General features: G+C 73.5%; 56 protein-coding genes (2 of these 56 only partly in view). 16 read left to right on the top strand and 40 right to left on the bottom strand.

Features of this window, described 5'->3' with window-relative positions:
- Positions 1-208 carry the beginning of a phosphatase PAP2 family protein gene (locus RM445_RS04105; protein ID WP_311554632.1) on the bottom strand. Its footprint begins 449 nt before the window's first position, so the window shows 208 of its 657 coding nt (coding positions 1-208); its start codon is at positions 206-208; the stop codon falls past the left edge of the window.
- Positions 209-774: 566 nt separating this feature from the next.
- On the opposite strand from RM445_RS04105, the gene RM445_RS04100 reads away from it, so the two are divergent.
- The 7 genes from RM445_RS04100 (at position 775) to RM445_RS04070 (ending at position 7,973) form a co-directional block, all read left to right on the top strand.
- Positions 775-1,815, top strand: a complete 1,041-nt coding sequence (locus tag RM445_RS04100) for a Gfo/Idh/MocA family protein (protein ID WP_311554631.1) — start codon at positions 775-777, stop codon at positions 1,813-1,815.
- Positions 1,812-2,960 (top strand): DegT/DnrJ/EryC1/StrS family aminotransferase, encoded by a 1,149-nt coding sequence (locus RM445_RS04095; protein ID WP_311554630.1) that lies wholly within the window; start codon positions 1,812-1,814, stop codon positions 2,958-2,960. The genes RM445_RS04100 and RM445_RS04095 overlap by 4 nt, the downstream gene beginning before the upstream one ends.
- Positions 2,947-3,807 (top strand): polysaccharide deacetylase family protein, encoded by an 861-nt coding sequence (locus RM445_RS04090; protein WP_311554629.1) that lies wholly within the window; start codon positions 2,947-2,949, stop codon positions 3,805-3,807. Before RM445_RS04095 ends, RM445_RS04090 begins: the two co-directional genes overlap by 14 nt.
- 109 nt (positions 3,808-3,916) lie before the next feature.
- Positions 3,917-4,582: a sugar transferase gene (locus RM445_RS04085; protein ID WP_311554911.1), complete on the top strand. Its 666-nt coding sequence runs from the start codon at positions 3,917-3,919 to the stop codon at positions 4,580-4,582.
- Positions 4,579-5,550: a glycosyltransferase gene (locus tag RM445_RS04080; protein ID WP_311554628.1), complete on the top strand. Its 972-nt coding sequence runs from the start codon at positions 4,579-4,581 to the stop codon at positions 5,548-5,550. The genes RM445_RS04085 and RM445_RS04080 overlap by 4 nt, the downstream gene beginning before the upstream one ends.
- On the top strand, positions 5,547-6,617 hold the full coding sequence (locus RM445_RS04075; protein WP_311554627.1) for a lipid II:glycine glycyltransferase FemX: 1,071 nt from the start codon (positions 5,547-5,549) through the stop codon (positions 6,615-6,617). The genes RM445_RS04080 and RM445_RS04075 overlap by 4 nt, the downstream gene beginning before the upstream one ends.
- A gap of 84 nt (positions 6,618-6,701) precedes the next feature.
- Positions 6,702-7,973, top strand: coding sequence for a nucleotide sugar dehydrogenase (locus RM445_RS04070; RefSeq protein ID WP_311554626.1), 1,272 nt, complete (start codon positions 6,702-6,704; stop codon positions 7,971-7,973).
- A 50-nt stretch (positions 7,974-8,023) separates the two neighbouring features.
- Here RM445_RS04070 and RM445_RS04065 read toward each other — a convergent pair whose 3' ends face one another.
- The 3 genes from RM445_RS04065 to RM445_RS04055 all read right to left on the bottom strand — a co-directional run bounded on the left by RM445_RS04065 (position 8,024) and on the right by RM445_RS04055 (position 12,139).
- Entirely contained in the window at positions 8,024-9,247 is a 1,224-nt protein-coding gene (locus RM445_RS04065; RefSeq protein WP_311554625.1) for an FAD-dependent monooxygenase, read from the bottom strand.
- On the bottom strand, positions 9,229-10,335 hold the full coding sequence (locus RM445_RS04060; protein ID WP_311554623.1) for a lipid II:glycine glycyltransferase FemX: 1,107 nt from the start codon (positions 10,333-10,335) through the stop codon (positions 9,229-9,231). The genes RM445_RS04065 and RM445_RS04060 overlap by 19 nt, the downstream gene beginning before the upstream one ends.
- 247 nt (positions 10,336-10,582) lie before the next feature.
- Positions 10,583-12,139, bottom strand: coding sequence for a hypothetical protein (locus tag RM445_RS04055; protein ID WP_311554621.1), 1,557 nt, complete (start codon positions 12,137-12,139; stop codon positions 10,583-10,585).
- Between the two features lie 261 nt (positions 12,140-12,400).
- Between RM445_RS04055 and RM445_RS04050 the strand changes: the two genes are divergently transcribed.
- Complete coding sequence (locus RM445_RS04050; protein ID WP_311554620.1) at positions 12,401-14,116, top strand: polysaccharide biosynthesis tyrosine autokinase; 1,716 nt, start codon at positions 12,401-12,403, stop codon at positions 14,114-14,116.
- Between the two features lie 46 nt (positions 14,117-14,162).
- On the opposite strand, the gene RM445_RS04045 is transcribed toward RM445_RS04050, so the two are convergent.
- The 9 genes from RM445_RS04045 to guaB form a co-directional block, all read right to left on the bottom strand.
- On the bottom strand, positions 14,163-14,969 hold the full coding sequence (locus tag RM445_RS04045; RefSeq protein ID WP_311554619.1) for a metallophosphoesterase family protein: 807 nt from the start codon (positions 14,967-14,969) through the stop codon (positions 14,163-14,165).
- Positions 14,970-14,972: 3 nt separating this feature from the next.
- Positions 14,973-16,145 (bottom strand): carboxylate--amine ligase, encoded by a 1,173-nt coding sequence (locus tag RM445_RS04040; RefSeq protein WP_311554618.1) that lies wholly within the window; start codon positions 16,143-16,145, stop codon positions 14,973-14,975.
- A 342-nt stretch (positions 16,146-16,487) separates the two neighbouring features.
- Positions 16,488-17,816: a lipopolysaccharide biosynthesis protein gene (locus tag RM445_RS04035; protein ID WP_311554617.1), complete on the bottom strand. Its 1,329-nt coding sequence runs from the start codon at positions 17,814-17,816 to the stop codon at positions 16,488-16,490.
- A 31-nt stretch (positions 17,817-17,847) separates the two neighbouring features.
- Positions 17,848-18,801, bottom strand: coding sequence for an NAD-dependent epimerase/dehydratase family protein (locus RM445_RS04030; RefSeq protein WP_311554615.1), 954 nt, complete (start codon positions 18,799-18,801; stop codon positions 17,848-17,850).
- The gene (locus tag RM445_RS04025; RefSeq protein ID WP_311554614.1) at positions 18,798-19,985 is read right to left on the bottom strand and encodes a glycosyltransferase; all 1,188 of its coding nucleotides are present in this window, start codon (positions 19,983-19,985) and stop codon (positions 18,798-18,800) included. The genes RM445_RS04030 and RM445_RS04025 overlap by 4 nt, the downstream gene beginning before the upstream one ends.
- Positions 19,986-20,097: 112 nt before the next feature.
- Positions 20,098-20,340, bottom strand: a complete 243-nt coding sequence (locus tag RM445_RS04020; RefSeq protein ID WP_311554613.1) for a hypothetical protein — start codon at positions 20,338-20,340, stop codon at positions 20,098-20,100.
- A gap of 253 nt (positions 20,341-20,593) precedes the next feature.
- Positions 20,594-20,920: a hypothetical protein gene (locus RM445_RS04015; RefSeq protein WP_311554612.1), complete on the bottom strand. Its 327-nt coding sequence runs from the start codon at positions 20,918-20,920 to the stop codon at positions 20,594-20,596.
- Between the two features lie 135 nt (positions 20,921-21,055).
- Complete coding sequence (locus RM445_RS04010; protein ID WP_311554610.1) at positions 21,056-22,183, bottom strand: GuaB3 family IMP dehydrogenase-related protein; 1,128 nt, start codon at positions 22,181-22,183, stop codon at positions 21,056-21,058.
- 23 nt (positions 22,184-22,206) lie between these two features.
- On the bottom strand, positions 22,207-23,715 hold the full coding sequence (gene guaB, locus RM445_RS04005; protein WP_311554609.1) for an IMP dehydrogenase: 1,509 nt from the start codon (positions 23,713-23,715) through the stop codon (positions 22,207-22,209).
- Positions 23,716-23,885: 170 nt separating this feature from the next.
- Between guaB and RM445_RS04000 the strand changes: the two genes are divergently transcribed.
- Positions 23,886-24,263, top strand: a complete 378-nt coding sequence (locus RM445_RS04000) for a DUF5319 domain-containing protein (protein WP_311554608.1) — start codon at positions 23,886-23,888, stop codon at positions 24,261-24,263.
- 60 nt (positions 24,264-24,323) lie between these two features.
- On the opposite strand, the gene RM445_RS03995 is transcribed toward RM445_RS04000, so the two are convergent.
- The 4 genes from RM445_RS03995 to RM445_RS03980 form a co-directional block, all read right to left on the bottom strand.
- Positions 24,324-25,604 (bottom strand): anti-sigma-D factor RsdA, encoded by a 1,281-nt coding sequence (locus RM445_RS03995; protein ID WP_311554607.1) that lies wholly within the window; start codon positions 25,602-25,604, stop codon positions 24,324-24,326.
- Complete coding sequence (locus RM445_RS03990) at positions 25,597-26,175, bottom strand: sigma-70 family RNA polymerase sigma factor (RefSeq protein ID WP_311554606.1); 579 nt, start codon at positions 26,173-26,175, stop codon at positions 25,597-25,599. The genes RM445_RS03995 and RM445_RS03990 overlap by 8 nt, the downstream gene beginning before the upstream one ends.
- Before the next feature lie 260 nt (positions 26,176-26,435).
- Positions 26,436-27,032 (bottom strand): response regulator transcription factor, encoded by a 597-nt coding sequence (locus RM445_RS03985; protein ID WP_311554605.1) that lies wholly within the window; start codon positions 27,030-27,032, stop codon positions 26,436-26,438.
- 380 nt (positions 27,033-27,412) lie between these two features.
- Positions 27,413-28,447 carry a MerR family transcriptional regulator gene (locus tag RM445_RS03980; RefSeq protein WP_311554604.1) on the bottom strand — a complete coding sequence of 345 codons (1,035 nt, stop codon included), beginning with the start codon at positions 28,445-28,447 and terminating at the stop codon, positions 27,413-27,415.
- A 318-nt stretch (positions 28,448-28,765) separates the two neighbouring features.
- Here RM445_RS03980 and RM445_RS03975 point away from each other — a divergent pair, with 318 nt between their 5' ends.
- The gene (locus RM445_RS03975) at positions 28,766-29,101 is read left to right on the top strand and encodes a WhiB family transcriptional regulator (RefSeq protein WP_311554603.1); all 336 of its coding nucleotides are present in this window, start codon (positions 28,766-28,768) and stop codon (positions 29,099-29,101) included.
- A gap of 75 nt (positions 29,102-29,176) precedes the next feature.
- On the opposite strand, the gene groL is transcribed toward RM445_RS03975, so the two are convergent.
- Together groL and groES are read right to left on the bottom strand one after the other, a co-directional pair.
- Positions 29,177-30,796 carry a chaperonin GroEL gene (groL, locus tag RM445_RS03970; protein WP_311554602.1) on the bottom strand — a complete coding sequence of 540 codons (1,620 nt, stop codon included), beginning with the start codon at positions 30,794-30,796 and terminating at the stop codon, positions 29,177-29,179.
- Between the two features lie 103 nt (positions 30,797-30,899).
- A complete protein-coding gene (groES, locus tag RM445_RS03965; RefSeq protein WP_311554601.1) occupies positions 30,900-31,190 on the bottom strand; it encodes a co-chaperone GroES in 291 nt (96 codons plus the stop codon).
- A gap of 213 nt (positions 31,191-31,403) precedes the next feature.
- On the opposite strand from groES, the gene RM445_RS03960 reads away from it, so the two are divergent.
- Entirely contained in the window at positions 31,404-32,339 is a 936-nt protein-coding gene (locus RM445_RS03960; RefSeq protein WP_311554599.1) for an aldo/keto reductase, read from the top strand.
- A 107-nt stretch (positions 32,340-32,446) separates the two neighbouring features.
- On the opposite strand, the gene tsaD is transcribed toward RM445_RS03960, so the two are convergent.
- The 3 genes from tsaD to tsaB are packed head-to-tail and all read right to left on the bottom strand — an operon-like array spanning position 32,447 to position 34,640.
- Entirely contained in the window at positions 32,447-33,490 is a 1,044-nt protein-coding gene (tsaD, locus tag RM445_RS03955; protein WP_311554598.1) for a tRNA (adenosine(37)-N6)-threonylcarbamoyltransferase complex transferase subunit TsaD, read from the bottom strand.
- Positions 33,487-33,969, bottom strand: a complete 483-nt coding sequence (gene rimI, locus RM445_RS03950; protein ID WP_311554597.1) for a ribosomal protein S18-alanine N-acetyltransferase — start codon at positions 33,967-33,969, stop codon at positions 33,487-33,489. The genes tsaD and rimI overlap by 4 nt, the downstream gene beginning before the upstream one ends.
- On the bottom strand, positions 33,966-34,640 hold the full coding sequence (gene tsaB / locus RM445_RS03945) for a tRNA (adenosine(37)-N6)-threonylcarbamoyltransferase complex dimerization subunit type 1 TsaB (RefSeq protein ID WP_311554596.1): 675 nt from the start codon (positions 34,638-34,640) through the stop codon (positions 33,966-33,968). Before tsaB ends, rimI begins: the two co-directional genes overlap by 4 nt.
- An 88-nt stretch (positions 34,641-34,728) precedes the next feature.
- Here tsaB and RM445_RS03940 point away from each other — a divergent pair, with 88 nt between their 5' ends.
- Complete coding sequence (locus RM445_RS03940) at positions 34,729-35,472, top strand: hypothetical protein (protein ID WP_311554595.1); 744 nt, start codon at positions 34,729-34,731, stop codon at positions 35,470-35,472.
- Here RM445_RS03940 and tsaE read toward each other — a convergent pair.
- The 6 genes from tsaE to RM445_RS03910 form a co-directional block, all read right to left on the bottom strand.
- On the bottom strand, positions 35,414-35,947 hold the full coding sequence (gene tsaE, locus RM445_RS03935; RefSeq protein WP_311554594.1) for a tRNA (adenosine(37)-N6)-threonylcarbamoyltransferase complex ATPase subunit type 1 TsaE: 534 nt from the start codon (positions 35,945-35,947) through the stop codon (positions 35,414-35,416). The two genes, RM445_RS03940 and tsaE, sit on opposite strands and share 59 nt — an antisense overlap.
- Complete coding sequence (locus RM445_RS03930) at positions 35,944-37,050, bottom strand: alpha/beta fold hydrolase (RefSeq protein ID WP_311554593.1); 1,107 nt, start codon at positions 37,048-37,050, stop codon at positions 35,944-35,946. Before RM445_RS03930 ends, tsaE begins: the two co-directional genes overlap by 4 nt.
- Positions 37,047-38,240, bottom strand: coding sequence for an alanine racemase (alr, locus tag RM445_RS03925; RefSeq protein ID WP_311554592.1), 1,194 nt, complete (start codon positions 38,238-38,240; stop codon positions 37,047-37,049). Before alr ends, RM445_RS03930 begins: the two co-directional genes overlap by 4 nt.
- Before the next feature lie 72 nt (positions 38,241-38,312).
- On the bottom strand, positions 38,313-39,743 hold the full coding sequence (locus tag RM445_RS03920) for an NAD(P)H-hydrate dehydratase (protein ID WP_311554591.1): 1,431 nt from the start codon (positions 39,741-39,743) through the stop codon (positions 38,313-38,315).
- A 9-nt stretch (positions 39,744-39,752) separates the two neighbouring features.
- The gene (locus tag RM445_RS03915) at positions 39,753-40,373 is read right to left on the bottom strand and encodes a DUF4333 domain-containing protein (protein WP_311554590.1); all 621 of its coding nucleotides are present in this window, start codon (positions 40,371-40,373) and stop codon (positions 39,753-39,755) included.
- A complete protein-coding gene (locus RM445_RS03910; protein WP_311554589.1) occupies positions 40,370-40,897 on the bottom strand; it encodes a DUF4333 domain-containing protein in 528 nt (175 codons plus the stop codon). Before RM445_RS03910 ends, RM445_RS03915 begins: the two co-directional genes overlap by 4 nt.
- Positions 40,898-41,039: 142 nt before the next feature.
- Here RM445_RS03910 and RM445_RS03905 point away from each other — a divergent pair, with 142 nt between their 5' ends.
- Complete coding sequence (locus RM445_RS03905; RefSeq protein ID WP_311554588.1) at positions 41,040-41,867, top strand: dienelactone hydrolase family protein; 828 nt, start codon at positions 41,040-41,042, stop codon at positions 41,865-41,867.
- 12 nt (positions 41,868-41,879) lie between these two features.
- Here RM445_RS03905 and RM445_RS03900 read toward each other — a convergent pair whose 3' ends face one another.
- From RM445_RS03900 to eccCa, 9 genes are all read right to left on the bottom strand, one after another.
- Complete coding sequence (locus tag RM445_RS03900) at positions 41,880-42,230, bottom strand: hypothetical protein (RefSeq protein WP_311554587.1); 351 nt, start codon at positions 42,228-42,230, stop codon at positions 41,880-41,882.
- Positions 42,227-42,517: a hypothetical protein gene (locus tag RM445_RS03895; protein WP_311554586.1), complete on the bottom strand. Its 291-nt coding sequence runs from the start codon at positions 42,515-42,517 to the stop codon at positions 42,227-42,229. The genes RM445_RS03900 and RM445_RS03895 overlap by 4 nt, the downstream gene beginning before the upstream one ends.
- Positions 42,518-42,574: 57 nt before the next feature.
- Positions 42,575-43,909, bottom strand: a complete 1,335-nt coding sequence (glmM, locus tag RM445_RS03890) for a phosphoglucosamine mutase (RefSeq protein WP_311554585.1) — start codon at positions 43,907-43,909, stop codon at positions 42,575-42,577.
- 8 nt (positions 43,910-43,917) lie between these two features.
- Complete coding sequence (rpsI, locus tag RM445_RS03885; RefSeq protein WP_397469219.1) at positions 43,918-44,496, bottom strand: 30S ribosomal protein S9; 579 nt, start codon at positions 44,494-44,496, stop codon at positions 43,918-43,920.
- On the bottom strand, positions 44,493-44,936 hold the full coding sequence (gene rplM, locus RM445_RS03880) for a 50S ribosomal protein L13 (protein ID WP_311554583.1): 444 nt from the start codon (positions 44,934-44,936) through the stop codon (positions 44,493-44,495). The genes rpsI and rplM overlap by 4 nt, the downstream gene beginning before the upstream one ends.
- A 216-nt stretch (positions 44,937-45,152) precedes the next feature.
- Entirely contained in the window at positions 45,153-45,446 is a 294-nt protein-coding gene (locus tag RM445_RS03875) for a WXG100 family type VII secretion target (protein ID WP_311554581.1), read from the bottom strand.
- Between the two features lie 24 nt (positions 45,447-45,470).
- Positions 45,471-45,812: a WXG100 family type VII secretion target gene (locus tag RM445_RS03870; RefSeq protein WP_311554580.1), complete on the bottom strand. Its 342-nt coding sequence runs from the start codon at positions 45,810-45,812 to the stop codon at positions 45,471-45,473.
- 132 nt (positions 45,813-45,944) lie between these two features.
- A complete protein-coding gene (locus RM445_RS03865; protein WP_311554579.1) occupies positions 45,945-47,417 on the bottom strand; it encodes a type VII secretion-associated protein in 1,473 nt (490 codons plus the stop codon).
- A complete protein-coding gene (gene eccCa, locus RM445_RS03860) occupies positions 47,414-51,376 on the bottom strand; it encodes a type VII secretion protein EccCa (protein ID WP_311554578.1) in 3,963 nt (1,320 codons plus the stop codon). The genes RM445_RS03865 and eccCa overlap by 4 nt, the downstream gene beginning before the upstream one ends.
- Before the next feature lie 146 nt (positions 51,377-51,522).
- Between eccCa and eccD the strand changes: the two genes are divergently transcribed.
- Positions 51,523-52,911, top strand: a complete 1,389-nt coding sequence (gene eccD, locus RM445_RS03855; RefSeq protein ID WP_311554577.1) for a type VII secretion integral membrane protein EccD — start codon at positions 51,523-51,525, stop codon at positions 52,909-52,911.
- The gene (mycP, locus tag RM445_RS03850; protein ID WP_311554576.1) at positions 52,908-54,068 is read left to right on the top strand and encodes a type VII secretion-associated serine protease mycosin; all 1,161 of its coding nucleotides are present in this window, start codon (positions 52,908-52,910) and stop codon (positions 54,066-54,068) included. Before eccD ends, mycP begins: the two co-directional genes overlap by 4 nt.
- 8 nt (positions 54,069-54,076) lie before the next feature.
- Here mycP and eccB read toward each other — a convergent pair whose 3' ends face one another.
- From eccB to RM445_RS03835, 3 genes are all read right to left on the bottom strand, one after another.
- Positions 54,077-55,471, bottom strand: a complete 1,395-nt coding sequence (gene eccB / locus RM445_RS03845) for a type VII secretion protein EccB (protein ID WP_311554574.1) — start codon at positions 55,469-55,471, stop codon at positions 54,077-54,079.
- A gap of 68 nt (positions 55,472-55,539) precedes the next feature.
- On the bottom strand, positions 55,540-55,722 hold the full coding sequence (locus RM445_RS03840) for a hypothetical protein (RefSeq protein WP_311554573.1): 183 nt from the start codon (positions 55,720-55,722) through the stop codon (positions 55,540-55,542).
- A gap of 306 nt (positions 55,723-56,028) precedes the next feature.
- Positions 56,029-56,484, bottom strand: coding sequence for a nucleoside deaminase (locus RM445_RS03835; RefSeq protein ID WP_311554572.1), 456 nt, complete (start codon positions 56,482-56,484; stop codon positions 56,029-56,031).
- A gap of 149 nt (positions 56,485-56,633) precedes the next feature.
- Here RM445_RS03835 and RM445_RS03830 point away from each other — a divergent pair, with 149 nt between their 5' ends.
- A protein-coding gene (locus RM445_RS03830) for a hypothetical protein (protein WP_311554571.1) crosses the window boundary here: on the top strand, positions 56,634-57,056 show its 5' portion. 246 nt of this gene lie beyond the right edge of the window; only the first 423 of its 669 coding nucleotides appear in the window; the start codon lies at positions 56,634-56,636; its stop codon lies beyond the right edge, outside the window.

Here is a 57,056-nt window from a genome sequence, read left to right as displayed (position 1 = left end):
CGAACACGGTCACCGCCCGGGCCAGACCGTGCCCCGTCGCGGGCAGTGCGTCGACCGCACGGTCGAGGTGACCGTCCACGCCCCCCGCCGTGCTCTCGCCCGCGTACCGGACGGCCAGTACCGCGAAGATCGTGGCCGCGAGCACGACGACGGCGGCCGCCACCCGGCGTGAGCCGTCGGGAAGCACCGTGCGGTCGGCGGAGGGCACCGGGCCGACGCTACCGAAGCCGGCGCGGTCCTTCCGGCCGGTTGTTCACTCAATGTGAGCAATCAGTGACACCAGGCAATTGCGACACGTCATGCTGCGGGTACCGCACGGCAGCAACCGCCGCCCGGCACATGGGCGACGTCCATCACATGAGGGCGCTGGGAAGCGGCTCTGCTGAGAATGCACTGAGGAGGGCCGTGGAGGCCGCGGACCGTGGACGACCGCCGGCACCGTGTGCCCGCCGCGGCGGAGTCGCGAACGGCGGCGACGACCAGCGGCGGGACGACCGAGGGGATGACCAGGAAGGCAGCCGCCGGAGGCGTGATCGACGTGCCCGGTACGGTATGCCGGCCCGTGACCCTTCGGGTGGCGAACGGCCTCTCGTCCGGCGCACGAACGGCCGCGACCGGACCATTCGTCAAGATCGAATCTGTAACAACCGTGTAGCAGCGATCGACAAATTTGCGTACGAATGGTGGAGGTGTCGCGCCGAGATGCCGCTGGGGCGCGACCGGGGGGACGCACAACGCCGGCGGCAGGTCGGGGGGAAATTCGTGGTGGAGCGCGTGCACGTGGCCGTTGTCGGCTACGGGTACTGGGGGAGCAAACACGTCAGGGTGCTGAGCACGATGCCCGACGTGGCGGTCTCGGTGGTCGACGCCGACAAGCGCCGGCGGGAGGAAGCCGAGGCGCTCTATCCGTCGATACGGCGTACAGCCGGCACGATCGACGAGGTCCTGGACGAGGTCGACGCCGTTCTGGTGGCGACGCCCCCGGGCAGTCATTACGACGTGGCGATGCGCGCGTTGAGCGCCGGCAAGCACGTCCTCGTCGAGAAGCCGCTGGCGACGTCCGTCGACGACGCCGAGGCCATGGTGGCCGCTGCCGACGACAACGACGTGCAGCTGATGGTCGGCCACACGTTCGAGTACAACCCGGCGGTGCGCCAGCTGCGCGACATCATCCGGTCCGGAGAGCTCGGACGGGTGCTCTACGTCGACTCGGCCCGCCTGAGCCTGGGTCTGTACCAGCGCGACGTGAACGTGATCTGGGACCTCGCGCCCCACGACATCTCCATCGCGTCCTACCTGCTGGACGAGCTGCCCGTGGCGACCTCGGTGTGGGCGCACCGCAACATCGGCCCGTGGCGGGAGGACGTCGCCTACCTGCGGCTCGACTTCCCGAGCACGCACGCGTTCGTCCACGTCAGCTGGCTGAACCCGCAGAAGGTGCGCCGCACGACCGTCGTGGGCGAGCGCCGGATGGCCGTCTACGACGACATGTCGGACAACGAGCGCATCCGCATCTACGACATCGGCGTCGACCCGGCGGACATCGACAACCCGCACATGGCCCACGAGATGCCGGTGACCTACCGGACGGGCAACATCATCTCCCCGTTCGTCCCGTTCCGGGAGCCTCTCCTGGTGCAGGACCGCGAGTTCGTCGACAGCATCCGCTCCGGTGTCCGCTCGGCCACCCCGGGCGAGCGCGGGCTCGACATCGTCCGCGTCCTCGCCTCGACGGACGTGTCCATGGAGACCGGGAAGGTCGCACCGGTGCTCAGCCGGTCGGCAGCGGCGCGCGGCGTGAAGGCCTCCTCGTGAGCGATCGCGACACGGACGGGGCGGTGGACCCGGAGGGCGCCGTCCCTGCCCCCGTCCCGTTCCTCGACCTGCACGGTGTGCACGCAGCGCTCCGCGACCCGCTCAACCAGGCCTGGTCTGCCGTCCTCGGGCACGGCCGCTTCATCAACGGACCGGAGGTCGCCGCGTTCGAGGGCGCCTTCGCCGAGTACTGCGAGGCGGAGCACTGCGTCGGTGTCGCCAACGGCACGGACGCACTCGAGCTCATCCTCGCCGGCCTCGGCATCGGCCCCGGCGACGAGGTGCTCGTGCCGACGAACACCTTCGTCGCCACCGCCGAGGCGGTCGTCACCGTCGGGGCCACGCCCCGGTTCGTCGACGTCCTGCCCGACACGCTCCTGATCGACCCGGACGCCGCGGCGGCCGCGATCGGTCCCCGGACGGCCGCGATCATGGCCGTGCACCTGTTCGGCCAGATGACGGACATGCCGGCGTTGTCGGCACTCGCGAGCAAGCACGGCCTCGCCCTCATCGAGGACGCCGCCCAGGCGCACGGCGCCCGCTTCGCCGGTCGGCGGGCGGGCGGCGGTGGCGTCGCGGCGGGCTTCAGCTTCTACCCGGGCAAGAACCTCGGCGCCCTCGGCGACGGCGGTGCGGTGGTCTCGAACGACGCCGCGCTGGTCGGCCGGATCAGGCAGCTGGCCGACCACGGACGTTCGCAGACGGACCGGTACGGGCACGAGGTCGTCGGACGCAACAGCCGGCTCGACACGCTCCAGGCGGCGGCGCTGCACGTCAAGCTGCCGGTGCTGGACGAGGCGAACCGGGCCCGGGCGGCGGCCGTCGCGCAGTACCGGAAGTCGCTGCCGGCGTGGTGCGTCCCGGTGGGTGTGCATCCGCACGCCGAGCCGGTGTACCACCTCGCGGTGGTGCAGGTCCCGGACCGCGCGGCGACCGCCCGCGCACTCGACGCGGCCGGCATCGGCTGGGGCATCCACTACCCGGTGCCCTGCCATCTCCAGCCCGCGTTCGCCCGGTACGCCGTGGAGCCGCTGCCTGTCGCCGAGGCCGCCGCGGAGCACATTCTGTCTCTGCCGCTGTCGCCCACGTTGACGAATGAGCAGGTGGAGCGGGTCAGTAGGGTGCTGGACAGTGCCGGTCCGTGACACGGTGAGCCAGGGGGCGCTGACGTCCGGGGTCGCTCACGACCCCGGACGCCGTGGGCTGCCGCGGTGGTCGCCGCGGGTGCTGATGTACCACTACTTCGGAGCGCCTCCGGGGCCCGACCCCGAGAAGTTGTTCATCGACCGGCCGATGTTCGAGGCCCAGCTCGACCACCTGGACCGGACGGGGTGGCGGGCCCTGAGCCTCGACGAGTACCTGGCGGCGCTCGACGGCGCGCCGACACCGCGCCGTTCCTTCCTGCTCACGATCGACGACGGGCACGAGTCCGTCGGCAGGCTCGCCGCACCGCTGCTGGCCGAGCGGGGGATCCCGTCGGTGCTGTTCGTGTGCCCGGGCCTGTTGGGCGACCACGCCCGCTGGACGCCGCCCTACCGGGAGGAACGCCTCTCCCCGGCCGACGACCTGCGGGCCCTGCCCGGGCTCGGGATGGAACTGGGCGTGCACAGCTGGAACCACACCCGGATGGTCGACCTCGACGCGTCCGCGCTCGAGCAGCACGTGCGGCGGTCCCGGGAGGCGCTCGAGTCGGCGACGGGGGTGACGGCACGGGCGTTCGCCTATCCGTACGGCACGCACGACCTCGGGTCGCGCACCGCCGTCGCGGAGGCCGGGTACGACGCCGCGTTCGCGGTCGCCCGCGAGCACGGCCGTTACGCGGTGGACCGCATCTTCGTGCAGAGCACGGATTCGTTGTTCGCCTTCAAATGCAAGCTCACCGCCGGCTACCGGCTGGTGTCACGGGTGGGGGGCCGGGCGTGGAAGCTCCGGCACGGCGTCCGATCTGCGGTGGCGCGTGTACGGCCGGCGGGCGCCGGCCGGCGCGCGTGATGTTGGTAACGAGGTCACCACTTACTCGGTAACGCTCCGATGTCGCCAGGCGATGGCGAGTTGGAGCTTCATGTGCTGGTCCGCTAGATGTAAATGAGTGGGGTTGTCGATGGTCACGCGTTGTCATGTGAGGTCTTCGGGCACGCAGTACAGCGACGCAGCCGACGCCGTCCGACGGTTGGCTGACGTCCTGGTGTCCGGAGCTCTCTTGGTGGTCTTTCTGATCCCCATGGCGCTGATTGCCATCGCGGTGCATCTGGAAGACAGTGGACCGGCGCTGTTCCGTCAGGAACGCGTGGGTCTGCGTGGGAGCCGGTTCACGCTCCTGAAGTTCCGGACGATGTTCCAGGGCGGCGACGACCGCGCCCACCGCGACCTGATCGCGCGCGAGCTCCGCGGCGAGGACACCGTCGAGAACGGCAGTTCCAAGCTGAGCAACGACCGCCGGGTCACCCGCGTCGGGGCGTTCCTCCGCAAGACGAGCCTGGACGAGCTGCCGCAGCTGTTCAACGTGCTGCGCGGTGAGATGACGCTGGTCGGCCCGCGGCCGTGCCTCGACTGGGAGGCCGAGATGTTCCCCGCGGAGTTCGAGCCGCGGTTCAGCGTCCCGCCGGGCCTCACGGGGCTGTGGCAGGTCAGTGGCCGCAGCACGATGGGCACGCTGGAGATGCTGACGCTGGACGTCCGCTACGTGCGCATCCGGTCGCTGCGGACGGACATGAGCATCCTGCTGCGCACGCTGCCGGCATTGCTGTGGGGCAGCGGCGCGCGGTGACGACCGCGTTCATCGCCACGACGGGCGGCCATCTGACCCAGCTGGTCAACCTGGCCGAGCGCATCCCTCCGGACCCCGACTCGATCTGGATCACCCACGCGAACGAGCAGAGCACGTCGCTGCTCGCGGGTCGGGACGTGCAGTACATCCCGTACGTCGGTGTCCGTGACATCCCGGGAGTCCTGCGGTGCGTGCTGCGCGCCCACGCGCTCTACCGGAGCCGTCGCCCGACACGCGCGGTGTCGACCGGCTCCGGGATCGCGTTGGCGTACCTGCCCTACCTCGCGGCCCGCGGCGTCGAGTGCCACTACATCGAGAGCGCGGCGCGGGTGGGCGGCCCGTCATTGACGGGCCGGATCCTGCGCCGGGTCCCCCGTGTCCACACCTACACGCAGTACAGGCACTGGAGCGACGCGCACTGGCACTACGGCGGCAGCGGCTTCGACGCGTTCGAGCCGGTGGCCGCGGACGCGCCGCTGGGCGACCGGGTGCGCGTGGTGGTCACGGTCGGGACGGCGGCGGAGTTCCCCTTCACCCGGCTGATCCGCGCCCTCGCCCCGCTGCTCGCCCCGGGGGGCGACCTCGAGCGGGCCACCGGCCGTCCGGTGGACGTACTCTGGCAGACGGGCTGCACACCGGTCGACGCTCTGCCCGTGGACGCCACCCCGTTCCTGCCCGCCGCGGACCTCGCGGCGGCGCTGCGGGAGGCGGACATCGTGGTCAGTCACGCCGGCACCGGCTCGGCTCTCGCCAACCTGGCGGCGGGCCGCTTCGCCCTCGTCTCCAGCCGCGTCGCCCAGTACGGCGAGGCGGGAGACGACCACCAGCGCGAGCTGGCCGACGAACTTGAGGCGCGCGGACTCTCGACGTACCGCGCCCCGGAGGACATCACCGTGGACGACCTGCTGGCCACCCGCAAGCACGGGGTGCGACGGCTGCCGCACGTACCCCCCTTCGCGCTGCGATGAACCGCGCGGACACCGCACCGGCCGTGACCGTCGTCGCCGCGGACCCGGTGATCGACCCGCGTTGGCGTGCTCTGGCCACCGGCCCCGACGCCGGCCTGTTCACCTCGCCGCCGTGGATCGCCGCCGTCTGCGGCACCTACGGGTTCACCGCACAGTCTCGGATCGCGGTCGACGCCGCGGGCGCACCCGTCGGCGGAGTCGCCTGGGTGACCGTGGACGACGCACGCGGCCGTCGGCTGCTCAGCCTGCCCTTCTCCGACCGGGCCGATCCCCCGGTGCCCGACACCGCCACCTGGGACCTGCTGTTCGACGACCTGAGTGCGGGCGAGACGGCTCCGTACACGCTGCGGTGCCTCGACCACTCCCCTGCGGCTTCCGGTGCCCGGCTCGACGAGGTGGGCGCCGCGGCGTGGCACGGCACCCCGCTCGACACGGACCTCGACGAGCTCCACCGGCGGATCGCCGGCCAGTCCCGGCGCAACATCAAGGCGTCGGCCCGGGCCGGGGTCCGGGTGGAGGTCCGCGACGACCTGGAGGCCGTGCGGATCATGCACGGCCTGCACGTGCGGCTCCGGAAGAACAAGTACGGCCTCCTGGCCCAGCCGCAGGAGTTCTTCGAGCGGATCTGGCAGGAGTTCGCGCCGGACGGCCACTGCCACACGCTGCTGGCGATCGTCGACGACGAGGTCATCGCAGCGGCGCTGTTCCTCGAGTGGAACGGCGTCCTCTACTACAAGTTCGGCGCCTCGCTCCAGGAGCACCTGCAGGTGCGGCCGAACGACGCGATCTACTGGACGGGGATCCAGCAGGGCGTCGAGCGCGGCCTGCGCCTCGTCGACTGGGGTCTGAGCGACCTCGACCAGCCCGGCCTCGTCGGCTTCAAGCGGAAGTGGGCAACCGACGAACGCCGCCTGCTGACCCTGCGGTCCGGGACCGTGGAGCGCACGCCGGCACAGCAGGAGTTCGGCGATGCGCTGGGCGGGCTGACGAAGCTGCTCACGGACGAGGCGGTGCCGGACGACGTCACCGCGCGGGCGGGTGCGCTGCTCTACCGCTACTTCTGCTGACCCGCACCTCGTCCGGTCAGCACTTCTGCTGGTTCGTCTTGTATTTGGCCAAACTTGCGCTCGACGCACGGAAGGGACATCACCATGACGGTCGCGCACGAGAGCCGGGTCGTCGTCGTCGGCCAGGGTTACGTCGGGCTGCCGCTCGCGGTGCGCGCGGTGGAGGTCGGCCACTCGGTGGTCGGCTTCGACCTCGACAAGGACCGCGTCGACCGGCTGCGCCGGGGCGCCAGCTTCATCGACGACATCACCGACGCCGACCTGGCAGCCGTCCTCGAGACCGGCCGCTACACGGCGAGCGACGACGCCGCGGACCTCGCCGGGTTCACGGTGGCCGTGGTGTGCGTGCCGACGCCGTTGCGCGACGGTGCGCCGGACCTGCGCTACATCGAGGACGCCGCGCGGCTGCTCGCCCCGCACGTGCGAGCTGGAGCCACGGTCGTGCTGGAGTCGACGACGTACCCGGGCACCACCGAGGAGGTGTTCGTGCCGATCCTGGAGGCCGGATCCGGCCTGCGTGCCGGCGCCGACTTCCACGTCGGGTTCTCGCCCGAGCGGATCGACCCGAGCAACCAGACCTGGGGGCTGCAGAACACCCCGAAGATCGTCTCCGGGATCGACGAGGCGTCGGCGTCGGCGGTCACCGCCTTCTACGACACCGTGGTCGACCGCACCGTGCCCGCACCCGGGACCCGCGAGGCGGAGCTGGCCAAGCTGCTGGAGAACACCTTCCGGCACGTCAACATCGCGCTCGTCAACGAGCTGGCCGTGTACTGCCACGAGCTCGGCATCGACGTCTGGTCGGTCATCGACATGGCGGCGACGAAGCCCTTCGGGTTCATGAAGTTCACGCCGGGCCCCGGCGTCGGGGGGCACTGCCTGCCGATCGACCCGTCGTACCTCTCGTGGCAGGTCCGCCGGGTGCTCGGTCGCACCTTCCGGTTCGTCGACGTCGCCAACGACGTGAACGACAACATGCCTGGCTACGTCGTCACGCGGGTGATCGAGCAGCTCAACCGCCGCAAGCTGGCCGTCAACGGCAGTCAGGTCCTGCTGGTGGGGCTCGCCTACAAGCGGAACTCGGGAGACGCCCGCCAGTCGCCTGCCATCGCGGTCGCCCGGCGCCTCGCCGACCTGGGCGCGACGCTGTCAGCGGCGGATCCACTGATCGTCGCCGGAGAGGTCCCGGCCGGGGTCCAGCTGGTCGACTGCACGCCCGAGACGGTCGAGGCGGCCGACATCGTGGTGGTCCTCACCGATCACGACGAGATCGACTGGGAGCTCCTCGAGCGGCACTCCGACAAGGTGCTCGACACCCGCAACCGGCTGACGACGCCGGGAGTGGACAAGCTCTGAACGCGGGCGGTGGGCCGCCACGTCCGGCCCCACCGCGTCCCGCCCGGTGCTCAGTGCTGCTGGGCCCGGCGGCGCTCGCGCACCGTCCGCCTGACCGACGTCACGCTGCTGCGGAGCCGGCGGAACCCGTCGTGCTGGGTGGCGCGGTGGAGGCGGTAACGCCACTGCGGATAGCCGCCCCGGCGGGCCCAGAGCGCGTACGCGAGGTCCACCACGTCGTCGCCCTCGGGCCCGTCCAGGACCGTGCCGGCCTGCTCGAACCACTCCATGCTGTGGCGGGCCGAGACCTGGCGGGGTTGCAACGCCGCCCGCCGTGCCGCGTCGTAGGCGGATGCGGCCGCGGCGACATCGTTCCCGTACCGCGCCGTGCAGGCCGCGAGCTCGACGGAGTCCTGGACGGCGAGCCTCGTGCCCGCTCCGACCGAGAAGTGCGTGGTGTGCGCCGAGTCGCCGGCGAGGACCACGTTGCCCGCGGTCCACGTGGCGTTCGTGACCTCCCGGAACCGCTGCCACGCCGAGGGCGCGGGGGCCCCTTCCGGGCGGTCGAGCAGCGGCAGGCCGTCGAGGTGGTCGGCGAAGATCTCACCGAGCAGCGCGCTGCTCTCGGCCGGTGTCCGCCCGTCGAACCCGAGCCCCTCCCAGGTGGCGGTGGGGCACTCCACCACGCAGGTGCTCACCCCGTCGCCGGACGGGTAGCCGTGGAACCAGATCCAGCCGGCCGGGGTCTTCTCGAAGGCGAAGGTGAACGCGTCGAAGACCTTGGGTGTGCCGAGCCAGACGTACCGGTTGAGCCCGGTACGGATGCTCGTGCCGAACGTGTCGCGCCGGGCCTCACGCAGTCCGCTGCCGGCACCGTCGGCGGCCACCACGAGGTCCGCCGCTGCCAGCTCCGCCGGGTCGGCCTCGCTCTCGAACCGCAGGTCCACGCCGAGGTCGTCGGCACGCTCGGTGAGGATCTGGAGGAGGCGGGCACGACCGATGCTGTAGCCGTACCCCCCGAGGTGGGCGGAGCGGTTCCCGGGCAGCCGGACCTGCTGTCCCTCCCACAGGCAGGCGGCCGAGCGCACCGCGCGGGAGACGGCGGGATCGTCGGCGTTCAAATCGTCGAGCAGGTCGTCCCAGAACACCACTCCCCAGCCATGGGTGGCACCTGCCGCGTTCCGCTCGACGACCGCGACGTCCAGCCCGGGCGCGCGCCGCTTCATCAGCAGGGCCGTGCACAGCCCGGCCGGACCACCTCCGACGCAGACGACCTTCACGACCGTCCCCTGCACGGATCCGAGGTGCCCGACGCCGATCCGCGCCGCATCGACCGCCGGGCCCGGTCGATGACACGACGGCCGGAGCGCGATCGTAACGTCAGGTCGTACGCCATCCGCAGCGGCGGCGTGGGGATCAGCTCGACGGCCTGCGGATAGCGGAAGGCAGTGCCCCCGAAGGTGAGCTTGGGCTGGTCCGCGGTGGGTACGTGCTCCGGCCGCCGGTGGGTGTCGAGCAGCGCGTCCAGCGTCGCGGACGACAGGCCGCCGAAGTCCAGCCAACGCAGCCCCCGCGCCTTCCCCCACTTGAGGATCTCCCACCGGATCGCGGCCGGGACGCTGAGGCCGGCCGTCTCCTCGCCGCGCTCGAAGCCGGTCAGGCGCCCCCGGATCATCCCGCCGCAGATCGTGACGAGGTCGGCGGCGACCGGCACCCCGTCCACCCGCCCGACGAACAGGGCGGCGTTGCCGGTCGCGGCGAGCTCGCGGTAGAGGGTGTGCACATAGTCGTCGGGCGGGGCGACGAAGTTCTGGCGTCTCGCCGAGTCGGCCATCAGCCGGGCGAGCAGCGCGACGTCGTCCGCCCCGCCCTCGGTCACCGTGACGCCTCGCGACTCCCAGCGGTTCGGCCACGACCGCAGGCGCTTCCCGAACCTGCTGCGGATGACCGACAGGTCGTCGCTCAGGTCGATGCGGATCGACCCCGCCGGTGCGATGGCCGCCGAGGACGGCCGGAAACCGCGGGCGAGCAGGGCGGCACTGACGGCGTCGTCGCCCTCGGCGGGCTGGACGAACAGCATCCGCAGCCGGCCGGGGCACAGTCCGCGCAACGCGTCGGCGAGCGCGTGCCGTACGGCCGCCGGTTCCTCCGCCGCGGGATCGACGACCGGACCGTAGGGCAGGTAACCGATCGCGCCGAGCAGCGGGAGCTTCCGGCAGAGGATCTGGGCACCGCCGACCATCACGCCGGCCCGGTACGCGAAGAGATGCAGAGTCGTGAAACCGACCGTGCGCCGGACGCGCATCCACGCCGACATCTGGGTGATGTCGGTGCCCGGGCTGCGTTCGACCAGGCTGTCCCAGATGTGCAGGACATCGGGCATGGGGTTCGCGCACACGGTTACAGCGACACTTGCGACGCCCCTTGTCCGAGGCCAGGATTCGCCGCTGAACACGGGATACAGGGGACGAAGGCGCACAGACACTCCGTATTGCGAGACCAACAGATATTGATCCCAACGACCGTAACAGAGCTTTAGTGACGCGGCGCGTCGATCAATTTTGCGAGGTCGGCTACGTCGATCACGAAGTTCGGGACGACACAATTCTCCCGTTTCCGGCCGCGCGCGCTCACCGTCCGACCACACGCATGAGCGCACTGCGACGCACTGCGGGTGGTCGGGTGTCCGACGAGGCGGAATCGTCGTCGCCGGTCCGGGACAGGGCCGCGAGAATCCCGGCGATCCCGAACAGCAGAGCGAAGGTAGGCGGCCCGGTGAACGTGACGGTCGCCACCGACTGCACGAGTCCGGCGACGATCCATCCGGAGGCGGTGAGGCCCACCCAGCGGGTCAGCGGGGAGCGGCTCCTCCGCCACAACCGCACGCCGGCGCGGTAGATGCCGGCCAGCCCCAGCGCGAACGCCAGCGCCCCGAAGAAGCCCGTCTCCCCGATGATGGCGGGCCACTCGGTGTCGGTCAGGAACCGCCCGTCCTCCGCGGTGCGCCCGAGGCCCCAGATGTCCGGGTAGCCGCGGGCGACGTACTCCGGGCTGTAGTTGGTGGCGGCGACGGCGGAGCCGAACCGGCCGAAGCCCGCGCCGCCGGGGAAGTGGGCGGCGGCGACGGCGAACGAGTCGCGGGTCAGGACCGTCCGGGCCTCGGGGTTGCCGTTGCCGAGGTAGTCGTTGTACGTGGTCGTGACCACCTGGCCCAGCGGCGCCGCGAGCACGACGGCCGCGACCGGCACGCAGGCCAGCAGCGCCATCAGCACCGCCGTCGACTGCAACTTCGCCTGAACCCACAGCCAGGCCGCCACGATGCCGCCGGCCGCGGTCCGGCGGGCGCTGCCGAGCACTCCGAGAGCCGTCCCCCAGAGCAGCACGAGGGTGAACGGCGTCTTCCGCACGGCCGCGCGCCACGTGGTCAGGGCGATGAACGACAGCGCCATGAACTGACCGAAGTCGATCGGATGGGTGAACGGCCCGATCAGGGACGGGAGGAAGGAGCGCGCCTCGGTCGCGTTGGTGTCGCTGGAGAGGATCGCGTTCCACGCGGTCGGCATCATGAGGTTCACCACCGCGGCGGCGAGGCTGATCACGATCAGGACGCCGCCGATCCGCGCCGCGCGGACGAGGTGCTCCTCGGCCCAGTCGATCTGCGCGACCGCCCACCCGAACAGCAGTCCCTTCGAGATCACGAAGGCCCCGGTGAGGAAGATGGCGACGGGGACGTGCAGGAGCAGGGCGCTGAGCAGCCCGCACACGATGAAGCCCGCGAACCACCACTGCCCGGGGAACGTGCGCAGCGACTGCCGGGCGACCACGCGCCGCAGGGGCATCGTGATCAGGCACAGCACCACCAGCGCCTCGTCGAGGTAGCCGACCTGCGGGACGGGCACCAGATGCTCGATGGGCCGGACGAACAGCACCACCAGCGCGGTGATGCCGGCCGTCGCGCGCGGTGCGACGATGGCGAGGACGATCGCCGCCACGGCGACCAGCAGGATGAGCGTGGGAATCGGCCAGAGGGCCCCGAGCACGCCGAGCACGATCGCCGCGGCGGGCCAGGGCCAGCCCAGCTGCGAACCGGACCGCGAGGTCCGGGGCCGCGACCGCACCGGCTCCGGCGGCGAGCCGGCGTCGGCGGGCGCCCTCCGTGCGGTCGGAGCGGCCGTCATCGGCTGCATTCCCCCACCCTCACGCTGTCCCCCGATCCGGTCGACACTTGCCGAGACCCGACGCCGCCTGATTCGATGCCTCATTCGATACTGACACCGACGCTACCTGCTCACCAACACCGCCTCCGACCTCGGCATGCGGTGCCGGACGCCGCTCCTCGACGCCGGCTCGGACCGCGTCACCTCACGGCGCCCGACCCGCTTCCCCGAACACGCATACACTGGTGTCGCGGAGCGTGCTCCGCGACACGAGGAGAGGCGGGCCCGGGTGTGAGTGTGAACGAAGCCCTGCGTGTCGTACGCAGGCGCTGGCGCATCGTTGCGCTGTGCGTGCTCCTGGGTCTGCTCGGGGCAGGCGTGGCGAGCTATCTGACCCCCCGCGAGTACTCCTCGGACGTGACACTCTATGTGTCGCTGCAGGGTCGCGCGGACAGCTCGGACGCGGCCTACCAGGCCAGTCAGATCGCCAAGGAGCGCGTGGTCTCCTACGCGCCGCTGCTGCAGGACGAACGGATCACGCAGCCCGTCATCGACAAGCTGCAGCTCGGCGTGACATCCGCCCAGCTGGCCCAGCGGATCACGGTGACGGTGCAGCCGGAGACCGTCGTGCTGTCGGCAGCCGTGACCGACACCTCGCCGCAGCGTGCCGCGGACATCGCGAACGCCCTCGCCGACGAGTTCGTCGGCCTCGTGTCGAGTCTCGAGCAGCCGTTCGGGCCGCAGCCCCCGGCCGCCGCGGCCGGCCAACCGGCGGCGCAGCCCACCAAGATCGGCGTGCAGATCATCCGCCCGGCCACCGCCGTGAACCAGCCGATCTCGCCGAACATCCCGTTCAACATCGCGCTCGGCACGGCGCTCGGCCTGCTGGTCGGGCTCGCCGCGGCCTTCCTGCGCAACGCGCGCGACACCAGGATCCACTCGGTCGAGCGCCTGCGTGAGCTCACGGGCGCCCCGCTTCTCGCGGAGATCCCGACGGAGCGCAACGCCCGCATGTACCCGCTGACGCTCGGGGCACCTCCCGGATCGGCGCGGGTCGAGGCGATGCGCAAGCTGCGCACGAACCTGCAGTTCCCGCACGGCGGCCGCCCGAGCCGGGTCGTCGTCGTCACCAGTGCGACCGTGGGCGAGGGGAAGACGACCACGGCCTGCAACCTCGCGCTCGCCCTTGCCGACGCCGGTGCCCGGGTCTTGATCATCGACCTCAACCTGCGCCGCCCGGACGTGCACCACTACCTCCAGGTGGACCCCGGAGCCGGCGTGGCGAACGTGCTGGTGGGCCGCATCGCGGCAGCGCGGGCGACGGTGCGCTGGGTGGACGGCGGAGTGGACGTCCTGCCCGCAGGCCCGATCCCGGCCAACCCGAGCGAGCTCGTGGCCTCCCGGGCCATGGGAGCGCTGCTCGACGAGGTCCGCCACAGGTACGACTTCGTGATCCTGGACACCCCGGCGCTGCTGCCCGTCACCGACGCGGCGGCCGTGGCCGCGCGCGCCGACGGCACGGTCCTGGTGGTGCGGTACGACCGCACGGCCGAGGAGCAGGTGGCCGACGCCGTGGGCGGTCTCGAAGCAGTGGGTGCGCCGCTGCTGGGCGTGGTGCTGGCGGGTACACCGGGCACGCGCATGATCCAGCGCGACCGGTCCGGGTCCTACCCGGAGCCGGACGCGGCCTCGGTCGCGCGACGGCCTCCGCCCGCACCTCCGGTCCAGCAGCCGGTTCAGGGGCCCCAGCCACAGCCGCCGATGCAGTCGGTCCCGGCGCCGCCCACGGCTCCCGTGTCGGCTGCGACGGTCGCCGCCGCAGCACAGCGCCCGCAGCAGACGGCTCAGGCCAACGGCGACGCCGCGGACGGCGCGGAGAGCCACAACGGTTCGAGCGGGTCGAACGGATCCAACGGGTCGTCGAAGTCGACGGCGTCGACCGACCAGCCGACCGAGATGCTGTCCGGCAACGGGGTCGAGCGTCCTTCTCCGACGCGCCGGGGCTGACGCGCTCAGGTGTTCCGTCGGCGGACGTCGTCCGCCGGCGGATCCGTCAGCGGTGCAGGCGTGCGGTCGCCAGATCCAGCAGGCGACGTGCGCGGCGCGTCGTCGTGGCCATCCGGCCGGGCCGGATGTGGACCGCGTCGCGGGGAAGCCGTCGGGTCCGCAGCGCGGCCCGGGTCGCCTCGACGTCGTAGGGCTCGGCGAAGAAACGCACCTGCGGACGGTCGAGGTCGACCAGGGCGAACCGGGCCTTCGGAACCGCCTCCCGCTGGCGCGACTGGCCGACCGCCCCCGGGTTGACCAGGTACCGCGCATCCGCCGCGAGCGGGAGCGCAGCCGTACCCGGAGCTCCCGGGGCGCCGTCGGGATACAGGGTGCCGCCGGCCGTTGCGTACAACCACGGCCGATGGGTGTGCCCCAACACGAGCAGTCGCTCGGCCGGGACCGACCCGAGCAGCTCCGCGGCGCGCTCGTCCGTGCGGACGTACTCCTCGGGGTCGTCCGGCGAACCGTGCGCCACGAACATGCCGGCGGGATCGGCGGTGCGCGGCAGGGCGGCCAGGTAGGAGCGGACGTCGGACCGCACGACCTCGCGCGTCCACACGATGCTGCGCCGGGCCAGCCGGCCGGCCCGGGTGTCGGGCAGTTCGTCGAGCATCATCAGCTCGTGGTTTCCGACCACGCAGGTCGCTCCGAGCTCCGCGATCGTCTCGACGCACTCGTTGGGGTGCGGACCGTAACCGACCAGGTCACCCGCGCAGACCCAGGCGTCGACCCCCTCCGTACGGAGGCGGCTGATCGCCGACCGCAGCGCGAAGAGGTTCGCGTGGACGTCGCTCAGCAGGCCGATGCGCATGGGTCAGTCGGGGACCTCGGCCGACGAGCCCGAGACCCTGCTCTTGACCCGGACCGCGAGCATGCCCAGCAACGGCCCCGGGTCGTTCCAGCGCCAGACGCCCTTGACGGTGCCCGGGCGCGACAGCCAGCCCAGCCACTCGCGCATGGAGACGCCGTGTGCGCGCGCGGCGAGCGCGTCCTTGGGATGTGCCCAGTCGAGGCAGGCGCGGACCCGGCAGGGCTGCGGCCGCGGCGTGCCGACCAGGTCGGCGTACACGAGCGCCGGCAGGTTGACCCCGGCCCGCGCACCCGGGTGGGCCCAGAGGGTGAGCCGGGCGTTGATCTCGAACAGGTGCAGGCGCCCGTCCGGTGCGTACTTGAAGTCGAGCTTGGCCACGCCGCGCAGGTCCAGCGCCCGGCAGACCTCGCGGCCCAGCCGTGCGACCTCCGGGTCGTCCGTGATCGTCAACGAGCTGGTGTGCCCGTACTCGGCCGGGATCGTCCGGATCTTGCGGCCGGTGAACTCGCCCGCGACCTCGCCCTTGTCGTCGACGTAGACGTGGTAGCTGACCACGGCGGTCTCGGGCCCGGGGATGCTCTGCTGCGCGACGGCGGGCTTGCTCAGCCCGCTCAGCCGCGGCCAGAACTCGAGCAGCTCCTCCTTGGACTCGATGCGTAGCGCCTTCGTGGAGCTGCCCACGGCCTCCACCCACGTGTGGTCACGCGCCGTGGGCTTGATGATGATCGGCATGCCCATGTCGAGCAGCTCACCGGGCGGCTCCAGCAGCGACCGGTCGAGGACGACCGTCGGCGGCACCGGGAGCGAGTGCTCGGCGGCGAGGGCCGCGAACTGCGCCTTGTCCTCCATCGCCGCGACGAGCTCGGGATCCGGCACGATGAAGCGGAACCCCTCGGCGAGCCGCTCGCGGTGCTGGGAGACGAAGACCATCGACTGGTCCGAGCAGTACATCAGCACCGGCGGCACGGCCTGCTGCCGGGCGAACGCCACGAGACGGTCGGCCAGGGCCTCGTCGTGCCGGTAGGACGGCATCATCCAGTCCCACGTCATGACGTTGCGGACGCAGCGGGACCAGCGGGCCGGGTCGCCGGTGGGGGTGACGAGCCCGACCGGGATGCCTTCCATCGCCAGTGATCGCACGACCTCGATGACGCGGGCACCCAGTACCACGGCCATCGCCCGATCGTCGCTCGCACTCATCGGGCCTGCCCCGACAATGTCATCGACGTCGTCGATGTCGCCATTGTCGTCGATGCCGTGGTGCTTTTCTCGGCGCATTCGTCTTTCACGCGTCTGCTCCCGTTCCGGACCGGAATGGCAGGGCTGACAAGGGCCCGAAGAAGTCGAGTCGGACATTCTTCGCGACTCGACCTGCGCTGGCCGTCGGCCCCGGACCCACCTTCCGCCCAGAAGTCGACCCCAACCGATTCGGCCCGTATCCGGACCGGTTCGGGACATTACCCGGGCGGGTGATCAGACCGCGGAACCGGGTCGCGGGACGGCGAGTCGCGCTCCCCGTCAGGCGCGACGGTGCCGTCCCTCGCCGGGCTGAGCCCTGTCTGACGGCACGCTGTCGGACGGCGCTCCGCCGGACGGCACCGCCAGCTCCTGCCCGATGGTCTGCGGGACGACCTTGCGCAGCAGGACCAGGTACACCCCCGCCATGACCCACCGGACGCCCACGGTCGCCACGACGATCCCGATCGGCCCCAGCCAGAAGTAGAGACCGGTGTCGAGCACCGCGTTGAGCACGGCGGTAGTGATCGCGATCCCGACCATGTAGTGCTGCTTGCGGGCCACGACGAGCAGCCGCGTGCCCACGACGTTGAACGCATGGGCGGGCACGGAGACCATCACGACGGCGGCCCACCAGAAGCCCTGGGTCCAGTCCTGCGGGAGCAGGCCCGACACCAGCGCGACCAGGCACCCCAGCATGCCGGCCACCGTGAGCACGGTGACCACCACGCCGAGGAGGCGGCCGTCGCGGCGCAGGAGGTGCCGCGCCTCGTCGGGCTCCATCGTGGGCAGCCGCGCCCAGATCGCCACGCGCCGGTACAGGAACGTCATCGTGAAGAACTGGGTCGCGGCGTAGAACAGCCGGTCCGACATCTCGTAGCTGGAGATGTAGCCGGCTCCCGACGACGACAGGTACACCCGGTCCACGGCGGGTCCGAGCTGCGTCACCCCCTGCGACGCGGCCTGGGCGAGGAGGCCGTGCGGGGCGAGGACGTCGGTGGGCTCGTCGCCGGCCTGCGCACGGCGCGCCCGACGGCACGACACCAGCAGGACCGCCCCGCGGGCCGCCTCCCCCACGGGCAGGGCGACCGCGAGCAGCCAGAGCGGCGCGCCGGGCCAGGCGAGCAGCAGCAGCGCGGGCACCAGTGACCGCATGGCCTGCACCGCGATGGGCACCGCAGGAGCGCCGCGGGCCACGCACTCGCCGGACAGGATGCTGGCCAGCGCGGCGAGCACCGGCGTCGCGGCGACCGCGCAGACGAGCGCGACGAACTCCCCCCGGTCCGCGGACCGGGCCGAGTAGGCGAAGGCCAGCACCGGAGTGACCACGACGGTCAGCAGCAGGGCGAAGCGCAGCACGCGCCAGCGGAACGCCCGGAGCGCGGCGGCGGTCGGTTCCACCCGACGGCCCAGCATCCTGCCGTACTCGGCCACGGTGGTGAGCTCGGCCGCCGAGCTGACGATCACCGACCGGGTGACGGCGATCGACACCGCCAGCAGCAGGAGATCCGAGGCACTCGGACTGAGCACCAGAGCGGCGACGAACGGGAGGGTGAACCCGGGCAGCGATCCGACGATCGCCGCCACGGCGCTGGCGAGGTCCTTCCTCACCGGCGCACGGCGTGCCGGGCCCCTGAGGGCCCTAGGCGAGGACGCTGGTGGCCCACCGGTACTGCTCCTCGAGTCCCTCCCGCAGCCCGACCTTCGGGTCCCAGCCCGTCGCCCGCCGGATCGCGTCGGTGGTGCCACCGGTACGGAGCACGTCGCCCGGCACCGGTGCGGAGCGCTCCACCCGGACCTCCTTGCCGGAGATCGTCCCGAGCAGTTCCAACACCTCGTTCATGCTGACCGACGAGCCGCCCGCCACGTTGTACACGGCTCCGGCGGGGACCTGCCCCGTGTCGGCGTCGCCGACCCGCAGGTTCGCCTCCACCACGTCGTCGACGTAGGTGAAGTCGCGGATCTGCTCGCCGGTGCCGTACAGCTGGATCGGAGAGCCCGCGTGGACCCAACGGCAGAAGCGGGTGAAGGCCATGTCCGGTCGCTGACCCGGGCCGTAGACGGTGAAGTAGCGCAGCGACACCGTCGGGAGCCCGTAGTTGTGCGCGTAGAGGCTGCAGAGGTGCTCGGCGGCCAGCTTGGTGACCCCGTACGGGCTGACGGGCTGCGGCCGGTCCGTCTCCTCGGTCGGGTACCGCTCCGCGTTGCCGTAGACCGACGACGAGGAGGCGTAGACGAACCGGCGGAGGCTCCCGGACTGCCGTGCCTCCTCGAGCAGGCGCTGGGTCGCGCAGATGTTGTCCGACGCGTAGCGGCCGAAGTCGCGGCCCCACGACGAGCGCACGCCGGGCTGGCCCGCCTCGTGGAAGACGACCTCGGTGTCGGCCAGGAGCGACGCGAGGTCGAGGGTGTTGAGATCACCCTCGACGAACCGGAACCGGGGGTTGTCGGCGCGCTGCAGGTTCGACCGCTTGATCTGCGGGTCGTAGTAGTCGGTCAGCGCATCCACGCCGACCACGTCGTGGCCGTCGGCGAGCAGTCGCCGGGCGATGTTGCTGCCGATGAACCCGGCGACGCCGGTCACCAGTGCCTTCACGATGTCTCCTGAACGCTGTCGGATCCGGCGACGGCGGGCACATCCGCCGAGTCCGGGAAGAAGTTCTCGCGCACCACCCGCGGTGCGCTCAGGGCCGCGACGGCCTCGGTCACCTTCGCCCGGTCCAGGCCGCGGGCGGCGCGGACGGCGTCGGCGAGCTCCTGCGGGTCGCGGCCGCACGTGAAGCCCGAGACACCCTGCTGGACCAGGCCGCCGGTGTCGGCGCCCTCGGTCACCACCGCGGGCAGGCCTGCGGCCATGGCCTCGACCAGCACGCGGGGGAAGCCCTCGTAGCCGGCGTGGGAGGTCATCAGGAACACACCGGACCGGCTGCGTGCCTCGGCGACGTCCGCCGCGGCGAGCCTGCCGCGCAACGTGATCCGGCTCGCGACGTCCGGCGGGAGGGTGGCGATCAGCGCCTCCAGCTCCGGCCGCAGGGTGCCCGAGCCGATCACCTCGAACGTCCACGGCTCCTCGGGATCGCTCTTCGCGAGCGCGGCGAACGTCCGGATGGCGAGCTCGGGGTTCTTCGGGGTCTCCAGCCGGCCCACCCAGACCAGTGCGGGCGGGTGCGGGTCGGGCGCGGGGACGGTGATCGCCGGGTCGAACCACGTGGGCGCGGCGGCCGTGCGCGGGTTCCACCGCCGCACCTTCTCGGCGTACGCCGGGTTGAACACGATCACCCGGTCGGCGCGCCGCACGATCCAGCGGTCCAGCCGCTCGTGCAGGTCGCCGAACTTGCGCCAGAAGGAGTCGGACGTGGGCCCGAGCAGGCCACGCTCCTGGGTGTGGATGCAGTAGACGAGGGGGCCGCGGAACAGCAGGCGGGTCGCCAGCCCGACGTCCACCCGGTGCGCCTGCAGCGACTCCGCCCGCGGGATCCGCGCCCGGTACCGCAGCAGACCGGCGATGAGCCGGACCGAGAAGGGCACGACGCCCTTGGGGCGGGTGGTGTCGATGCGCGCGACCGGGAGGAACCAGATGTCGCGCTCGCCCTTGCGGACCTTCTGCCACCGGCCCAGCACGCCGCCGCCCGAGGCGTCGTCGAGGACCCCCACGACGCCGATCCTGACGTCGGGCGGGGAGTACTCCAGGACGCCGCGCAAGCAGGTGTCGATGCCCCCGATCGTCAACGTGCGCTGGGCGTCGTACTGCTGGACGATCAGACGGTCGATCCGCTCCACCCCGGGTCGCTCCCGTCGCCACGGCCAGGCCATTCTTCTCCCCCTTGCGCACGTCGGCGCCACCACCGACACTTGAGAATTCCCCCGTCGACGACCGACGTTACCCGCATGCCTACCGTGCGGGCGGACCCTGGTATCCCTCGCGGGCCGACGGGTGGTCGAAGCCCACCTCGCGCCCGTACCCCGGTCCGATCCGGTTGTCGCGCACCACGACGCTCGTGGAGCCCTTCCCCAGGGCGAACGCCTTGTTGCCCTGCCCGACCATCTCGTTGTTCGAGATCGTCACGTCCTGGATGTCCTCCAGCGCCACCGACTGGGCCTCCGCGTGCGGGTCGCAGTAGTTCCCGTCGAACAACCAGCCGCGGCTGACACCCTCGCCCGAACCGCCTTCGTCGTCCGGGCCCTCCGATGCAGTCCACGTGCGAGTCGCCGACGTCGTTGGCCTCCAGGTCGCGCACGGCGTTCTTGAGCGGCTCGTCGAGGTCGTCGGTGTAGCAGATCACGTCGCCGGCTGCGGGTCTTCCGCGTCGCCGCGGAAGTTGAAGCGCCCCCCGAGGGTGTCCCATCCACTGTACGGAGAGCGTGGCCACGCGGGCCCGTGACGAGCGTCAGCGGGCGAGGCCGACGCGGCGCAGGAACCGGCGCAGGGCGCCACCGCGGCGGCGGTACGCGCGACATGTGCCGGACCCGCAGATCCCGCAGTCGGTGCCACGGCGCCAGTGCTCGTGCGCGGCCTTCGGGTGCAGGCAGACGCAGAGGCCGACCGCCGGCTCGGGCGGAGCCGCCTGCCGCGGGGGCGGTACGACAGGTCGCGCGTCATCGCCCACCGTCGGCAGCCCCGCGGGCGGGGTGAGCGTGGCGGTGTGGGGCGCCGGGGACCGCCTGCGCCCTGATGCAGAGTCGCGCGGACCGTGCCGCCGCGCTGCGTCGTCCATGTCCGTCCTGCCTGTTCGGTCGTGCGTGGCCCTGGTGCGCCAGGTCCAGTATGCGACGAACGTCCCGCAACCACCTGTGAAGTGGAGAAGGGCAGGTGTGTCTTTCCGCTCGGACGGGCCCGGACGGGCCGGGCGTCACAGCCGGATGGTGAGCCCCACCCGCTGGAACTCCTTGAGGTCCGAGTAGCCCGTCTTCGCCATCGCCCGGCGCAGGGCGCCGAACAGGTCGACGGTGCCGTTCGGGGTGCTCGACGGGCCGAACAGCACGGTCTCCAGGTCACGGGCTCCCGGGCCGCCGAAACCCGTCACCTCCGACCGGGGAAGCGACGGGTGCGCCGCGGCGGAGGTCCAGTACAGGCCCCGGCCCGGAGCGTCGGCGGCCTCGGTGAGCTGCTCACCCAGCATGACGGCGTCGGCGCCGCAGGCGATCGCCTTGGCCACGTCCCCGGAGTGGTCCATCCCGCCGTCCGCGATCACGTGCACGTAGCGGCCGCCGGTCTCGTCGAGGTAGTCGCGCCGGGCGGCGGCCGCGTCGACGATCGCGGTGGCCATCGGGACACCGATGCCGAGTACCGCGTCCGTCGTCGTCGCCGACGACTGCCCGTAGCCGACGATCACCCCGGCCGCGCCCGTGCGCATGAGGTGCATCGCGGTGCGGTAGTCGCCGACACCCCCCGCGACGACCGGGATCTCCAGGGAGGCGATGAAGTCCTTGAGGTTGAGCGGCTCGCCCCGGGACACGTGCTCGGCCGAGATGATCGTGCCCTGGACGACCAGGATCTCGACGCCCGCGGCCAGGAGCACCGGGGTGAGCTCCCGTGCGCGCTGCGGGCTCACCCGCGCGGCGACCGTCACGCCGGCCTCGCGGACGGTGCGCAGGGCCTCGGTGAGCAGGTCTTCGCGGATCGGTGCCGCGTGCAGCTCCTGCAGCATGCGCACCGCGGCGTCCGGGTCGTCCGACGCGGCCGCCTCGACGATCCGGGCCAGCGCGCCCTCCGCGTCGGCGTGCCGCGCCCACAGCCCCTCGGCGTTGAGCACTCCGAGGCCACCCAGCTTGCCGATCCGCACGGCGTTCGACGGCGAGACCACGGCGTCCGTCGGGTGGGTCACCAGCGGGATGTCGAAGCGGTACGCGTCGAGCTGCCAGGTGGTGGAGACCTCCTTGGAGCTGCGCGTGCGCCGCGAGGGCACGATCTCGATCTGCGACAGGTCGTAACTGCGGCGGGCCGTCCGACCCATCCCGATCTCCACGAGGTCACGCACGGGAGACGAGCGTAGGGCTTGGGTCAGCGACCGGCGTAGTTCGGGGCCTCCGCCGTCATCGTGATGTCGTGCGGGTGGCTCTCCTTGAGCCCCGCCGCGGTGATCCGCACGAGCTGCGCCTCCTGCAGCCGCTCGATCGTCGCCGCACCCGCGTACCCCATGCCCGACCGCAGGCCACCGACGAGCTGGTGCACGACCTGGGCCAGCGGCCCGCGGAACGGGATCCGGCCCTCGATGCCCTCGGGCACGAGCTTGTCCTCGCTCAGCACGTCGTCCTGGGCGTAGCGGTCCTTGGAGTACGACTTCGCGTCGCCGCGCGACTGCATCGCCGCCAGCGACCCCATGCCCCGGTAGGTCTTGAACTGCTTGCCCCCGACGAAGATCAGCTGACCGGGTGACTCGGCCGTGCCCGCGAGCAGACTGCCGAGCATGACGGTGCTCGCACCGGCGGCGATGGCCTTGGCGATGTCGCCCGAGTACTGGATCCCGCCGTCGCCGATCACCGGAATGCCGGCGGCCCGGCAGGCCAGCGACGCCTCGTAGATCGCCGTGATCTGCGGCGCCCCGACACCGGCCACCACGCGGGTGGTGCAGATCGAGCCCGGCCCGACGCCGACCTTGACCGCGTCCGCGCCCGCCTCGACCAGCGCCTGGGCGCCGGCGCGGGTGGCGACGTTGCCGCCGACGACGTCCACCGAGTCGCCCACCTCGGCCCGCAGCTTGGCCACCATCTCCAGCACGCGCCGGGAGTGGCCGTGCGCGGTGTCGACCATGAGCACGTCGACGCCGGCCTCGACCAACGTCATGCCGCGGGCGAACGCCTCCTCGCCGACACCGACCGCGGCGGCGACCACCAGGCGGCCATCGGGGTCCTTCGTCGCCAGCGGGTACTTCTCGGTCTTGTTGAAGTCCTTGATGGTGATCAGCCCGCGCAGGATGCCCGCGCCGTCCACGATCGGCAGCTTCTCCAGCTTGTTGCGCCGCAGCAGGCCCAGCGCGGCCTCCGCGGACACACCGATCTTGGCGGTGATCAGCGGGGCGTCGGTCATGACCTCCCGCACGGGACGGCTGTGGTCCATCTCGAAGCGCATGTCGCGGTTCGTGATGATCCCGACGAGGCGGCCCTCGGCGTCGGTGACCGGCAGCCCGGAGATGCGGAACCGCGAACAGAGGGCGTCGACATCGGCGAGGGTGTCGTCCGGTGAACAGGTGACCGGGTCGGTGACCATGCCGGCCTCCGAGCGCTTCACCACCTCGACCTGGGACGCCTGCTCGTCCGGCGCGAGGTTGCGGTGCAGCACGCCGAGCCCGCCCGCCCGCGCCATCGCGATGGCCATCCGGGACTCGGTGACGGTGTCCATCGGGGACGACACCAGCGGCACCTTCAGCCGGACCCGCCTGCTGATCTGCGTACTCGTGTCGGCCTGGCCGGGAACGACGTCCGACTCCGCGGGCAGCAGCAGGACGTCGTCGAACGTCAGGCCGAGCATCGCGAACTTGGGCGGCAGCCCGGTGACGATCTCGCTGGTCATCCTGGCAGCCCCTCACCGGCGCCGAAGACACCGAGAAGTCGATCTGGACCGGGACCGGGGACGATCCCGTCCGTCCCATCGTATCCAGCCCGCCTCTCCGGCGAGCGCGGCCGTCGGGCGACGCCCCACGCGCGGGTGTCCGGTCGGCGGAGGCGGGTACCCTCCGTGTTGTGTCATCGGACGCACTGCCGCCAGATCCCTTCGCCGGCGACCCGCACGACCCGGCGCTGTCTCTCGACGCCTCCGCTCCCGAGGAGCCCGAGGAGATGAGCGAGGCCGAGCGCGACGAGGTCGTGGCCGACCTGGCCGACCTGGCCGTGTACCAGGCGCTGCTCGAGTCGCGCGGCGTGCGCGGCATCGTCGTCGACTGCGCCGACTGCGGGGAGCAGCACTTCCACGAGTGGAGCCTGCTGCGGGCCAGCCTGCAGCAGCTGCTCGAGGAGGGCCACATGCGCCCGCACGAGCCGGCGTTCGACCCCGACCCCGCCGAGTACGTCAGCTGGGAGTACTGCCGCGGCTACGCCGACGCGGTGCTCTCCGACGGCTGAGACCCACCTCGACGCCGAACGGCCCCCTCCCGAACGGGAGGGGGCCGTGGTCGTCTGCGGTCAGATGGTTTTCGTCTTCGCCGTCGCGGTCGCGTCGATGCTGGTTCCCGCCGAACCCGACGCCGTCGTACCGGTCGCCGTCGTGGTGCCCGTGGTGGCGCCCGTGGTGGTGGTCTCGGCCTGCGCACTGCCCGAGGTCGGGCCGCTCGCACCACCCCGGGGCCCCGGCTGGTCGCCGGACGACGCGGGTGCCGTGGACGTGTCCGCGGAGCCCTCGCTCTGCTCGGGGGCCGGCTTGGGCTCACCCGGAGCCTTCGTCACGTCCGGCGCGGTCGCGGACCCCGGCGAGGTGGCCGGCCCTTCCTTGACCGGTCCGGGCCCCTGCTGCGGAACGAGAGCCTCGCTCTGCCTGCGGCGCGGATCGACGTCGACCGGCTTCGACACCGACGGATCACCCGGCGCCGCCGACTCGGAGGACGAGGCCGACGTGGACGCCGACGACGACGCGGGCGGCGGCGGCGGCGCGGCGGGCGACGTCGTCGAGCGCGCGGTCGGCTTGCTCTTCGGCGGCGTGGACAGGTCCGCGGGCTTCCCCGGGGGCGTCTCGGCCAGCTTCAGAGCCAGGTACTCCTGCTCCTGGGCGAGGCCGGGCTGTCCCTCCTCGCCGCGCACCGCCGGGATCTCGGTGCTGATCGCCTGCAGCTCACGGGCTGCGGTGTCGGTGTCGCCGGTGGACAGCGCCGTCCGCACCTTGTCCAGCCGGCTCTCGACGACGAGCTTGGTCTCGACGGACTCGGCCCGCTCGGGGTTGACGACCTTCTGGACCGCCCACAGGGTGTCGCCGGGCATGGCGTCCTTCGATCCCAGCCCGACGCCGCTGACCGCCGCCACGATGATGGCCGCGGCCGCGACGAGCGGAGCCAGGTGGCGCAGCCGGCCGGCGCGCTTGCGCCGCGTTCCCAGTTCGTCGGCCTTCATCCCGGCGACCACGGCCGCCACGGCGGTGTCGAGGTCGATCAGCTCGGGAATCGGCTCGGCCTCGATCTCGGCCCGCCAGGCGGCCAGCATCGCGACGAGGTGCTCGTCGCGGTTCCGACGCAGGTCCGGGTCGGAGCCCGGAGCGCGGTCACCGAACGCGACGCCCGCGCCCGAGCCGAGCGCGTTCACCAACTCGTCGTCCGCCTGGACGGCGACGAGGTCGGTCGGCCCGTCGACGACGTCGACCGACAGAGATCGGGTGGGAAGGTCGGCGTGCTCGTCGCGGTGGACGCCGTTCGTTCCGCGCGCCCGACCGAAGGGACTCGGAGGTCCCGGGGGGACGCCGTTCCGGTCGTCAGGCATGCAGGTCACTCCCCTCAGGCATGCTCTTGCGGAGGCGGGCCAGTGCCCGGTGCTGTGCCACACGCACCGCACCGGGTGTCGAGCCCACCGCCTCCGCTGTTTCCTCGGCCGACAGGCCGACCACCACGCGTAGGACGAGAATCTCACGTTGCTTGTCGGGCAACTGGTCGAGCAGCCGGCCCATCTCGCCCGACAACTCGACGCGCAGCGCCCGCTGCTCGGGGCCGTCCGCGACCTCCATCGAGTCGGGGATGTCGGCGACCGGCTCCGAGCGGTTACGAGACGACGCACGGTGTGCGTCGATCACCTTGTGTGCCGCGATCCCGTAGACGAACGCCAGGAATGGTTTCCCCTGGACGCGGTACCCGGGCAGGGCCGTCAACACGGCCAAGCACACCTCCTGCGCGACGTCGTCCGCCGAGGCGGACGACCGGTCCGGTGCACCGAGACGGGCGCGGCAATAGCGCACGACCAGTGGCCGGATGATGGTCAGCACACGCCCCACAGCCTCCCGGTCGCCTGCCATGGCGGCTGCGACCAGGTCGTCGGGAACGTCTGTCGTGTCACTCATCGCGCACTGTTGTGGGAGCGTTACCAGGCATTCTCGTTGTCGTCCGATCGTGAGTCCGATCACGCAGAGTGACATTTCTGCGTTCCGGGGCTCCTCAACCGTAGCGGGGCGCCACCGGCGGGCCGGACGAGGCTCACGATCGGGACGGCCTCCGACACCGCTTGCGGGCGCCCACCTGCACGACCTGCAGGTAACGGCCCGGACACGGCAGCGCCCCGGGCCGATGTACCGGCCCGGGGCGCGCGGGGGTGTGGAGCGACCTACGAGACCAGGCCGCGACGGAACCCGTGCGCCACCGCCTGCGCACGGTCACGCACGCCCAGCTTCCGGAAGAGCCGGCGAGCGTGGGTCTTGACCGTGTCCTCCGACAGGTAGAGCTCGCGGCCGATCTGGCCGTTGCTCTTGCCCTGGCTCATCCCGCGCAGCACCTGCAGCTCGCGCTCGGTGAGCTGCACGCCGGGATCGGCGGGCGTGCGGGGTGTCGGCACCGCGGTGCTGGCCAGTGTGTGCGCCAGGGCGGCGACCAGCTCGGGGCGCGAGGCGTCCCAGCGCAGGTAGCCCCGCGCACCGCCGGCGATGGCGGCGGCGATGCTCCCCGCATCGTCCGGGGCGCCGAACACGATGACGTTCGCCTGTGGATGAGCGGCGACGAGGCGACGTGTCGCCTCCACCCCGGTCGGCACGGCACGTTGCGTGCCGACCAGGACGACGTCGACCGGCTGCCGGGAGTACCGGGCCAGCAACTCGTCCCCGTGCGCAACGCAGTCGATCCGGTGCACTCCCGGGACCGCCGACATCACGCGCGTCAGGCCTTCGCGGACGCTGCGACGATCGTCGCAGATCAGTACCGTCGTCACGACGATTCCTTCCTGCAGCTTCCTGCAGCCGGGTGATGTGTCACCCCTCCGTATCGGCGAGTGACCGCCTCACCTTGACACGATCAGGGTGGTTTTGTGCCCCCGTTCGAAGAGCGAAGCGCCGAATGGCGCCTGTCATGTGGGTGACTGCACTTCGAATGGAGTAGCCAGACTACCGACTGCCACACGGGGCCGTGCAGGGACTCCCCCATCAGGCGCTTGCATCTGGGGCGGCTGCTCCGGACGAGGTCGCCCGACGCGGTGAACCAACCGCTAGGCGATCTTCACCCGGACGACCCGTACGAATGCTGCCGACCACTCGTTGGACTACCTCGTCGGCAGCGCAGGGCGACGTGCGCTCCACGGATGCGAACAGCCACTCAACGCAGCACGACCGCAGCGATCCGCTCGCCCGCCTCGACGAGCGAGCCGAGTGCCTCCACGCCCGGCGGCAGGGTGGCGCCGTTCCAGCCGGGGCCCGCCACGAATGCCCGGTAGCGCGGCCGGGTGACCGGCAGTCCGGCGACGACCGAGACGTCCGCGGTCGAGGAGATCTGGGACCAGAGCACGACGGCGGCGGGCGCTGTCCGGCGGACGGCCGCGGCGAGGGCGTCGGCGGGGAGGGCGGCTCCCAGCGACCGGCAGCCGATCCCCCGATCGGCGAGCAGCGCGCCGAGCACGGCGAGCGGGACGACGTGCAGGTCCGACGGCATCGCCGCGAGCAGTACCGGACGGGCGGGCTGCGCCGCCGTGGCGGACGCCCGCGAGGCGAAGACCGCGATGAGGCACTGGCTGAGCAGGTGCTCGATCTCCACCCCGCGGCCGGTGGTCGCCCACCGCTCCCCGACCGCGACCAGGACCGGGCGTGCCACGTCGTCCCAGGTGGCGGCCACACCGTCGGCGGCGATCGACTCCTCGACCAGGGTGTGCATCGCGACCGCGTCCATCGCCAGCGCGGCACGGCCGAGCCCGCGGGCCCGGGGGCCGGCTCCCGGCATCCGCAGCGTGGCGCCCCCGCCGCCCCGGCTGCGCGGCACCGGTGGTGACGCGGAGCCGACGGCGACGGACGCCTCCGAGGGTGGGACTGCCTCCTCGGCCACCAGCGGGGTGTCTTCGGCGACCACGGCCGGTGCGGCCGACGGCCGGCCGGCGCTGCGGGCGTAGCGGGCCGCCTCCGCGGGGGCGGCGCCCTGCATGAGCGCGCGCTGCATGAGCTCCAGGCGGGCCATGTCGTCGGAGGAGTAGCGACGGTGGCGGCCGTGGGCGTGGCCGGTGGGCCCGATGCCGTACCTGCGGTCCCAGGTACGCAGCGTCGCCGGTGCGATGCCGAGACGGCGGGCTGCTCCGGAGACCGTCAGGCGGGGCTCGTCCACGTCCTCCACCGAAGGTCTCGTCTTGTCCATGTGCGGAGCCATCCCCGCTGCTCTTGGCGTCGAATCACCTTACGGCAGCGCACTTGCGTGCTGCATGTCCCGGCACGGTGCGCCGTTCCGGGGCCGTGGCGGGGGCGCCGGCTCCCTGCGTCGTGGGGGACGCGGGACCGGCTCGGCGCTCCCGCTGCGGGTCGCGGCCGGGGGACGACAGGCGTGCTCGCGACGTTGCGGGGTATCCGCCGTACGGGCGGACCGAAAGTCGCGACCCCGATTTCCTTGAACAACGTTTGGCGCGGTTCTACCGTGGACACACCCGCACCTGTTGGCGCGGACCTGGGGTGGACGGGCAGGGTGAGTGCGATGGCGGATATCCGGAGGCTTCCGGTTCCGGTGACGGACATCTGGGACTGGCAGATGAACGGCGCCTGTCGTGGGATGGACAGCGGCTTCTTCTTCCACCCGGAAGGCGAACGCGGCCCCGCCAGGGCGAACCGCGAGGCCCGGGCGAAGCAGATCTGCCGGACCTGCCCTGTGCTGGAGCAGTGCCGCCGGCACGCGCTGGCCGTGCACGAGCCCTACGGCGTGTGGGGCGGGCTGTCGGAGGCGGAGCGCGAGGAGATCATCCGCGGACGCACCCGACGGCTGCGCGTGACCACTGCGCCGCGACAGCCGGTCCAGCCCGCCGTCGCCCACTGACGGAGCCCGGAAACGACGGTGCGGGTGGGCCGTCCGAGGACGGCCCACCCGCACCGGGGTGAAGCGGGAGCGCGGTCAGTGACCGTGCCCGTGCCCGTGCCCGCCCGCGGGGGCCGGAGCCGGAGCCTCGGGCTTGTCGACCACGGCGCTCTCGGTGGTGAGCACCATCCGCGCGATCGACGCGGCGTTCACCACGGCCGAGCGGGTGACCTTCACCGGGTCGATCACGCCGTCGGCGAGCAGGTCGCCGTAGGTCAGGGTCGCGGCGTTGAAGCCCTGGCCCCACTTCCCCTCGGCGACCTTGTTCACGACGACGGCACCTTCCTGGCCGCCGTTGGCGGCGATCCAGAACAGCGGCGCGGTCAGCGACTTGCGGACGATCTCGACGCCTGTGGCCTCGTCGCCCTTCAGGCCGAGGCCGTCCGCCAGCGCCGCGGCCGCCTGCACCAGCGCGGAACCGCCGCCGGGCACGATGCCCTCCTCGACGGCGGCGCGGGTGGCCGACACGGCGTCCTCGATGCGGTGCTTGCGCTCCTTGAGGGCCGTCTCGGTCGCCGCCCCGACCTTGATCACCGCGACGCCGCCGGCCAGCTTCGCCAGCCGCTCCTGCAGCTTCTCGCGGTCCCAGTCGGAGTCGGTGTCCTCGATCTCGCGCTTGATCTGCTCGACCCGGCCCTTGACCGCGTCCGCATCGCCCGCGCCGTCGATGAACGTGGTGGCGTCCTTCGTGACGACGACCCGGCGCACCCGGCCCAGGCTGTCCAGGCCGGCCTCGGCGAGCTTAAGACCGACCTCGGCGGTGATGACCTGGCCGCCGGTGGCGACCGCGAGGTCGTCCATGAAGGCCTTGCGGCGGTCGCCGAAGAACGGCGACTTGACCGCGACGACCCGCAGCGTCTTGCGGATCGAGTTGACCACCAGGGTGGACAGCGCCTCGCCCTCGACGTCCTCGGCCACGATCAGCAGCGGCTTGCCGTCGCCGAGCACCTTCTCCAGCAGCGGCAGGAGGTCGGCGATCGCGCCGATCTTCTCGCGGTGCAGCAGGACGTAGGCGTCCTCCAGCACGGCCTCCATCGACTCGGCGTCCGTCACGAAGTACGGCGACAGGTAGCCCTTGTCGAACTGCAGGCCCTCGGTGATCTCCAGCTCGGTGGCGAGCGTGGAGCCCTCCTCGATGGTGATCACGCCGTCCTTGCCGACGGCGTCGAGCGCCTGGCTGATGAGGTCGCCGATCTCCTCCTCGCGGGAGGCGATCGTGCCCACCTGGGCGATGGCCTTGCCCTCGACGGGCGTGGCCTTCTCCTTGAGGAACTCGGAGACGCGGTCCGCGGCCTTCGAGATGCCCACGCCGAGCGCCATCGGGTTCGCCCCGGCGGCCACGTTGCGCAGGCCCGCGGCCACCATGGCCTGGGCGAGCACGGTGGCGGTGGTGGTGCCGTCGCCGGCGACGTCGTTGGTCTTGGTGGCGGCGGTCTTGGCGAGCTGGGCGCCCAGGTTCTCGAACGGGTCGCTCAGGTCGATCTCGCGGGCGATGGTGACACCGTCGTTCGTCACCGTCGGCCCGCCGAACTTCTTCTCCAGCACGACGTGGCGACCGCGCGGGCCGAGGGTCACCTTGACGGCGTCGGCCAGCTGGTTCACCCCGCGCTCCAGCGCCCGGCGCGCGGTCTCGTCGAAGCTGATCTGCTTCGGCATGTTCTCGAACTCCCTATCGGTTCAGGGGGAGACGCCACCGCCCCGGCAGCCCGTCCGGTCGACGGACCGCCGGGGCGGTAAGAGGCTCAGTACGGGGTGAGCGTCAGTTGACGACCGCGAGGACGTCGCGGGCGGAGAGGATCAGGTACTCCTCGCCGTTGTACTTCACCTCGGTGCCGCCGTACTTGCTGTAGATGACGACGTCGCCGACCTGTACGTCGAGCGGGACGCGGTTGCCGTTGTCGTCGATGCGGCCGGGGCCCACCGCGAGGACCTTGCCCTCCTGCGGCTTCTCCTTGGCCGTGTCGGGGATGACGATGCCCGACGCCGTGGTGGTCTCGGCCTCGCTGGCCTGGACGACGATCTTGTCCTCGAGCGGCTTGATGTTCGCCACTTGATGACCTCCCCTTCCCTGGGGTGCGTGCGATGTCCTGACGTGATGTCGTGTCGCGAGCAGCCGGTCCGAGAGCGGCCCGTCGTCGCGGGTGCCGGGACGCCCGGTCGGGCGCTCGCTGTGAGCCTGGGCTCATTGGCACTCTACCCATGAGAGTGCCAACCGCTCAACGGCGGCCCCGATGGGTGTCGAGTCGATGTCTAGGCTCGCGGCATGGCAACCATCGGAACCAGCGGCATCGACGTCTCCCGGCTCTGCCTGGGAGCCAACGTCTTCGGCTGGACGGCCGACCGCGACACCTCCTTCGCCGTGCTCGACGCCTTCGTCGGTGCGGGTGGGAACTTCGTCGACACCGCCGACTCCTACATGTGGCGGATTCCCGGCAACTCCGGCGGGGAGTCGGAGACGATCATCGGCGAGTGGTTCGCGGCCCACGGTCGCCGCGACGACGTCGTCCTCGCGACGAAGGTGTCGTCGCTGCCGGCCCGCAAGGGCCTGGCCGCCGCCAACATCGCCGCCGCGTGCGACGACTCGCTGCGTCGGCTGCAGACCGACCACATCGACCTCTACTACGCCCACTACGACGACCAGAGCGTCGCGCAGGAGGAGTACCTCGACGCCTTCGACTCGCTCGTGCGGGCGGGCAAGGTGCGGGCGATCGCGGCGTCCAACTTCACCGCGGAGCGCCTGCGCAGCGCGCTGGAGATCTCCCGGCGCGACGGGCTGGCGGAGTTCGTCGCGCTGCAGCCGCACTACAACCTCGTGGAGCGGTCGGAGTTCGAGACGGCGCTGCTGCCGGTGCTGGAGTCCGAGGGCCTGTCGTGCATGCCCTACTACGGGCTGGCGAAGGGCTTCCTGACCGGCAAGTACCGCGACGGCGGCGCCGCCGTCGACAGCCCGCGCGCCGAGGGCGCACTGGCGTACCTCGACGACCGCGGCCGCGCGGTGCTCGCGGTGCTGGACGAGATCGCCGCCGGGCACGAGGTGCCGGTCGCGGCGGTGGCGCTGGCCTGGCTCGCGGCGCAGCCGACCGTGGTGGCGCCGATCGCGAGCGCCCGCACCACCGAGCAGTTGGCGGAGCTGCTGCCGGTGCTGGACCTGAAGCTGACCGACGACGAGGTGCGGTTGCTGACCCACGTGAGCGGCTGACCCAGCCTGCCGAGGGGGCCGGGTTGTTCGCAGCATGGTGGCTTTGCTGCGGTCGGAGTGCAGCAAAGCCACCATGCTGCACTCCCCGAGCCCCGCACCGGGGCTCGTCAGCCGACCAGCACCTCGGTCACCGGCAACGACGAGTTCGCCGGCAGGTCCAGCCGCGACGGCTTCGCCCCTCCCGCCAACAGGTGCGCGCCCAGCGCCGCGACCATCGCGCCGTTGTCGGTGCACAGCCGGGGGCGCGGCACCCGCAGCGCGATCCCGGCCGCGGTGCAGCGCTCCTCGGCCAGCGCCCGCAGCCGGGAGTTCGCGGCGACACCGCCGCCGAGCACCATCGTCTCCGCTCCTTGCTCCCGGGCCGCGCGCACGGCCTTGGCCGTGAGCACGTCGACGACCGCCTCCTGGAAGCTCGCGGCCACGTCGGCGACCGGGACGGGCTCCCCCGCGCGCTGCAGCGCCTCGACGTGGCGGGCCACGGCGGTCTTCAGCCCGGAGAAGGAGAAGTCGAAGGGGGCGTCGCGCGGGCCGGTGAGCCCGCGCGGGAACGCGACGGCCGCGGGGTCGCCGTCACGCCCGACGCGGTCGATGTGCGGGCCTCCGGGGAACGGCAGCCCGAGCAGGCGCGCGACCTTGTCGAAGGCCTCGCCCGCGGCGTCGTCGATCGTCGCGCCGAGCGGCGTGACCGGGCCGGCGAGGTCCGGGACGTCGAGCAGGCTCGAGTGCCCGCCGGAGACCAGCAGCGCCAGGCACGGGGGCAGCGGCCCGTGCTGCAGGGTGTCGACGGCGACGTGGGCGGCGAGGTGGTTCACGCCGTAGAGCGGCACGTCCCACGCCGCCGCGTAGGCCTTCGCCGCCGCGACCCCCACCAGCAGGGCACCCGCCAGCCCCGGGCCGGCGGTGACCGCGACGGCGGCGACGTCGCGCGGGCGCACCCCGGCCGTCTTCAGCGCCCGGTGCACGGCGGGGACCATCGCCTGCAGGTGCGCACGGGAGGCCACCTCGGGCACCACGCCGCCGAAGCGGGCGTGCTCCTCCACCGACGAGGCGATCTCGTCGGCGAGCAGCTCGACGCGGCCCGTGTCGTCGAGTGAGACGATCCCGACGCCGGTCTCGTCGCACGAGGTCTCGATTCCCAGGACGACGGTCACCGGGCCTGCCTCCGCATCGTGTACGCGTCCGCCCCGCTGGGCCGGTAGTAGTTGCGGCGCAGGCCGACCACGACGAAGCCCTCGGTCTCGTACAGGGTCCGGGCCGCGTCGTTGTCCGTCCGGACCTCCAGGAACACCGTCGCGTGCAGCCTGTCGGCGGCGGCGAGCAGACCGCGCAGCAGGGCACGACCGATCCCGCGGCCCTGGTGCGCCGGGTCGACGCCGATGGTGTGGATCTCGGCCTCGGCGCCCGGTGGCTTGCCGACCACCGCGACCCCGCCGTAGCCGACCAGCTCGCCGTCGATCCTGGCCGCCAGGTAGGTGTGGCCCGCGCGCAGTTCCTCGCGGAACGCGGCGGCGTTCCACGGCTCGTCGCCGGGGAAGAGCACCTGCTCCAGTGCGGCGCACCGGAACGCGTCCGCCGGTCGCAGGGCCTCGAGCACGACATCAGGGGGAAGGGTCACGTCTCGCGCCCTCATCCGGTGCCGACCGGCTTGCGCGGCCCCGGGGCCACGGCGTCCGGCCGGCGCAGGTACAGCGGCTCCAGCGGGCCCGGCCGCACGCCGGCGCGCAGCGCGTCGACCGCGCACGCGACGAGACCGGCCGGACCGGGTGCCTCCGGAGCCACCACCCGCAGACCGGTCCCGGCCGCGCAGGCCCCGGCGGCCGCGACCGCGCCCAGCTCGGGAATCCGGGCCACGAGCGCTGCCGGCGCCTCGACGTGCGGTCCGGTGATCTGGACGCCCCCGGAGTACGCCGCCCAGTAGACCTCGCGGCGGCGGGCGTCGGTGACGACGAGCAGCGGACCGCCTGCATCGAGGGCCTCCGCGGCGATCGCGTCGAGCGAGCAGACACCGTGCACCGGGACGTCCAGCGCGTCGCCGAGGGCGGCGGCGGTCACCATCCCGACCCGCAGGCCCGTGAACGGGCCCGGGCCGGTGCCGACGACGACGGCGTCGATGTCGGCGAGCGCGACACCCGCCTCGGCACACGCGGCGAGCGCCTCCGGCATGAGGAGTTCGCCGTGCTTGCGGGCGTCGCGGGTGACCCGGACGGCTAGGGTGGCCGTCGCGTCGGCACGGTCGGGAGCGACCTCGACGATGCCTGCCGTCACAGCGGGCGTGGCGGTGTCCAGGGCGAGCACGAGCACACACCGAGCCTAATGCGCCTGTGGACAACTCCCGCCGCGCGGCCCGGTTCCGCCCGGAGTCGTCGGACCGACCGCCGACGGTGGCCCCATGACACACCTCATTCCCCTCTCCCCATGGGACTCCTATCGGGCGCTGGGCCCGATCCGCGACGTCTACTCCCACCTGCTCGTGGCGGCGGCGCGCTGGCAGGACGGCCGGGAGCGCCGCACCGATCCCGACCACTTCACGCTGATCTGCGTCGCGTCCGACGCCGGGTTCGTCCGCGAGGTCTCCCCCACCCGCTGGACCCGCACAGCCATGGACAAATTCTGGGCTGTCTACCACGTGCTGCGCTGCGACGTGCCGAACTGGTGCTCGTTGCACGGCTGCCTCTGGCCCGTCGACCTCGCCGAGGCCCGAGGGAATTCCATGGGGTGGCAGTGGTTCGACTTCCTCACCGAGACAGACCGGCTGGACGGCGCGAGCGATCCCCTGGCGGAGCTGCGCAAGCCGCTGCTGTGCTACGGCGGGCTGGACCGGCACGGCCGGCTGCGAGGAGAGGACGCGCCGGCACCGGTCGAGTGCGAGTGCCACCTGCCCTACCGGGAGACCGTCCAGCTGCTGAACCGGCTGGGGCAGCAGTGCGAGTACCACGGGCGGAGCCCGCTGGACGTGCTGCGGGCGTTCGTCGGCGACGGGCCGCGGCATCCGGACCCGGCCGAGCTCGAGACCCTGCGCACCGAACTGCGCGACGACCTGCGCGACATCCTGCGCGACATTGAGCAGGGCGGGATCAGCGGGTTTCCGTACCCGCCCGACGATCCGTCGCCGGACGATCCGCCGTGGCGGTGAGCCCGACGCGGTGCACGTGGGCGATCCGCACGTCGTCGGGGCGTCGGTCGAGCCGCACGAGCAGGTGGCGGGCGGCGAGGCGCTCGGCCACGCCCTCGCCCCACTCGACGGCGACGACGGCGCCGTCGAGGTCGGTGTCGAGGTCGAGGTCGTCGAGCTCGGCGGCGACGTCGCCGACGGTGCCGAGCCGGTAGGCGTCGACGTGCACCAGCGGCACGCCTGCGCCGCCGGGCAGCGGCCGGTGCTCGCGGGCGATGACGAACGTGGGCGACGTGACGGGCCCGGCGACACCGAGTCCGCGGGCCAGGCCGCGCACCAGGGCGGTCTTGCCCGCACCCAGCGGTCCGGAGAGCACGACCAGGTCGCCCGCGCGCAGGTCGGCAGCGAGCCGCTCGCCGAGGGCCTCGGTGTCGGCGGTGTCGGGCAGCTCGAGCGGGGTGTCCAGCGGCACCGGGTCGACGTCGACGGTGCTCATGCTCGCCTCCAGGTGGGCAGGTGCTCCGCGGAGCGGGCGATCAGGTCGGCCAGCGCGGCGTCGATCACTTCGGGCTGCTCCAGCATCGGCATATGTCCGACACCGGGCAGCCGTACCAGGGTCGCGCCGGGCAGCTCGGCGGCGATGACCTCGCTGTGCCGAAACGGGATCAGCGCGTCCGCGTCCCCCGCCGCGACCAGCACCTCGCAGCCGGCGAGTGCCGGGAGGGCGGCGATGCGGTTGTGGGTGCCGAGGGTGTCGACGAAGTCGGTCAGCGCGTCCACGGCGTTCGCGCTGATCATCGAGTCGACGAGGTCGACGCGCGCGGGGTCGATGCGGCGGTCGCCGTAGGAGAACCGCCGGGTCAGCGACCAGATCAGGTCGTGCCCGACCCGCCGGGCACCCTCGACGAGAAGCGGCTGCCAGCTCGCGACGAGGCCCAGCCCGCGAGTGAAGGGATTGCGGCGCGACAGGAACGTGCCGGGCAGCCCGCGGCTCCCGACCTCCGCCGCGGACGTCGCGAGGAAGGCGACCCCGAGCACCCGCTCCGCGAAGAACTCCGGCTGCTGCTCGGCGAGCGCCATGATCGTCATGCCGCCCATCGAGTGGCCCACGAGCACGAGGGGGCCGTCGGGCGCCAGCGCCCGCAGCACGGCGGCGAGGTCGTGGCCGAGCTGGTCGATCGTGCAGCTCGCCCGGGGCGCCCGCTCGGAGCGGCCGTGGCTGCGCTGGTCGTAGATCACCTGACGGAGGACCGGGTCTGGGAGGTCGGCCAGGAACCGGCGCTGGAAGTGCCAGGTGCGCCGGTCGAGCGCAAACCCGTGCACGAGCACGACGGTGAGATCGGCGGGCACGCCCGGCGGGGGTTCGATCTCCTCGCAGGAGAGCCGCACGCCGTCGTCCGCCGTCACCGACGACGGCGTGCCGGCGGGCAGCGCCCCGGTGTCGTCGGCCCCGGTCGACATCTGGGTGGCCAGCGTGTGCCGGTCGACGGCGTCGCGGTGACGCCGTCGGGCGGCGAGGCTGACCGCCGCGCCGGTGGCGGCCGCACCGGCCAGTCCACCGGCCACGCCGACGGCCTGCCAGGCCCGTCTGTACGTCATGCCCGCCTTCCTGCGGTCGCATCGTCGCCGTCGACGACGGTGCGGCGTACCCGCGCGCCGTGCACGCCCGTCACGACCTCGTAGTGGATGGTGCCGAGCTCGTCCGCCCAGTCCTGTGCGGTCGGCTCGCCCGCGTCCCCCGGCCCGAACAGCACCGCGCGATCGCCCACCGCCACCGCGTCGCCGCCTCCCGGGCCGCAGTCGACGACCACCTGGTCCATGCACACCCGCCCCACGACCGGGCGCAGCCGGCCGCCGAGCAGCACCTGCATCCGGCCGCCGAAGTTCAGTCGCCGAGGCACACCGTCGGCGTACCCGATCGGGACGAGCGCGAGCGTGGTGTCCGTCGCAGCCGTCCACTCGTGCCCGTAGGAGACGCCTTCACCGGCCGGGATGCGCTTGACCAGCACCACCCGCGCGGCCAGCGTCATGGCCGGGCGCAGCGGGCTCTGCCCGACGGGGCGTCCCAGCGGGTCCAGGCCGTACACCGCGATCCCGGGGCGGACGAGGTCGAAGTGCAGGTCGGGCCGGGTCAGCGTGGCCGCGGCGTTGGCCAGGTGCCGGATCGGCGCGAGGCCGCGGTCGACCGCGGCCCGCCACGCCGCGTTCAGCCGCGCGGCCTGGACGTCGAGCATCGGATGCCCGGGGGTGTCGGCGTGGGCGAGGTGCGACCACACCGCCACGACCTCGCACTCCCCTTCGGCTGCGGCCTTCGCCGCGGCGTCGACGAGCTCCGGCCAGTCGGCCGCCACGGCGCCGTTGCGGCTCAGCCCGGTGTCAGCCTTGAGGTGCACCCGCGCCGCTCGGCCGGCCCGGCGTGCGCCGTCGCACACGGCGGCCAGGTGCGCCCGCGACGCGACGGACAGGTCGATCCCCGCGGCGACGGCGGGCGCGAAGTCCTCGTCGGGCAGGTGCAGCCACGACAGCAATGGCGCGGTGATGCCCGCCCCGCGCAGCGCCATGGCCTCGTCGAGAGTGCAGACGCCGAGCCAGGTCGCCCCCGCGTCGAGCGCCGCGTGGGCGACCGGGACCGCCCCGTGGCCGTACCCGTCGGCCTTCACCACGGCCATCACCGCGGCGCCGGGGGCCGTGGCGGCGCGAAGCACCCGGACGTTGTGCCGCACCGCGGCGACGTCGACCCTCGCCTCGATCCGGGCCGCGGCGCCGGACGCGGGGCGGAGGTCGGCCATACCGCCATCTTCCCATCCGGCCGACGGCAGCCGTGCCGGCCGGGCGGCGCGCACTGCGCACCGGTTCAGGGGTCAGTGCCGGACGGACCGGATCGCCGCGGTGATCGCGTGCTGGATCGCCGACGAGGGGGCAGGCGCACCGTCCGCCGCCAGCTCGGCCGCCCGGGCGTGCAGGAACGCTCCGCAGCCCGCCGCCCACCACGGCTCGAGCCCGGCGGCCAGGAGTGCTCCGACGATCCCGGTCAGCACGTCGCCGGAACCCGCCGTGGCCGCCCACGACGTCGTCGACGGGTGCACGAGCGTCCGGCCGTCCGGGTCCGCGACCACCGTGGCGTTGCCCTTGAGGAGCACGGTCACCCCGAGCGCCGCCGCGGCCCGCCGCGCGGCACCGATCCGGTCCGCACCGACCTCGCCCGCGACCCGGGCGAACTCCCGGTCGTGAGGGGTGATCAGCACGGGCCGGCCGGCGACCCTGCTCCGCAGGTCCGCGTGCAGGCCCAGCAGGGTGACGCCGTCGGCGTCGACGCACACGGGGACGTCACGGTCCAGCACGGCCTCGAGCAGCGCCCGGCCCGCGTCGTCGGTCCCGATGCCGGGCCCGACCGCCCACGACTGGGTGCGCCCGGCGTCGGCGACGTCGTCCGTGGCGATGATCTCGGGCCAGCGGGCGCGGACCGGGTCGGCGGCCGTCCCGGCGTAGCGCACCATGCCGCTGGTCGCGAGCACGGCCGCACCCGAGGCCAGCACGGCCGCACCCGGATAGGTCGCCGATCCGGCCGCCACGCCGGTGACGCCCTGGGTGTACTTGTCGTCCGTCGGGCCGGGTATCGGCCAGCGCGCCGCCACGTCCGCCTCGCCGAGGACGACCGCATGCGGCTCCGGCAGCTCCGGCCCGAGCCCGATGTCGACCAGCTCCACGGAACCGCACCAGTGCGCGGCGAGCACGTGCACGGGCTTGAGCGCACCGAAGGTGACGGTCGCGGCCGCGGTGACGGCGGGCCCGTCGACCGCTCCTGTGTCGGGGTCGACGCCGCTGGGCGAGTCGACGGCCAGCACCGGGGTCGAGAGGCGCTCCGCGACGCCGACGAGCTCGGCCGCGGCCGGACGCAACGGCCCGCGGCCGGAGAGGCCGACGATGCCGTCGAGCACGAGGTCCGCCCGCGCGATCGCGGCGGCGCCGTCGGGCCCGTCCGCGACGATCCGGCCCCCCGCCCTGCGCAGCGCGGCGAGACCCTCCTCGTGGGCCCGCTGCGGATCGAGGAGCACTGCGGTGACCCCGACGCCCCGACGGCGCAGCTCCGCCCCGGCCCACAGGGCGTCGCCGCCGTTGTCCCCGGCTCCCACGAGGAGCGCGACGCGCCGTCCGCCGCGGTCGGCCAGCATCCGCCGGGCGACGACGGCGAGCCCGAAGGCGGCACGACGCATCAGGGCGCCCGGCGGGACCCGTGCCAGCACCACCTGCTCAGCGGCGCGCACCTGCTCGGCGGTGAAGACCTTATGCATCCCGGGACGTTAGCGCGACGGTGTGGTCGTGGGGGTCTTGTCCACCTGGATGTCGAACTTGACGTCCGTGCCCTGCACGCTCGTGACGGTCACCGTCACGCCGTAGGTGTCGGCCCCCGCCCGGAGCACGCACCGCTGCGACGCCCCGACCGTCGCCGTCAGGTCCGGGCAGCTGACCTCGTCGACCTGCTTGTCCTCGGCCTTGAGCTGGAGGAGGACGCTCTGCGCGACGGACTTCCCGTCGACCACTCCGGTGCCTGCGGTCGACGGCGGCACGGTGGTCGGCACGGTGGTCGGCACGGTGGTCGGCACGGTGGTCGGTGTACTGACCGTCGTTTCGGCGGCGGCGGGGCCGCCGACACGTTCGATCATGAAGTTGATCGTGCTGCCGGAGACGGAGGTGACCGTGACCTTGACGTCGAACGCCTCGGCACCCTTCGTCGCCGTGCACACGATCGACTGACCCGGCTCGCCCTTCAGGTCGGTCGGGCAGTCCGAGGTGTCGGTGCCGAGCTGGCTCTTGATCTGCTCCTCGACGCTGTCGTCGGTGGCGACGCGCCCGCACGCCGTGAGGGCGACCGCTGTGAACACGCCGGTGAGCACCGCCACCAACCGACCCGACCCGCTCATGTAGGACCCGCCTGCTCGATGGAGTAGTCGATTTTGCCGCCGTCCACCGAGGTGGTCCGGACCGTCCAGCGCGAATCACCCTCGGGGCCGGACAGTGTGCACCCGACGGTCGCCCCCACCTGCGGCGGCAGGTCGTCCACGCAGCTCGCGGTGCCCGCGGGCACGCCGGCCTGCTGGAGCATCTGCGCCACCGACCGCTCGAGCACATCCTTCATGACGGGCCGCGCCTCGGTGTGCACGTCGTAGGTCACGGTGCCGGCGTCGACCGCCAGGATCTTCGCGACCGCGTCGACCGGCTGGCCGCCGACCGTGAACGTGCACCGCACCGACGCGCCGACCTCGGCCCGAAGATCGTTCGGGCAGCGCAGGTCGTCGGCCTGCACGCCGTGGCGCCCGAGCTCCGTGCGCAGTGTCGTCACGACGTCGTCGTCGTCGAGCTCGGCGCTCGAGCACCCTCCGAGGAGGCTCGCGAGCAGAACGACCGCGGCGGTACGACGCCAGGACGGACCGATCCGGAGCGCCATCGGTTCTCCCAGGTCTCAAGGTCCGCAGTCTTCTCGGCATCGCTGGCGCGCCGATCATCGTTACCGCAGGTGGCGCGGCTCGGGCGAGATCACGCCGACCACGCTGGGCCGGGTGTGATCGTCGGCGGTACGGTGCAGCGCTGTGAGCCCCACCAGCGCGTTCGCCCGGCCGCCCGAGGTGAGGAGCGCGCGCGAGGCGGTGTCGCGGCTCGCCGACAAGGGGCCGCACGAGGTGCTGCGCGGCGACCTCGGCATGGTCGGGGTGCCCGGAGTGGTGTTCGCACCGACCGAGGGGCTGGGGCTGCCCGCGGTCGCGTTCGGGCACGACTGGCTCCAGCCCGTGGGGCGCTACGCCGAGCTGCTGCGCCACCTCGCCTCGTGGGGGATCGTCGTCGCCGCACCGGACAGCCAGCGGGGTGCGTTGCCCAGCCACGCCCGGTTCGCCGCGGATCTCCGTACGGCGCTGGAGGTGTGCGTCGGCGTCCGCCTGGGCGACGGCAGGATCAGCGTCGACGGTCGGCGTACCGCGCTCGTCGGCCACGGGATCGGTGGAGGCGCCGCGCTGCTGGCCGCCGCGGACACGCCGCGGCTGGCCGCGGTCGTCACCATCGCCGTCGCACAGACCCGGCCCTCCGCGCTCGACGCCGCGCGGCGGGCCACCGTGCCGGCCCTGCACATCGCCGCAGGGCGCGACACCGTCGCGCCCTCGGCCGGGCACGCGGAGCCGATCGCCGCGGCGGCGGGCGGCCCCGTCTGGCTGCGCACGCTGCGCAAGGCCGAGCACACGGGCTTCCTCGACGGGCGGCACTGGAGCGACATGCTGCTCACGGGCAGCCCCAGCGCGAAGACACGACAGCTGACCCGCGCGCTGGTCACGGCCTTCCTGTTGCACCATCTCGTCGGCGAGGACCGCGGCGACGTGCTGGTGGAGGGCAAGGTCAAGGGCACCGAGCTGATCACCCGCTCCTGAGTCCGGCCGCGGTCACCCGCCCGGAGGGTCGTCCAGACGCGGGATCCGGACGCCGCGCTCGTCGTCGGCGCGGCGGGCCGCGATGCCGCCGAGGCGCGGTCCCGCGGCCGCGGGACCGATCGGCTCATCCGTCGCCCGCTCCACGGCCTGTCCCAGCCGTACCGCCGCGTCGGCGTCGTCCGCAAGGGTGTGCCGCAGCACCTGGAGCCGCTCGCTCCACCCCCGGCCGTGGGCGTCCGGCCAGCCGGCGGCGAGCCGCCGCGCGAGATCTCCGACCTCTGCTCCAGCGGCATCGAGTGCCGCCGCGAAAGCGCTCGACCAGTCGCGGGCCCGCTGCAGCTCCGGCCGCCCGGAGGACGTCACCGGTCGGCGACGGTCAGCGACCGCACCGCGTGCGACTCCGCCGCCTCCAGCTCGGCCAGGGCGATCCCGAGCGCGTCGTGCAGCTCGGTGACCTCCCGGACCGCCCGATCGGCGGCGGCGAGCAGCCGGTCGTGCTCCGCGGCCAGCCCCGCGCCGCCCGGAACCGCCGAGAGCGCGGACAGGTCCGCCGGATCCAGCCCGTCCGGCCGCAGCGCATCGAGCAACGCGCGGGCCGATACCCGGGCGGAGCGGAGCGCGGCGAGGTCGACGTGCAGGTCGTGGGGCACCGCTCGATGGTGCACCACGTCGCCGGCGCGGCGTGGTCGTTCGGGGAGATCTACCGGTCAGCTCGCCGCGACGACGGCGCTCAGCTCCGCCACGGCCGCACGGGCCTCGTCGATCGTCGGGGCCTCCGCCATCACCCGCACCAGCTGCTCGGTGCCCGAAGGCCGGAGCAGCACCCGGCCGGTGTCGCCCAGGCGTGCCTCGACGGCGGCGACCGCATCGCGGACGACCGGCGACGCGGCCACGGCGGCCTTATCGGCGACGCGGACGTTCTCCAACACCTGCGGGAGGACCGTCACGACGCCCGCGAGGTCGGCGAGGCTCTTGCCGGTCTTCGCCATGCGCGCCATCACGCGCAGCGCGGTCAGCAGTCCGTCGCCGGTGGTGGCGTAGGCGGGCAGGACGACGTGCCCGGACTGCTCGCCGCCGAGCGAGTACCCGCCCGCGCGCAGCTCTTCGAGGACGTACCGGTCGCCCACCTGGGTGGCCAGCATCCTGATGCCGTGCTCGCGCATCGCCAGGTGCAGGCCGAGATTGCTCATGACCGTGGCGACCAGCGTGTCGTCGACGAGCTCGCCCGTCTCGTGCATGGCGACCGCCAGCACCGCCATGATCTGGTCGCCGTCGACGGCGCGGCCGTCCGCATCGACGGCGAGGCAGCGGTCGGCGTCGCCGTCGTGGGCGATGCCGATGTCCGCGCCGTGCGCACGGACGGCCTCGCGCAGCGGACCGAGGTGGGTCGAGCCCACACCGTCGTTGATGTTGAGACCGTCCGGGTCGGCGTGCAGGGCGACGACGTCCGCGCCGGCACGCGCGTAACAGTCGGGGGCGACGGCCGAAGCGGCGCCGTAGGCGCAGTCGACCACCACGCGCAACCCGGCCAACGGCTGCGGGGTGCTCGCCAGCAGGTGCGCCAGGTAGCGCGATCCGGCGTCCGGCAGGTCGCGCACGCGTCCGACGCCCGCACCGGTGGGGCGGGCGAACGGTGCTTCCAGCCCCTGCTCGACCGCGTCTTCCATGGTGTCGGGCAGCTTGTGCCCGCCTGCCGCGAACAACTTGATGCCGTTGTCCGGCATCTCGTTGTGCGACGCGGAGATCATCACGCCCAGGTCGGCGCCGAGAGTGTCGACGAGATGGGCGACCGCCGGAGTGGGCAGAACACCCACACGCACGGCGTCCGCACCGGCGGAGGCGAGCCCGGCGACGACCGCCGCCTCGAGCATCTCTCCGCTGGCGCGGGGGTCGCGACCGACCACCGCGATCGGGCGGTGGGTGCGGTCGCGTTCTGCGAGCACGCGCGCCGCCGAGGCGGCCAACGACAGAGCGAGCTCAGGAGTGAGCAGCTCACCGTTGGCCAGCCCGCGGACGCCGTCCGTGCCGAACAGCCGTGCCACGCCTGCGATCAGCGCTTGCTGTACTGCGGCGCCTTGCGCGCCTTCTTCAGGCCGTACTTCTTGCGCTCGGTTGCACGGGAGTCGCGGGTGAGGAAGCCGGCGCGCTTGAGCGACGGGCGGTCCTCGGCGTCGACCTCGATGAGGGCGCGGGCGATGGCCAGGCGCAGCGCACCGGCCTGGCCGGAGGTTCCGCCGCCCTGCAGATTCGCGAAGATGTCGAACCGCTCGGTCTTGTCGACCGTGACGAGAGGCTCCCGGATGAGCTGCTGGTGCAGCTTGTTCGGGAAGTAGGTCTCGAGGCTCTTGCCGTTCAGCGTGAACTTGCCGGTGCCGGGCATCAGGCGGACCCGGACGATGGCCTCCTTGCGGCGGCCGACGGTCTGCACGGGACGCTCGGTGAAGACCACGGGGATCTCGGCGGCGTTGCCGACCTCGGCCTCGTAGTCGTCGTCGGCCGCATCGGCGAGGTCGAGCGCCTCGGCCTCGACAGCGGCCTCCTCGACGGCCTCGATGGCCTCGATCGCGGGCTCGGGGGTGGTCACGGGCTGTCCCTCTTCCGGGTACTCGGTGCTGGTCGGCTCGGTCACTGCGCGACCTGGGTGATCTGGTAGTCGACGGGCTTCTGGGCCGTGTGCGGGTGCGCCGGACCGGCGTACACCTTGAGCTTCTTGCTCATCGCACGGCCGAGCCGGTTCTTCGGGAGCATGCCCTTGATGGCCTTCTCGACCAGCCGGTCCGGGTGCTTCTCGATCATCTCGCCGACCGAGCGCTTGCGCAGACCGCCCGGGTAGCCACTGTGCCGGTAGACGAACTCGTTCTCGCGCTTGCTCTGCGCGACGGCGATCTTCTCCGCGTTCACGATGACCACGAAGTCGCCGGTATCCATATGCGGCGCATAGGTGGGCTTGTGCTTGCCACGCAGGAGCGTGGCGGCCTGCGAGGCGAGCCGGCCGAGCACCACGTCCGTGGCGTCGATCACGTGCCAGGCGCGGGTGATATCGCCGGGCTTGGGGCTGTACGTGGGCACGGATCTACCTCGTCGTTCTCGGCTCGTGTGCTGCCTGTCGCTGCGGCCGGTTTGGGGCGGGAGGCCCCGGGCGGGCGCGCGGGCCGCGGTTGGGTCGCGGCCGCGAGTCGCCACTCGCCGCACATCGAATATCGAGGGTACCCGCCGCCGACGGGCGACTTCAAATCACCCCCCTGGCGGGGGACATCGCGCTCTCGGCCCGGCCGTCCGGGACCCTCATCCCGACCGCCAGAGGTTCGCGTTGGCGGTCTCCGCGGCGCGGTAACCCGCCTCCGCCTGTCCGAGCGCGCGGCCGACGTCGCCGAGCACGCGGACGAGGTCCGCCGCCGCGACGTCCCACTGCCGTTGGCGGCCCCGGTACTCCTGCGCGGCCTGCCCTTGCCAGGTCGACGCGAGCGGGACGACCGCGCCGCGCAGGTCGTCGAGCCGCCCCGAGATCCGCGCCGCCGTGCCCACGACGTCCGTACGGGCCGCCTCCAGCGCCGCGAACGCCACCTTGATCTCACCCATCGATCGCTCCTTCTCTGCCCGCGCTCAGCCCAGAGCCGCGCGGATCGCCGACAGCCCGGTGTACTGGGCCTCTTCCTGCTGCTGATAGGTGCGGCCCGAGCCCTGGATCGCCTCACCGATGGCGCGCAGCGCCTCGCTCAGCGCACGGGCGTCGGCGTCCCACCGCACCATCAGAGCGCTGAAGGTGCTGGCCGCCTCGCCCACCCACGCGCCCTGCAGCGGCGCCAGCTGCCCCCGCAGTGCGGCGAGGTCGGCCTGCACCTCCGCGTCGACGTCGAGCACGTGCCTGCCGGCGCGGGCCATCTCCTCGACCGTCGTGCCGAACCCGGCCGCTCCCGCTCCGCCGATGTCCTGTCCGTCCGCCATGTCGTCTCCCGATCCCCTGCTGCCCCGTGCTGCTGCCGACTGCCGTCCGATGAACGGTGGCAGCACGGCCGGCGTCCGCGTGGGCTTATCGGGAAACCGTGTGCATCTGCGAACGCCGCCGGTCCCCGGCGATCACACCGTGCGGTGGAGCGACCCGACGACCGTCGCGCACGCCCTCGCCACCACGGCGGCGTGGGCGGCGGTGTGCCGGCAGCCGACGCTCACCTGCGCGTCGCCGTCGAGCAGCACGTACCAGTCGACCTCGGTGGGGTCCGCGCTCGGCCCGTTGCCGTCCGTCCCACCGGGGCCACCGGTCTCGCGGTACGTCACGACCGGCCGGCCCCCGAAGCGGGCGTCGGCGTCGAACCCGGACAGCGCCGCGCCCACCGACACCGTCCGGTCGAACTCGGTCCGCAGCTCGGCGCGGGCGCGCTGCGGCTCGGCGTCGGCGTCGTACCCGAGCGGTGTGCGCTCGACGGAGATGAGGTCGCTGCCGTCCGGCGCGCCGAGGGGCGTCAACAGGCTGCGCCGCCGTTCCGGCAGTCCACCCGTGTGGGCCCACCCTGCCGGCAGCCGCACGGCGTAGCCGTACTGGACGAGATCGCCACCGTCGGCGGCCGGGGCGGGGCCGGTCGCCGGCAACGCGGTGCCCGCCGCGTGCAGTCCTGCGACGGCGACGCCTGCCGTAACCCCGACGGCCATCGCCCGGAGCAGACGGTGCCGGGGCCGAGCCACAGGTGGAAGCCAGAACGCCTCGGGCGGGCCGCCGGAGGATGCGGACGGCGCGGTCGACCGGGAGTCGGGCGGTGCTCCCGCAGGCAGGCGCGGTGGCAGACGCAGCGCACCCACCACCGCGGCGCTGTCCGGGTGCGGGATCACGCGCACGTCGGGAACCCCCGCCGCGTCGAGCAGCTCGGCGAGCAGCGGCGACCGGGCGACTCCGCCGATCAGCAGCACCGGCGGCGGTACCGGCCCGGCGCCTTCCGTCAGCGCACGGACGGCATCGACGATTCCGGCCATCGACGGGGTCAGTGCGTCACGGAGCGCGAGAGCGTCGAGTTCGACCGGCGGATGCCCGACCTCGACCGCCGGCTGCAGGGACAACGTCTCGCGGGCGGCGTGCGCCTCGGCCGGGCCGACGGTTCCGCGGACGCCCTGCTCGGTACCGATGAGACCGATGAGCTCCGCGGTGACGGCGTCGAGCACCGCGCCCCCGACCGGGACCCGACTCGCCGCCACGATCCGGCCACCAGCGAGGTGCACCACGTCGGTGCCGCGGTGGCCGCAATCGACGACCACGGCGTCGGGCACCGGGCGATCGGGGTCGCCGGTCGCCGCGGCGTCGACGGATCCGAGCGCCGCGACCGCCGCCGGAACGAACCGCACGACGGCCGCTGTCGTGGCCGGCACCACCGGCAGCGCGCCCAGGCCGTGCACGACGAGGAGCTCGTCGGCAGGCCGGTCGAGCAGTGCGGTGTACCCGGCGAGGTCCGGACCGGACGGACCGGTCTCCGGTACCGGCAGCTCGGCGAGCAGCCGCGGCCGCGGATCCGCGATCGCCACCCGCAGCCGTGCGGTGCCGAGCTGGACCGCCACCCGGTTCACGGAGGCACCGGTTCCGGTTCGGGCTCGGGCGGGATCCAGGCGAGCTGGACATGGCGGTCGCCGCGACGGCGGTCGACGAGCGTGGCCCGGCCCGGTGGCAGCGGCCGGGGTCTGACGGTCCCGAGCAGCATGCCCTCGTCCGGGCTGCCGTTCATCACCAAACCGAGGACCGCGAGCTCCCGCAGCCTGCCGAGCACCGGGTCGAACAGCGCTCGTGCCGCTCCGCCGCAACGCCGGGCGAGTACCACGTGCAGCCCGACGTCCTTGGCCTGCGGCAAGAACTCGACGAGCGGCAGCAGCGGGTTGGCCGTGCTCCCGCCCGCCGGGGCGACGAGGTCGTAGTCGTCGACGAGCACGACGACCTCGGGGCCGCTCCACCAGTTCCGCGCGCGCAACTCGCGCGGGCCGACGTCGGCGCCGGGGAGCCGGGCGCGCAACGACGCCGCGACGTCCCGGGTGGCCTCCGCCGCGGCGTCGGCCGTACCGGCGTAGGCGATCAGGTGCGACGCGGGGACCGCTCCGAGCAGGCCCCGGCGGTAGTCGACGACCACGATCCGCAGCTCGTCCGGCGCGTACCGCCCGACGAGGCCACGCACGAGCACCCGGAGCAGCGTGGTCTTGCCGCTCTCGGCGTCGGCGAAGCAGAGCAGGTGCGGGTCGGCGGCGAGGTCCACACCGACCGGAGCGAGACCCTCCTCGTCGACGCCGATCGGGACGCCGACGAGCTCGTGGTCCGGACCGTCGGCGCGGACGTCGTCCAGACGGACGAGGTCCGGGAGCAGCGACACCGGCGGGAACGGGCTGCCGGTCCACGCGCCGCCGACCGCGGCCACGAGCCCGCCGGTGTCGCCGTCGCCCTCCGCAGGGGCACGGGCCGACAACCACGGTGCGGCGACCACCATCGGCGCGCCGTTCGCGTCCAACCCGTGGCCCGGCCGTGCAGGCACGGCGGCGGCGCGCCGCCGGTCGATCTCGGACTCGGCCGGCTCGCCCAGTCGCAGCTCGATGCGGCTTCCGAGAAGGTCCTTGACCGCGGGCCGCAGCTCGCTCCACCGGTTCGCCGACACCACGAGGTGCAGGCCGTAGGAGAGTCCCTGGGCCGCGAGTGGCAGCAGCGCCGCCTCCAGGTCGTCGAACTCGCCGCGCAGCACCAGGTAGCCGTCGACCACGAGCAGGACGTCCGTCGCCGGCTCGTCCGGGAACTCGCCTGCGGCGCGGCGGGCCCGGAACTCCTCGATCGAGGCGACGCCCGCGGCCCGGAAGAGCCGTTCGCGTCGGACCAGCGCCGCCGTGAGCTCGGCGACGACACGGCGCGCGACGTCCGGGTGCTGGCGGTCGGTGATCGTGCCGACGTGCGGCAGGCCCGCCAGCACTCTCATGCCACCGCCGCCGAAGTCCAGGACGTGCACGCCGAGCTCGGCCGGGGTGTGGGTCAGCGCGAGTGCCAGCAGCACCGTCCGCAGCGCCGCCGACTTGCCCGCCCGCGGGCCGCCGACCACCACGACGTGGCCGGCTGCATCCGTGAGGTCGACCGTCCGGAGCTCGTGGCGTTGCAGGTACGGCCGGTCGACCACACCGACGGGAACACGCAGGCCGCCGCAGGGCACCGGGGCCACGAGGCCCCGCCCCGGTCGGACGACGGGCCTGCCGAGCAGCTCGTCGAGCGGTGGTGGCGCGTCGAGCGGAGGCAACCACACACGGTGCGCAGGCGGTCCGTGTCCGGCCATCGCGGTGATCATCGCGTCCAGCACCGTGGGACCGCCCGCCTCGCCGGGAAGCGGTCCGGGGGCGGGCGCGGCACCCACCGGCCCGACGCGGAAGCGGTGTGCCCGGCGGGGCGGGGCGGGCCCCCCGACGTCCGCGGTGGTGGGAGCCGGACCGGAGACGTACGCGGCCCGGAACCGCACCAGCTCGCCGGTACCCGTGGACAGGAACGCGGATCCGGGCGCGGACGGCAGCTGGTGCGCGTCCGGGACCCCCAGCACTGCGCGCGACTCGGCGGCCGAGAACGTGCGCAGCGCGATGCGGTAGGACAGGTGCGAGTCCAGGCCGCGGAGCCGGCCCTCGTCCAGCCGTTGCGACGCCAGCAGCAGGTGCATGCCCAGCGACCGGCCCAGCCGCCCGATCGTGCCCAGGAGCTCGATGAGCTCCGGCCGCTGCGCGAGCAGCTCGGAGAACTCGTCGACGACCACGAGCAGCGCCGGCAACGGCGGCAGGTCGCTGCCCGCGGTGCGGCGCACCGCCGCGTACTCCGCCGTTCCCGTCAGGTTCCCCGCGGCGCGCAGCAGCTCCTGCCGCCGGGTGAGCTCGCCCTCCAGGGCGTCCGCCATGCGGTCGACGAGCGGCAGTTCGTCGGCCAGGTTCGTGATCACGGCGGACACGTGCGGCAGGGCGGCGAGGCCGAGGAAGGTCGCCCCGCCCTTGAAGTCGACGAGCACGAGGTTCAGATCGGCCGACGAGTGCGTGGCCACCAGGCCGAGGACCAACGTCCGGAGGAGTTCGCTCTTGCCCGAGCCGGTGGCCCCGATGCAGAGGCCGTGCGGACCGCTGCCGCCCTCGGCGGACTCCTTGAGGTCCAGCGCCACCGGCGCGCCCGCCTCGTCGACGCCGACCGGTACGCGCAACCGGTCCGCGGCACGGCGGCCGTGGCGCGCACGCAGAGCGCCGACGGCGGCGGAGGTGATCGCCCCACGACGCGCACCGGGCCCCGGAGGGTCCAGCCCGAGCAGCTCGGGGAGGCCGGCCGCCGTGGCCGGGCCGGCGGTGGAGCCCGAACCGGCGGGCCGGTACCGGGCGAGGCGACGGGCCAGCGCCGACGCCTCCGCGGCGGAGAACACGTCCGGCCGCCCGACGGCCGCGGCGGTTCCTGCACCGTCCACCCACGAGAGTTCGGCCGGACCGACGAGGAGGCGCACCACCGCAGGTGTGGGCCGCCGACCGGGCGGGGCACCGACGCGGAGCACCGTCGTCCCCGCGACGGCGGCCCACGAGCCGGGGCCGGCCGCGTCGTCGACGACCACGAGCAGGTGCGGCTCCCCCGGCCCGCCTCCCGGCGTCCGGCCGGCGAGCGCGGCCTCCCACCACCGCCGGACGTCGTCCACCTCCGCCGTGACCATCCGCACCGGGCCGACGGCGTCGACGGCCCGCGGGTGGCCGACGTGCGGCAGCCACTTGACCCACTCCCACTCCGGCGCCAGGTAGGGCGGCGCCACGACCGCGAGCAGCGCGTCGGCCGGGCCGTGCCAGAGCACGTACTGCGCCACCAGTGCGCGGGCCAGCGCACGGACGTGTCCGGGCTCGGCCCCCGGTGCGGGCTCGAGCCAGATCGCGGAGGTGCCGCGGAGCGACAGCGCGACCGGCAACTCGGGGACCACCGCGTGCGCGCGCAGGAAGCGGCGCAGGGCGAGGGCCGTGACCGGCTCGAGCCCCTCGACGGGGCCGGTCTGCGGGGCGATCAGCGTGGTCGCCAACCGCTGTGCACCGGTGCCCACGCGCAACAGGCCGAAGTCGGGGTCCGCACTCCGGCGCTCCCACAACCGGCCCGACGCGACGACCACGGGCCACGCCGCGGGATCTGGGTGAACGTGCTCGAGGGCCGCCCGTTGCTCGGTGGCGATCGCCCGGACGCGCCGCCGGGTCGTGGCCAGGTAGCGCAGGTAGTCGCGCCGCTCCTCGTCCACCGCCGCCTGCCGCTGGCCGGCGCTGCGTCCGCCGCCGCCGACGAGCAGCATCCCGACGGTCGACAGCGCGAACATGCCGCCGAAGAGGATCGACGAGGGTTCCCGCGGTCCCAGGGCGACGAAGGCGACCGAGCCCACGAGCATCACCGCCGGGAGCAACCGGGCGAGGAGCCCGGCGGGAACCGGCCGCTCGGGCTCGGGGGGCGGCTCGAGAGCCAGCTCGCCGCCCGGCATGCGCGGGACGACACGCGGCGGCCGCGGCACCTCGACCGTGCTCATCGCACTCCCCCGAGTTCAGCGAAACGGCCCCGTACGGGCCCTCGGCGCGGCGATAGTAGGCAGTTGTACCGACATTTCGTGGCCGTTCCGGGGAACCGTCGGCGGCCCCCGTCGATGTCCGGGAAGACGATCTGCGAGGAGGCTCCGTGCCCGCGCCGCCCGCCTACTGCCGGCTGACCGTGCTCGCCCCGGGCACCCGCGCCGACGTCGCCGTGCCCGCCGACGTGCCGGCCGCCGAGCTGGTGCCGATGCTGATGGAGCTGTTCGGCCGGCACGGCGATTCCGCGCGGCCCGAGCCGTGGCGGCTCACGGGCGCGACCGGCGGCGTGCTGCCTCCGGACGCCACGCTGGACGAACTCGGCGTCGTCGACGGGGAGCTGCTGCGCCTCGGACCGATGGCTCCGCCCCCGCCGCCCGTGGTGTTCGACGACCCGGTCGACGCGCTGGCGGCGCTCACCGCATCCGATGCGGAGCCCGCTCGGCAGCGACGGGCCGCGGTCGTCCTGGCCGGCGTCGTCCCGGCCGCTGCACTGGTGCTGGGCGGAGCCGGCGACGGACCCGCGCCGTACGCCTGGGGCGCGCTCGCCCTCGGCGGGCTGGGGGCGACCGCGGCGATCGTCCGGGCCGCACAGCTCGGCCGGGACACGGCCGTTCGGGAATCCAGCGCATCGCCGACGGCAGCGCTGCTGCCGGCCCTGTGTGCGGTGCCGCCGGCCGCTTCGGCCGGCTGGGTCGCCGCACCCGGACCGTCCGACGTCGCCCGGCTGCTGCTCGCCGTGGTAGCCGCCGGAACGGCTGCCGCGCTCGCACAGGTCGCCGTGCGCACGGCCCGGTCCGCACTCATCGGCATCGTTCTGGCCGCCGTACTGACCGCCGCGGCCGCCGTCGCCCGCCTGTGGTTCGACGTGCCCACGCACGCGATCGCCGCCCTCACCGCCGCAGCCGTGGTCTCGGCGGTACCGCTCCTGCCCCGGCTCACGCTGCGCCTGGCCGGCCTGCCCCGGCCCGCCGTCCCCACCGACGCGACCGATCTCGTCGCCGCGGACACGGGCCGGGACCTGCTGCCGCCCGCCGACCTGGCTACCCGCGCCCGCCTCGCCCGGGCCGTGCTCGCCGGGCTGTCCGGCGGCTGCGCCGTGGTCGCCGCCGTGGCCGCACCGGTCGTGGCCGCGGACGGGCGGTCCGGCTGGGCGGGCCCGGTGCTGGCTGCGGTCGTCGCGGCGGTGCTGCTCCTGCGCGCCCGCGGGTACGCCGACCCGCCGACGGCGTGGGTACACCTCGTCGCCGGTACGGCGACCGCAACGGTCCTGGTGGCTTCGGCCGCGCTCGCGACCGGTCCGGTCGGCCGACTGGGTGGCGCACTCGCACTGCTCGGGGGCGCGGCGGGGGTCGTCGTCGCGGTCGGCCGGGCACCGGACGTCGCCTCGCCGGTGCTCCGCCGCGCCGTCGACATCACCGAAGGCCTCCTCACCGTCGTCGCGGTCCCGCTGGCACTCGCCGCCGCGGGCGTCTTCGCCCTGGTCCGCGGGCTGTGAGCGGCGTAGCGGCGGTCGTCGCGATGCTGACCTTGCTCGCCCCGGTTCCCACACCCGGTGCGTCGTCGGTCAGGTGCCAGCCTCCGGCGGCCGCCGCCGAGCGCGCCGGACCCGGTCCTGCCGAGCGGCTGTGCCTGCCCGCGGTACACACCGTGGCCACCGGACGCGGACAGCGGATCGCCGTGATCGACACGGGGGTGGCGCCACACTCCCGGCTCGCGGGGCGGCTCGTCGGACTGGGCGACGCCCTCGCCGGCGGCACCGGGCTCGACGACTGCGACGGCCACGGCACCGCGGTGGCCGGGCTGATCGGCGCCGCTGCCGACTCGCGCGACGGCTTCGTCGGGGTCGCCCCGGACGCCCGGATCCTCGCCGTCCGGCAGTTCAGCCCGACGGTGGCCGGCGCCGACGGCCACCCGGCGGGCGACCTCGGTTCCCTGGCTGCGGCGGTGCGACGGTCGGTCGAGGCCGGCGCCACCGTCGTGAACATCTCGGGCGCGGTGTGTCTGCCCGCCGAGCGGGCCGCGGTCGACGGTGCGGCGGTGCATTCGGCACTCCGGGCGGCCGCTGCCGCGGACGTGGTGGTCGTGGCGGCGGCGGGCAACCTGGACAGCGGCGGTTGTGCCGCGGACCGGCCCGACCTGGTCTCCCTGCCCGGCTGGGACGACGACGTGCTGACCGTCGGCGCTGTCGGCCCGGACGACCGCCCGGCGCGGTTCACGATGCCGGGCCCGTGGGTCGACGTGGCCGCGCCCGGCACGGACGTGCGCTCGTTGACCGCCGGCGGAGGAACCGGGCCACTGCTCGACGGCACCAGCTTCGCCGCCCCACTCGTCGCCGGGCTCGCCGCGCTGATCCGCGAGCACCACCCCGGCCTCAGCGCGCGCGAGGTCACGAACCGCATCACCGCGACGGCCCGGCGTCCACCGGCCGGCCGCGACGACGCGGTCGGATCCGGAGTCGTCGACCTGGTCGCTGCATTGACCAGTGAGCCCGCGTCGCTCAGCTCCCCCACACCCGGCGTGACGTCCGAGCTCGCCAGGCCCGCGCCGGCGACGCCGAGGGCCGGGTGGCCACTCGCCGCGCTGGCGACGCTGCTGACGATCGCGACGGCGACGACGGGTGTGCTGCGGCGCCACCCCCGCACGCCGCCCTGACCGAGGCCCTACTCCACGGTCGCCACGTCGACTGTCCGCGTCGCGGTGGCGACATCCAGCACGGGTCCGGTGGGCAGGAGCCGCAGTGCCGACTCCGGTGCCGGCGCAGGGTCACCGATCCCGAGAGCGGCAGCCGTCGCGTCGTCCGCGACCCCGTGGGCGACCCCTCCGGAGGAGACCACCCACACCGTGCCCGCCCCCGGCGCGACACCCGGCGCCGACGCCCGCACCGCGCCGCCCTCGCCCACCACCACCGCATCCAGCCCGATGCCGGCGCCGTCCGCCCCGGCCAGGGCCACGGGCGGGCCCACTGTCGGCATCCGGCCCAGGTGCACGCCGCCCGCCGGGGCCCCTCCGGGCTCGCCGGACCAGGTCCAGCAGGTCACCGGCGTCTCAACCGGTTCACGGAGTGCCGGCGCGGCGACGGGCCAGCCCGCGACGTCGAGCCGGCGCACCGGGGCGACGCGGGCGACGACCCCGGGGCCGATCTCGGTCGCCGCGGCACCGGATCTCGCGGCCAGTACGTCCGCCGCCAGCGGCGACACCTCCTGGAGGCCACCGTCGAGGACGACGTGACGGCGTGGGGCGGCACCCGCGGGCCGGCTCACGACCACGTCGCCGATCCGCGCCCGCAGACCCGGCGGCCCGGGTGCCCCCGCGCGGCGGACGACCGGCGTCACCAGCGGCGGCCCCTCGGGAAGGGCCGAGACGAGGCCGGGCGACGCCGGACGAGGTGTGCGGCCGGTGAGCCCGAGTGCCGTGCGCACCGGAGCGTCCCGGAGGTCGACCCGGTGCCGGCGGCCCCCCGTGACCAGCCACGTGTCTCCCCCGGGCACCGCGAGCAGAACGGCTTCGACCGGGTCCGGGCCGGGCACCGCACCCGAGACCACGGTCGTTCCGAGCAGCGTGCCCGTGGGCCCGACCTCGTCGCAGACCGCCCACCGCGGCGCGATCCGCCGCTGCGGGTCCGCGCCCACGGCGCCCGCGACGGCCGCCGCGGGGGTCCGCGGTGCACCGACGAGGGCCTCGTCGTCGACGAGTACCGGGCCGGCACGCACCGGCACGGACCGCAGCGCGGCGAGCACGAGCCGCCCCGCGACGGCGTTCGCGACAGGCACCAGCCGGTCCGGTTCGTGCGCGACGACGTACAACGCGCCCGACGGCCTGCCGACCACCAGGTCCTGCTGCTGCCACGGCGGACGCGGAGCGACGACCGCCGTCACCAGCGCCCCGACCAGACCGAGGACGCCGAGCACGACCCCGGCTGCGACGGCCCGGCGCTGTGCACGCACCTGCTCGTGCACGGGCACCGGGTCGCCGCGGACCAGGGCGGCCTCCAGCCGACGCAGGCCGAAGCGGTACGCGTCGGCCTGGTCGCGGGTGGCCGGTGTCGGAGGCGCCACTCGCAGGACGCTAGACGGACGTCACCGGCCCCGAGGCCGTTCCGGAAAACCGGCGGACCGTTCCCTGATCAGCCCACGGAGATCGCGTCGAGGCGCTCCCGGGTGAACGGCGCGGTCACCACGGGGTCGAGCCCCCCGTGCCTGCCCACCGGCGGAGCCAGCGGGGTGACGACGGTGTCGTGGTCGAGCTCGTAGAAGAAGACGAGCGACATGAGCTCCTCGTCCGGATGCGCCGCCTGTGGCGGTAGCACGCGGTGGCGTCCCGAGCTCCACCGCAAGGCCGGTCCGGTGAGCGAGCGGAGCGAGCACCTCGTTGGGCCAGACGTTGGGCGGGAGCACACCGCGTCCACGTCGGGGTCGCCGGTCGGCGTGTCCGGTCCGGCCGCGAACGGCTCCTTGAGGCCCGGCGGTGTCTCCGGTGCCCTCGACGAGGCCGTTGGCCTCCACACCCGGCGCGAGCCACCCGCGCCCGCCGATGTGCACCGCGTAGCGCCGCTAGACGTCGTCGGACAGGGCGAAGAAGCGCCGGGCAGGGGATGGCGTTGTGCCCGGCGCCGTCACGGGGCCTCCCCGATGTCCTCGTGCCACAGCTCCGGCCGTGCGGCGATGAAGTCCTCCATCAGCGTGACGCACCGCTCGTCGTCGAGCAGCGTGACGTCGACCCCGTGCTCGGCCAACCAGTCGCGGCCGCCGGTGAACGTGCGCGACTCCCCGACCACCACCGCGCCGATGCCGAACTGCCGCACCAGCCCGCTGCAGTACCAGCAGGGCGACAAGGTCGTCACCATGACGGTCTTGCGGTAGTCGCGCTGGCGGCCCGCAGCACGGAACGCGGCCGTCTCGGCGTGCATCGACGGGTCGCCGTCCTGGACGCGGCGGTTGTGGCCGCGGCCGAGCAGGGTTCCGTCGGCGGCGAACAGCGCGGCCCCGATCGGGATGCCGCCCTCCGCGAGTCCGGCGCGGGCCTCGTCGAGGGCGACGTCGAGCAGTGACGTGAGGTCGGATTCGGGCACGACCGCCACTCTGCGGGGCCGTCACCCCGTTCGGCAACCGGTGCATGTTGCGAACACGTATATGAATCGAGAGCAGTGCTCTTGACGAAGCTCGACCAAGCGCGCACGATGCTCTCAAGAGAGAGCACCGATCTCGCCGGAGGCATCCCATGACCAGCCGCCACGCCACGCGCGCCCTCATCGCCGGTGGCGTCCTTCTGGCGCTCTACCCCGCCGTCCGTCCCTGGGGCGACGTGACCGCCGACGGCGAACGGACGGCTTTCGCCTCAGTGGCGTGGCCGCTCGCCCACCTCGCCGCCGTCGCGGGGTTCGCGCTCGTGGCGGTGGGCCTGCTCGGGCTACGGGACGTGCTGTCGGACGGCCCGGAGGCCGGCGCCGCTCGAGGGGCGCTGGGCACGTGGTGGCTCGGCACCGCGCTCGTGCTGCCCTACTACGGCGCCGAGGCCTTCGCCCTGCACACCCTCGGCACGCGCGGCGACGTCGATCCCGCGCTCGTCGAGGCGATCCGGATGGGCGCGATCCAGGTGACCGTGTTCGGTGTCGGGCTCGCCGCCTTCGCCGTGGCCGGCGTC

The sequence above is a fragment of the Pseudonocardia charpentierae genome, from assembly GCF_031845345.1.
Lineage (GTDB): Bacteria > Actinomycetota > Actinomycetes > Mycobacteriales > Pseudonocardiaceae > Pseudonocardia > Pseudonocardia charpentierae.
Note: the sequence above shows the minus strand (reverse complement) of the source record. Positions and strands in the feature narration are given on the sequence as shown.

Excerpts from the sequence above, each read along its gene's own strand:
- RM445_RS04070 (WP_311554626.1), top strand. The coding sequence starts at position 6,702 with ATGACGGTCGCGCACGAGAGCCGGGTCGTCGTCGTCGGCCAGGGTTAC.
- RM445_RS04040 (WP_311554618.1), bottom strand. The coding sequence starts at position 16,145 with ATGGCCGTGGTACTGGGTGCCCGCGTCATCGAGGTCGTGCGATCACTG.
- RM445_RS03870 (WP_311554580.1), bottom strand. The coding sequence starts at position 45,812 with ATGGCGGACGGACAGGACATCGGCGGAGCGGGAGCGGCCGGGTTCGGC.
- RM445_RS03910 (WP_311554589.1), bottom strand. The coding sequence starts at position 40,897 with ATGGCGCTCCGGATCGGTCCGTCCTGGCGTCGTACCGCCGCGGTCGTT.
- rimI (WP_311554597.1), bottom strand. The coding sequence starts at position 33,969 with ATGAGGGCGCGAGACGTGACCCTTCCCCCTGATGTCGTGCTCGAGGCC.
- RM445_RS04085 (WP_311554911.1), top strand. The coding sequence starts at position 3,917 with ATGGTCACGCGTTGTCATGTGAGGTCTTCGGGCACGCAGTACAGCGAC.
- RM445_RS03980 (WP_311554604.1), bottom strand. The coding sequence starts at position 28,447 with ATGGCTCCGCACATGGACAAGACGAGACCTTCGGTGGAGGACGTGGAC.
- RM445_RS04045 (WP_311554619.1), bottom strand. The coding sequence starts at position 14,969 with ATGCGCATCGGCCTGCTGAGCGACGTCCACGCGAACCTCTTCGCGCTG.
- alr (WP_311554592.1), bottom strand. The coding sequence starts at position 38,240 with ATGGCCGACCTCCGCCCCGCGTCCGGCGCCGCGGCCCGGATCGAGGCG.
- RM445_RS04055 (WP_311554621.1), bottom strand. The coding sequence starts at position 12,139 with ATGCAGCCGATGACGGCCGCTCCGACCGCACGGAGGGCGCCCGCCGAC.
- RM445_RS04060 (WP_311554623.1), bottom strand. The coding sequence starts at position 10,335 with ATGCCCGATGTCCTGCACATCTGGGACAGCCTGGTCGAACGCAGCCCG.
- RM445_RS03995 (WP_311554607.1), bottom strand. The coding sequence starts at position 25,604 with ATGCCTGACGACCGGAACGGCGTCCCCCCGGGACCTCCGAGTCCCTTC.
- guaB (WP_311554609.1), bottom strand. The coding sequence starts at position 23,715 with ATGACCAGCGAGATCGTCACCGGGCTGCCGCCCAAGTTCGCGATGCTC.
- RM445_RS03875 (WP_311554581.1), bottom strand. The coding sequence starts at position 45,446 with ATGGGTGAGATCAAGGTGGCGTTCGCGGCGCTGGAGGCGGCCCGTACG.
- RM445_RS04075 (WP_311554627.1), top strand. The coding sequence starts at position 5,547 with ATGAACCGCGCGGACACCGCACCGGCCGTGACCGTCGTCGCCGCGGAC.
- RM445_RS03930 (WP_311554593.1), bottom strand. The coding sequence starts at position 37,050 with ATGACGTACAGACGGGCCTGGCAGGCCGTCGGCGTGGCCGGTGGACTG.
- tsaE (WP_311554594.1), bottom strand. The coding sequence starts at position 35,947 with ATGAGCACCGTCGACGTCGACCCGGTGCCGCTGGACACCCCGCTCGAG.
- RM445_RS03915 (WP_311554590.1), bottom strand. The coding sequence starts at position 40,373 with ATGAGCGGGTCGGGTCGGTTGGTGGCGGTGCTCACCGGCGTGTTCACA.
- RM445_RS03990 (WP_311554606.1), bottom strand. The coding sequence starts at position 26,175 with ATGAGTGACACGACAGACGTTCCCGACGACCTGGTCGCAGCCGCCATG.
- RM445_RS03960 (WP_311554599.1), top strand. The coding sequence starts at position 31,404 with ATGGCAACCATCGGAACCAGCGGCATCGACGTCTCCCGGCTCTGCCTG.
- groL (WP_311554602.1), bottom strand. The coding sequence starts at position 30,796 with ATGCCGAAGCAGATCAGCTTCGACGAGACCGCGCGCCGGGCGCTGGAG.
- RM445_RS03975 (WP_311554603.1), top strand. The coding sequence starts at position 28,766 with ATGGCGGATATCCGGAGGCTTCCGGTTCCGGTGACGGACATCTGGGAC.
- RM445_RS03920 (WP_311554591.1), bottom strand. The coding sequence starts at position 39,743 with ATGCATAAGGTCTTCACCGCCGAGCAGGTGCGCGCCGCTGAGCAGGTG.
- RM445_RS04015 (WP_311554612.1), bottom strand. The coding sequence starts at position 20,920 with ATGGACGACGCAGCGCGGCGGCACGGTCCGCGCGACTCTGCATCAGGG.
- RM445_RS03940 (WP_311554595.1), top strand. The coding sequence starts at position 34,729 with ATGACACACCTCATTCCCCTCTCCCCATGGGACTCCTATCGGGCGCTG.
- eccCa (WP_311554578.1), bottom strand. The coding sequence starts at position 51,376 with ATGAGCACGGTCGAGGTGCCGCGGCCGCCGCGTGTCGTCCCGCGCATG.